At 30.9% G+C, this 57,671-nt stretch carries 54 protein-coding genes and 2 tRNA genes (2 of these 56 only partly in view); 29 read left to right on the top strand and 27 right to left on the bottom strand.

Translation table 11 applies throughout. The annotated features are described in order from the left end of the window. The 7 genes from BXY80_RS09560 to BXY80_RS09530 form a co-directional block, all read right to left on the bottom strand. A protein-coding gene (locus BXY80_RS09560) for a mechanosensitive ion channel domain-containing protein (RefSeq protein ID WP_120201344.1) crosses the window boundary here: on the bottom strand, positions 1-353 show its 5' portion. 169 nt of this gene lie to the left of the window's left edge; 353 of the gene's 522 nt are visible here — the first part of the coding sequence; it begins with the start codon at positions 351-353; its stop codon lies beyond the left edge, outside the window. Positions 354-407: 54 nt separating this feature from the next. Further along, on the bottom strand, positions 408-995 hold the full coding sequence (locus BXY80_RS09555) for a Maf-like protein (RefSeq protein WP_120201342.1): 588 nt from the start codon (positions 993-995) through the stop codon (positions 408-410). Continuing rightward, positions 995-1,375 (bottom strand): hypothetical protein, encoded by a 381-nt coding sequence (locus BXY80_RS09550; RefSeq protein ID WP_147376123.1) that lies wholly within the window; start codon positions 1,373-1,375, stop codon positions 995-997. The genes BXY80_RS09555 and BXY80_RS09550 overlap by 1 nt, the downstream gene beginning before the upstream one ends. 82 nt (positions 1,376-1,457) lie before the next feature. Then, a complete protein-coding gene (locus BXY80_RS09545; RefSeq protein ID WP_120201338.1) occupies positions 1,458-2,372 on the bottom strand; it encodes a geranylgeranylglycerol-phosphate geranylgeranyltransferase in 915 nt (304 codons plus the stop codon). 31 nt (positions 2,373-2,403) lie between these two features. Beyond that, positions 2,404-2,934 (bottom strand): KdsC family phosphatase, encoded by a 531-nt coding sequence (locus BXY80_RS09540; protein WP_120201336.1) that lies wholly within the window; start codon positions 2,932-2,934, stop codon positions 2,404-2,406. Next, the gene (locus BXY80_RS09535) at positions 2,935-3,735 is read right to left on the bottom strand and encodes a Rossmann-like and DUF2520 domain-containing protein (protein WP_120201335.1); all 801 of its coding nucleotides are present in this window, start codon (positions 3,733-3,735) and stop codon (positions 2,935-2,937) included. Between the two features lie 19 nt (positions 3,736-3,754). After that, positions 3,755-4,342 (bottom strand): Crp/Fnr family transcriptional regulator, encoded by a 588-nt coding sequence (locus tag BXY80_RS09530; protein WP_120201332.1) that lies wholly within the window; start codon positions 4,340-4,342, stop codon positions 3,755-3,757. Between the two features lie 74 nt (positions 4,343-4,416). Between BXY80_RS09530 and BXY80_RS09525 the strand changes: the two genes are divergently transcribed. The 3 genes from BXY80_RS09525 (at position 4,417) to ccsA (ending at position 8,441) form a co-directional block, all read left to right on the top strand. Beyond that, positions 4,417-4,710 carry a hypothetical protein gene (locus BXY80_RS09525; protein WP_120201330.1) on the top strand — a complete coding sequence of 98 codons (294 nt, stop codon included), beginning with the start codon at positions 4,417-4,419 and terminating at the stop codon, positions 4,708-4,710. A 2-nt stretch (positions 4,711-4,712) separates the two neighbouring features. Beyond that, a complete protein-coding gene (locus tag BXY80_RS09520) occupies positions 4,713-5,120 on the top strand; it encodes a group III truncated hemoglobin (RefSeq protein ID WP_120201328.1) in 408 nt (135 codons plus the stop codon). A 123-nt stretch (positions 5,121-5,243) separates the two neighbouring features. Beyond that, positions 5,244-8,441, top strand: a complete 3,198-nt coding sequence (gene ccsA, locus BXY80_RS09515; RefSeq protein WP_120201326.1) for a cytochrome c biogenesis protein CcsA — start codon at positions 5,244-5,246, stop codon at positions 8,439-8,441. On the opposite strand, the gene BXY80_RS09510 is transcribed toward ccsA, so the two are convergent. Next, positions 8,422-9,105: an HAD family hydrolase gene (locus BXY80_RS09510; protein ID WP_120201324.1), complete on the bottom strand. Its 684-nt coding sequence runs from the start codon at positions 9,103-9,105 to the stop codon at positions 8,422-8,424. The two genes, ccsA and BXY80_RS09510, sit on opposite strands and share 20 nt — an antisense overlap. 101 nt (positions 9,106-9,206) lie before the next feature. Between BXY80_RS09510 and BXY80_RS13940 the strand changes: the two genes are divergently transcribed. The 5 genes from BXY80_RS13940 to BXY80_RS09490 all read left to right on the top strand — a co-directional run bounded on the left by BXY80_RS13940 (position 9,207) and on the right by BXY80_RS09490 (position 12,826). After that, positions 9,207-9,371 carry a hypothetical protein gene (locus tag BXY80_RS13940; RefSeq protein ID WP_162843297.1) on the top strand — a complete coding sequence of 55 codons (165 nt, stop codon included), beginning with the start codon at positions 9,207-9,209 and terminating at the stop codon, positions 9,369-9,371. 154 nt (positions 9,372-9,525) lie between these two features. Beyond that, positions 9,526-10,932: an MATE family efflux transporter gene (locus BXY80_RS09505; protein WP_120201322.1), complete on the top strand. Its 1,407-nt coding sequence runs from the start codon at positions 9,526-9,528 to the stop codon at positions 10,930-10,932. Between the two features lie 68 nt (positions 10,933-11,000). Then, positions 11,001-11,924, top strand: a complete 924-nt coding sequence (gene rlmF, locus BXY80_RS09500) for a 23S rRNA (adenine(1618)-N(6))-methyltransferase RlmF (RefSeq protein ID WP_120201320.1) — start codon at positions 11,001-11,003, stop codon at positions 11,922-11,924. A 50-nt stretch (positions 11,925-11,974) separates the two neighbouring features. Further along, the gene (gene bshB1 / locus BXY80_RS09495; RefSeq protein WP_120201318.1) at positions 11,975-12,691 is read left to right on the top strand and encodes a bacillithiol biosynthesis deacetylase BshB1; all 717 of its coding nucleotides are present in this window, start codon (positions 11,975-11,977) and stop codon (positions 12,689-12,691) included. A 59-nt stretch (positions 12,692-12,750) separates the two neighbouring features. Next, positions 12,751-12,826 (top strand) — tRNA-His (locus BXY80_RS09490). A 58-nt stretch (positions 12,827-12,884) separates the two neighbouring features. Here the strand turns inward: BXY80_RS09490 and BXY80_RS09485 are convergent. From BXY80_RS09485 to BXY80_RS09475, 3 genes are all read right to left on the bottom strand, one after another. Then, entirely contained in the window at positions 12,885-13,925 is a 1,041-nt protein-coding gene (locus tag BXY80_RS09485; RefSeq protein ID WP_120201316.1) for a M28 family metallopeptidase, read from the bottom strand. A 66-nt stretch (positions 13,926-13,991) separates the two neighbouring features. Then, the gene (locus tag BXY80_RS09480; protein ID WP_120201315.1) at positions 13,992-14,336 is read right to left on the bottom strand and encodes an FUSC family protein; all 345 of its coding nucleotides are present in this window, start codon (positions 14,334-14,336) and stop codon (positions 13,992-13,994) included. Between the two features lie 7 nt (positions 14,337-14,343). Further along, the gene (locus BXY80_RS09475) at positions 14,344-15,123 is read right to left on the bottom strand and encodes a DUF3108 domain-containing protein (protein ID WP_120201313.1); all 780 of its coding nucleotides are present in this window, start codon (positions 15,121-15,123) and stop codon (positions 14,344-14,346) included. 177 nt (positions 15,124-15,300) lie between these two features. Here BXY80_RS09475 and BXY80_RS09470 point away from each other — a divergent pair, with 177 nt between their 5' ends. Beyond that, positions 15,301-16,158, top strand: coding sequence for a universal stress protein (locus BXY80_RS09470; RefSeq protein ID WP_120201311.1), 858 nt, complete (start codon positions 15,301-15,303; stop codon positions 16,156-16,158). A gap of 54 nt (positions 16,159-16,212) precedes the next feature. Here the strand turns inward: BXY80_RS09470 and BXY80_RS09465 are convergent. Next, a tRNA-Ser gene (locus tag BXY80_RS09465) sits at positions 16,213-16,297 on the bottom strand. A gap of 183 nt (positions 16,298-16,480) precedes the next feature. Here BXY80_RS09465 and BXY80_RS09460 point away from each other — a divergent pair. From BXY80_RS09460 to BXY80_RS09430, 7 genes are all read left to right on the top strand, one after another. Then, the gene (locus tag BXY80_RS09460) at positions 16,481-17,110 is read left to right on the top strand and encodes an NAD(P)H-dependent oxidoreductase (RefSeq protein WP_120201309.1); all 630 of its coding nucleotides are present in this window, start codon (positions 16,481-16,483) and stop codon (positions 17,108-17,110) included. 68 nt (positions 17,111-17,178) lie between these two features. Then, complete coding sequence (locus BXY80_RS09455) at positions 17,179-17,613, top strand: hypothetical protein (RefSeq protein WP_120201307.1); 435 nt, start codon at positions 17,179-17,181, stop codon at positions 17,611-17,613. Between the two features lie 6 nt (positions 17,614-17,619). After that, positions 17,620-18,816: a DegT/DnrJ/EryC1/StrS family aminotransferase gene (locus BXY80_RS09450; protein ID WP_120201305.1), complete on the top strand. Its 1,197-nt coding sequence runs from the start codon at positions 17,620-17,622 to the stop codon at positions 18,814-18,816. Positions 18,817-18,949: 133 nt separating this feature from the next. Beyond that, positions 18,950-19,951 (top strand): hemagglutinin protein, encoded by a 1,002-nt coding sequence (locus BXY80_RS09445; RefSeq protein ID WP_245977242.1) that lies wholly within the window; start codon positions 18,950-18,952, stop codon positions 19,949-19,951. 53 nt (positions 19,952-20,004) lie between these two features. Then, entirely contained in the window at positions 20,005-23,874 is a 3,870-nt protein-coding gene (locus BXY80_RS09440) for a hybrid sensor histidine kinase/response regulator transcription factor (protein WP_120201303.1), read from the top strand. 363 nt (positions 23,875-24,237) lie between these two features. Then, the gene (locus tag BXY80_RS09435) at positions 24,238-24,702 is read left to right on the top strand and encodes a lipocalin-like domain-containing protein (protein ID WP_120201301.1); all 465 of its coding nucleotides are present in this window, start codon (positions 24,238-24,240) and stop codon (positions 24,700-24,702) included. Positions 24,703-24,707: 5 nt separating this feature from the next. Next, complete coding sequence (locus tag BXY80_RS09430) at positions 24,708-26,600, top strand: hypothetical protein (protein ID WP_120201299.1); 1,893 nt, start codon at positions 24,708-24,710, stop codon at positions 26,598-26,600. A gap of 139 nt (positions 26,601-26,739) precedes the next feature. Here BXY80_RS09430 and ribB read toward each other — a convergent pair whose 3' ends face one another. The 7 genes from ribB to pheT form a co-directional block, all read right to left on the bottom strand. Next, positions 26,740-27,900, bottom strand: a complete 1,161-nt coding sequence (ribB, locus tag BXY80_RS09425; protein WP_245977240.1) for a 3,4-dihydroxy-2-butanone-4-phosphate synthase — start codon at positions 27,898-27,900, stop codon at positions 26,740-26,742. 31 nt (positions 27,901-27,931) lie between these two features. Further along, complete coding sequence (locus BXY80_RS09420; RefSeq protein WP_120201297.1) at positions 27,932-29,914, bottom strand: LptF/LptG family permease; 1,983 nt, start codon at positions 29,912-29,914, stop codon at positions 27,932-27,934. Between the two features lie 14 nt (positions 29,915-29,928). After that, the gene (locus BXY80_RS09415) at positions 29,929-30,564 is read right to left on the bottom strand and encodes a LolA family protein (RefSeq protein WP_120201577.1); all 636 of its coding nucleotides are present in this window, start codon (positions 30,562-30,564) and stop codon (positions 29,929-29,931) included. Between the two features lie 4 nt (positions 30,565-30,568). Beyond that, the gene (locus BXY80_RS09410; RefSeq protein ID WP_120201295.1) at positions 30,569-32,965 is read right to left on the bottom strand and encodes an FtsK/SpoIIIE family DNA translocase; all 2,397 of its coding nucleotides are present in this window, start codon (positions 32,963-32,965) and stop codon (positions 30,569-30,571) included. Positions 32,966-33,028: 63 nt separating this feature from the next. Next, positions 33,029-33,397, bottom strand: a complete 369-nt coding sequence (locus BXY80_RS09405) for a diacylglycerol kinase (RefSeq protein WP_120201293.1) — start codon at positions 33,395-33,397, stop codon at positions 33,029-33,031. 4 nt (positions 33,398-33,401) lie between these two features. Next, complete coding sequence (gene tpx, locus BXY80_RS09400) at positions 33,402-33,902, bottom strand: thiol peroxidase (protein ID WP_120201291.1); 501 nt, start codon at positions 33,900-33,902, stop codon at positions 33,402-33,404. A gap of 75 nt (positions 33,903-33,977) precedes the next feature. Then, on the bottom strand, positions 33,978-36,404 hold the full coding sequence (gene pheT, locus BXY80_RS09395) for a phenylalanine--tRNA ligase subunit beta (RefSeq protein ID WP_120201289.1): 2,427 nt from the start codon (positions 36,402-36,404) through the stop codon (positions 33,978-33,980). Positions 36,405-36,527: 123 nt separating this feature from the next. Here pheT and BXY80_RS09390 point away from each other — a divergent pair, with 123 nt between their 5' ends. The 4 genes from BXY80_RS09390 (at position 36,528) to BXY80_RS09375 (ending at position 41,688) form a co-directional block, all read left to right on the top strand. Then, a complete protein-coding gene (locus BXY80_RS09390) occupies positions 36,528-37,739 on the top strand; it encodes a peroxiredoxin family protein (protein WP_120201287.1) in 1,212 nt (403 codons plus the stop codon). Positions 37,740-37,922: 183 nt separating this feature from the next. After that, positions 37,923-38,978, top strand: a complete 1,056-nt coding sequence (locus tag BXY80_RS09385) for a DUF2911 domain-containing protein (RefSeq protein ID WP_245977238.1) — start codon at positions 37,923-37,925, stop codon at positions 38,976-38,978. A 138-nt stretch (positions 38,979-39,116) separates the two neighbouring features. Next, the gene (locus tag BXY80_RS09380; protein ID WP_120201282.1) at positions 39,117-39,968 is read left to right on the top strand and encodes a helix-turn-helix domain-containing protein; all 852 of its coding nucleotides are present in this window, start codon (positions 39,117-39,119) and stop codon (positions 39,966-39,968) included. Between the two features lie 76 nt (positions 39,969-40,044). After that, on the top strand, positions 40,045-41,688 hold the full coding sequence (locus BXY80_RS09375; RefSeq protein WP_120201280.1) for a M20/M25/M40 family metallo-hydrolase: 1,644 nt from the start codon (positions 40,045-40,047) through the stop codon (positions 41,686-41,688). Between the two features lie 25 nt (positions 41,689-41,713). On the opposite strand, the gene miaE is transcribed toward BXY80_RS09375, so the two are convergent. Then, positions 41,714-42,295, bottom strand: a complete 582-nt coding sequence (miaE, locus tag BXY80_RS09370; RefSeq protein ID WP_120201278.1) for a tRNA-(ms[2]io[6]A)-hydroxylase — start codon at positions 42,293-42,295, stop codon at positions 41,714-41,716. 49 nt (positions 42,296-42,344) lie between these two features. After that, the gene (recG, locus tag BXY80_RS09365) at positions 42,345-44,447 is read right to left on the bottom strand and encodes an ATP-dependent DNA helicase RecG (RefSeq protein ID WP_120201276.1); all 2,103 of its coding nucleotides are present in this window, start codon (positions 44,445-44,447) and stop codon (positions 42,345-42,347) included. Positions 44,448-44,527: 80 nt separating this feature from the next. Here recG and BXY80_RS09360 point away from each other — a divergent pair, with 80 nt between their 5' ends. Then, the gene (locus tag BXY80_RS09360; RefSeq protein WP_120201274.1) at positions 44,528-45,418 is read left to right on the top strand and encodes a patatin-like phospholipase family protein; all 891 of its coding nucleotides are present in this window, start codon (positions 44,528-44,530) and stop codon (positions 45,416-45,418) included. A gap of 21 nt (positions 45,419-45,439) precedes the next feature. On the opposite strand, the gene BXY80_RS09355 is transcribed toward BXY80_RS09360, so the two are convergent. Continuing rightward, a complete protein-coding gene (locus tag BXY80_RS09355; RefSeq protein WP_120201272.1) occupies positions 45,440-45,958 on the bottom strand; it encodes a DUF7935 family protein in 519 nt (172 codons plus the stop codon). Positions 45,959-46,002: 44 nt separating this feature from the next. Beyond that, positions 46,003-47,547, bottom strand: coding sequence for an FMN-binding glutamate synthase family protein (locus tag BXY80_RS09350; protein WP_120201270.1), 1,545 nt, complete (start codon positions 47,545-47,547; stop codon positions 46,003-46,005). 148 nt (positions 47,548-47,695) lie between these two features. Here BXY80_RS09350 and BXY80_RS09345 point away from each other — a divergent pair, with 148 nt between their 5' ends. After that, the gene (locus BXY80_RS09345; protein ID WP_120201268.1) at positions 47,696-50,011 is read left to right on the top strand and encodes an ATP-dependent helicase; all 2,316 of its coding nucleotides are present in this window, start codon (positions 47,696-47,698) and stop codon (positions 50,009-50,011) included. Positions 50,012-50,020: 9 nt separating this feature from the next. Here BXY80_RS09345 and BXY80_RS09340 read toward each other — a convergent pair whose 3' ends face one another. Beyond that, positions 50,021-50,893, bottom strand: coding sequence for an alpha/beta hydrolase (locus BXY80_RS09340; protein ID WP_262603171.1), 873 nt, complete (start codon positions 50,891-50,893; stop codon positions 50,021-50,023). A 32-nt stretch (positions 50,894-50,925) separates the two neighbouring features. Between BXY80_RS09340 and BXY80_RS09335 the strand changes: the two genes are divergently transcribed. Then, the gene (locus BXY80_RS09335; RefSeq protein WP_120201264.1) at positions 50,926-51,546 is read left to right on the top strand and encodes an L-threonylcarbamoyladenylate synthase; all 621 of its coding nucleotides are present in this window, start codon (positions 50,926-50,928) and stop codon (positions 51,544-51,546) included. A gap of 58 nt (positions 51,547-51,604) precedes the next feature. On the opposite strand, the gene BXY80_RS09330 is transcribed toward BXY80_RS09335, so the two are convergent. The 3 genes from BXY80_RS09330 to BXY80_RS09320 all read right to left on the bottom strand — a co-directional run bounded on the left by BXY80_RS09330 (position 51,605) and on the right by BXY80_RS09320 (position 54,090). Next, positions 51,605-52,462 carry an OmpA/MotB family protein gene (locus tag BXY80_RS09330; protein ID WP_120201261.1) on the bottom strand — a complete coding sequence of 286 codons (858 nt, stop codon included), beginning with the start codon at positions 52,460-52,462 and terminating at the stop codon, positions 51,605-51,607. Between the two features lie 95 nt (positions 52,463-52,557). After that, positions 52,558-53,547 carry a glycosyltransferase family 2 protein gene (locus tag BXY80_RS09325; protein WP_120201259.1) on the bottom strand — a complete coding sequence of 330 codons (990 nt, stop codon included), beginning with the start codon at positions 53,545-53,547 and terminating at the stop codon, positions 52,558-52,560. Between the two features lie 93 nt (positions 53,548-53,640). Beyond that, positions 53,641-54,090: a type I restriction enzyme HsdR N-terminal domain-containing protein gene (locus BXY80_RS09320; RefSeq protein ID WP_120201575.1), complete on the bottom strand. Its 450-nt coding sequence runs from the start codon at positions 54,088-54,090 to the stop codon at positions 53,641-53,643. A gap of 26 nt (positions 54,091-54,116) precedes the next feature. Between BXY80_RS09320 and holA the strand changes: the two genes are divergently transcribed. The 6 genes from holA to BXY80_RS09290 form a co-directional block, all read left to right on the top strand. Next, positions 54,117-55,121, top strand: coding sequence for a DNA polymerase III subunit delta (gene holA / locus BXY80_RS09315; protein ID WP_120201256.1), 1,005 nt, complete (start codon positions 54,117-54,119; stop codon positions 55,119-55,121). Between the two features lie 17 nt (positions 55,122-55,138). Then, positions 55,139-55,816, top strand: a complete 678-nt coding sequence (locus BXY80_RS09310; protein ID WP_245977252.1) for a class I SAM-dependent methyltransferase — start codon at positions 55,139-55,141, stop codon at positions 55,814-55,816. 161 nt (positions 55,817-55,977) lie between these two features. Continuing rightward, positions 55,978-56,433 carry a DNA cytosine methyltransferase gene (locus BXY80_RS09305; protein ID WP_120201255.1) on the top strand — a complete coding sequence of 152 codons (456 nt, stop codon included), beginning with the start codon at positions 55,978-55,980 and terminating at the stop codon, positions 56,431-56,433. A 3-nt stretch (positions 56,434-56,436) separates the two neighbouring features. Beyond that, entirely contained in the window at positions 56,437-57,276 is an 840-nt protein-coding gene (locus BXY80_RS09300; protein WP_120201253.1) for a restriction endonuclease, read from the top strand. 2 nt (positions 57,277-57,278) lie between these two features. Then, positions 57,279-57,497, top strand: a complete 219-nt coding sequence (locus BXY80_RS09295; RefSeq protein WP_120201251.1) for a hypothetical protein — start codon at positions 57,279-57,281, stop codon at positions 57,495-57,497. A 43-nt stretch (positions 57,498-57,540) separates the two neighbouring features. Next, positions 57,541-57,671 carry the beginning of a PDDEXK family nuclease gene (locus BXY80_RS09290; protein WP_162843296.1) on the top strand. The gene runs 370 nt beyond the window's last position, so the window shows 131 of its 501 coding nt (coding positions 1-131); its start codon is at positions 57,541-57,543; its stop codon lies off the right edge, out of view.

The following is a 57,671-nucleotide window of genomic DNA, read 5'->3' as shown; positions in this document are numbered from 1 at the left end:
TCTCCAATTTTATATGGGAAAGAAAAGAACATAATAATGCCAGAAGTTACATTGCTTAAAATAGACCAATTGGCGAAAAGCGTAATGCCTAATATGGCAAATATTGAAGAGAAAACAACAGTAAGATCTTTTATTTCTACACCTAAAATAAATGCTTCAATGAGTAATGCTAATATTAGGAAGCTAACAGTTATATATCGACCAACAAGTTTAGCTCGACCAACATGTTTATTTTTAGTGTTTCCAATTACTCTAATAATAAGTCTAGCGGTTAATTGTATGATGAAAAATATTCCAAATACTATTAATGAGTTTATTATCTCACTGTGATATGTAGAAAAAAAATCTGACATAAGTCGGTGTTTTTAAATCAGATGCAAAGGTAAGTTAGAAAAAAATTAAATGTACTAATTAATAATACTATTTAGGGTTTTATATACCAAATGAGTAGGAAGTCCCATGACATTAAAATAGGAGCCTTCAATTTGTATGACACCTATTTGCCCTATCCATTCTTGAATACCATAAGCACCAGCTTTATCAAAAGGTTTACATTTATCTATGTAGTAATTAATTTCGTCATTAGATAATGCTTTAAAGGTTACTTTAGTGATTGCATTTACTGTTTTTTGTAATGTTTTCGTTGTAAAACAAACAGAAGTTATAACCTCATGAGTTTCATTACTAAGTGATTTTAAAATGTTAAAAGCGTCTTGAGTATCTTTTGGTTTTCCTAAGGCTTGGTTATTATGCCAAACTATAGTATCGCTAGTTATTAAAATATCATTGGGTTTTAATTCTTCTTTAAAAGGAAGTGCTTTTAATTGGGCTAGATAGTCTGGTATTTCAAAATGCGTTAAACGATTAGGATATTCTTCCTTTACAGATTTTAATCTAATTTCGAAATCTAAATTTAAGTCTTTAAAAAAATGTTGTCTTCTTGGAGAACCTGAAGCTAGAATGATATTATATTTTGATAGATTTTTGTTCAGCATTAATGGTTTTTTGATACTTTTAGCACTTTAGATTCTTTTTTTACTTGCGCTTTTAAATATTTAAAAAGTAATCTAAAAGCAAAGAATAAGTTTGAGCCTATAAATAGTACGCCAATGCCTAATAGTTTTTTTGCATTTGCATTGAAGGTTTCAAACTCTGAAAACTCAGATAATAATGCTAAAACTAAATATAGATTTAGGAGTATTAAAATACAACTGATTACAATTCCTAAGGTGTTGTTTTTTGTTAGTATTAATATACCAAGAATTATTAATAAGCCAATTGCTATGTAATTTATAATCAAAGCCGTTAAACTCCAGTAATACAAAATAGCTAAAGCAAAATATATTTCAGGTAAGTATGATTTTAAAACTTTCATCTGTTTATAGCTTTTATCAGTCATATATAACATTCATTTAATCATTTTTCTGTGCATTGAAAATTCATTTATGAATGTTTCATTATTTTAAAATAAACTGATAGAGTAGTAAAGATAACATTCCTAATAACATTATTACTTTATATATATTGCTTATGTGTTTATAATCTTTTTTTGTTTTAGCACTAAAGATCTTTATAGTAGTATAAATTAATGGAGCAATGATAAATATTAAAAAATAACCAATGGCTATTTGTTGTTTATATAAATACGTAACCATATAATAAATAGTTGCAGCTATAGGTAGTAGACTAATAATAAATGCAAGTTTATTAGCGCGCTCTCTACCAATAGCTATTGGTAAAGTGTTCATTTGTGCTTTATAGTCTCCATTTATATCTTCTATATCTTTAATCATTTCTCTAATAAGGTTTATTAGGAATGCAAAAACAGCGTAATCGATTAAAATTTTAAAAAAAGTAAGTTGAGTTTCTCTATTTTGCTCATTTATTGCTGGTAATAAATCAAATACACCAATAATTAAAATGCTCATAGCTACCAAAGTTGAAATCACAATATTGCCAATAAGTATGGTTTGTTTTAAAAAAGAAGCATAAACATAAAGTGTAGCCGAAATAATAACAAATAAAGAAAAGAAGGCACTTTTACCAACCATGTGTGATAAATAAAAACCTATAGCAACACCAATAATATTGAATATAATAAATAGGTTGAATGCTTTTTTTTCTGATATGCTTTTACTAACAATTACCTTATCTGGTTTATTGATTAAGTCAGTTTCTACATCATAAATGTCATTGATTGTATTTCCGGCAGCAGCAATACATAATGTTGCTATAACTAATAATGAAAACCCAAAGGAGTTAAGTGTTGTTGTAACATTAAAAGATTCAAACAGTGCATATTTAATTAGAATTTGCGCTAAGGCAATCATCATTAAGTTTTTCCAGCGAATGAGGTTTAAAATGCTAAGCATTTATTTTTAAGAATTAAAGGTGAATCTATTATTAATCATACTTAGCATCAAAATTGCCATCCCATTTGTCTTGAACTTTTAAAACTTGTTCAATTACATCTCTAACTGCACCTTTACCACCATTTTTGTGAGATATATATTTACTAACATTTTTGATTTCTGGAGCAGCATCTTGAGGGCAAGTTGGTAAACCTACACGTTTCATTACTGGAGCATCAGGAATATCGTCTCCCATGTACAATACGTTTTCTGGTTTTATGTGATTGGTATTAAGATACTCGTTGTATTGATTAATCTTATTATGCGCACCAAGATAAATGTCTTTAACACCCAAACCTTCTAAGCGTTTTTGAACACCTAAATTGCTTCCGCCAGAAATAATACAAACATTAAATCCAGAATCTATTGCTGTTTTTAAAGCATAACCATCTTTAATATTCATGCGTCTTAACATATCTCCATTTGTCATTATAGTAACTGTGCCGTCTGTAAGTACACCATCTACATCAAAAATGAATGTGGTAATATGCTCAAGATATTCTTTATAGCTTTTTTCTTTCATTTAATTATTTTTAGTAATACTTCTTTTGGTTGCTGAGCCTGTCGAAGTACCATGTGTTTTTTTTATTGATGTGGTTAAGAGTTCATAAATAGTTCTATGATGCTCGCTATCTAATGACTTTAAATGTTTTTTAATGGTCTTTTTATCATTTCGTTTTGCAGGACCAGTTTGTGCTACATAAGGTGACAAGTCTTGTACTTTATTTGCGGTTTCTAGAATTAAAGGTTTAAGAATATCAAACTCTGCACCTTTAGATTCAGTAATTTCATGAGCAACTCTATACAGTTGGTTAGTAAAATTATTTACAAAAACGGCAGCTAAATGTAAAGCACTACGTTGATCACTATTTACACGATGTGTTTTGCTCCCTATGGCTTGACCTAGTTGCTTTAATATATGATAATCTGTTTTTTTAATAGTTTCAATGCAGATAGGAACAGTAGAAAAATCAACATCTGCACCTTTTGTAAATGTTTGTAAAGGATAAAAAACACCACGTTTTAGTTTTTTGTCTAAATCATAAATACCAACACTTCCAGAGGTGTGAACTACTAATCTATCTTCAAATGGGAGTTTTGAAGATAATTCAGAAATAGCATCATCGCTTACAGCTATTATATATACATCTGCATCTTTAAGTTGAGATAGATTATCTGTTATCTCAACTTGAGTTTTATAAGCTTCAATCGATTTTAAAGTTCTGCTATACCATTGGTTTACAGAGGCTTGATTTGATAAGCTAAAAGCTTTAAATAGATGTGTGGCAACATTGCCGGCTCCTATAAGAACTACTGAAATCATACTGCTAAAATAGAGATATTTAGAGATAAACCTTCCTATCCTTGATAGATAATTTATTTATTTTTTCTAATTTTTTTATAGACCTAATAACAGTTTCAACTCTTAAACCAGTAAGGTCAGAAATTTGTTGTCGTGTTAAGTTTACTTCATAAGTAGATGAATCTCCCGAAGTTTCCTTTAAATGTTTTAGCAATGTAAGTATTCTATGTTCTGGTGGGTGTATAGAAACCTCTTTCATTATTTTTGCTTTATATAACATACGTTTACAAAGCAATGTTGTGAAATTTAGATGAATATCTGGATGTGTTTTTAAAAGCTCAAAAAATGAAGCTTTTGGTAGCACATAAACAGAAGAATCATTTACACAAACAGCAGATGCAGGATATTTGAAATCACCAAATAAAGGAGGTTCTCCAAAAGCATTTCCGTCATAAAAGATGCCTTGTATAAACTCTTTGCCATCCTCAGTAAGGTTCAGCATTTTTACACTTCCGTATTGAATTTGATAATAGTACTTAGCAGACTCATGTTCATTAAAAATGCGTTGCTCTTTAACGTAATGTTTTACTTGAACGTCATAGATTTCTAGAATATTAGTGGCAATCATAGTGTTATGATTTGAATCATAAATAAGCAAAGATACTTTATAGTAATTTGTATAAATAATAAACACTAAAAATTATGAGTTTATACAAAAACTGCTTACAAGATTTTAAAGAAAGATATATAATATATATTCCGCTTACAATAATTCTGCAAAGTTGTATAGGCTCTATAGCAGCCATGTATATTTTAATGAATAGTACTTTAGATTCCTTTCCTTTTTTTGAGCTAAGTTTATGCGTTATATTATCTATGCTTTATAATGCTTCGGTTTTGGCACAATTAAATTATAAATTTGTCTTTAATTTGTTAATTATGTCTACTGTAATTAATACGCTATTAATTATTATAAACCTTATAAGCTTAAGTTAAGCATGAACAAAAAAGATATTGAAACTAGAGATGATGTATTTTTGCTTGTATCTAACTTTTATAAAAAAGTACGAGCAGATGAAACCTTAGGCCCTTTTTTTAATGAAACTATTAAAGATTGGGATGCGCATTTACAACGTCTTACTTCATTTTGGGAAACGAGTTTGTTTATGACTAAAAAGCTAGAACATAAATATTATGGTAACCCGTTACAAGCTCATGTAGAAGTGGATCAAACATATAACAATAATATTACAGAGATACATTTTGGAATTTGGTTAAACCTATGGTATCAAACATTAGAAGAATTGTTTGAAGGTGAAGTTACAGAAAATGCTAAACGCCGTGCACGTAAAATGGGAACTTTTATGTATCTCAAGATTTTTGAAGCAAGACAAAAAAGCCAGTAAATAAGCAATGGTTTTATCATACAATTAAGATCCTAATTTTTAACAGATAATTGAGAGCACTTCAATATAGTAAACAAACTAAAATGGTTATCTTTGCACAACTAAAAAACAAGCCTTCTTATCATGCTAAAGAAACTTACTAATATTCTTTTTTCTACACGTCTTACTGGTGTTTTATTTCTTGTTTTTGCCGCAGCAATGATTACTGGTACATTCTTAGACGCAAATCAAGATACATCGCCTACCGCTTTTACAAGACATTGGATTTATAATGCTTGGTGGTTCGAGTTAATAATGGTTCTTTTTACGGTTAATTTTATAGGAAATGTTTTTAGATACCGTTTATATAAAAAGAAAAAGTGGGCAACCTTAACACTGCATTTGGCTTTTATCTTCATTTTTATAGGAGCAGGAATAACACGTTATATAGGCTATGAAGGTTGGATGCCGATTAGAGAAGGTGAAACCGAAAGCACGTTTTTAACACGTGATATTTATGTTACAGCTTATATAGATGGTAATTTGGTTATTGATGGAGCCAACCAAAGAAAAGTTGTTGAAAAGAAAGTAGATTTTTCTGAGCGCTTAAATAACCGTTTTAAAACTGTTGCTGATTATGATGGTACTCCAGTTACAATAGAAATAGAAAAATTTGTAAAAGGCGCAGAGAAAGACATTATCCCAAATGAAGCAGGCGAACCTTATTTTAAAATGGTTGAATCTTCTGGAGGTGAGCCACATAACCATTATTTTAAAGACGGTCAAGAGCAGCTGGTTCATAATATAGTGTTCACACTTAACAACCCTAAAAAAGGTGCTATAAATATTGTTAATAATGAAGATGGATTGTTTATAGAATCTCCTTTTGAAGGTGAATATATGACCATGGCAACTCGAGCTACTGGTAAATTAGCCAAAGATTCCTTACAACCTTTAGTATTACGCTCACGTTACCAAATTGGTAACTTATCTATGGTGTTTCCTAAGCCAGTTATAAAAGGTGTTTTTGATATAGTTAAGAAGTCTCAAATGCTAAGAGGAGACCAAGATGGTGTAGTAATGAAAGTTTCAGCAAACGGAGAAACAAAACGTGTTAATTTACTTGGCGGCCAATACATTAATGGTCAATTTGAACAAATACATGTTGGTGGTTTAGATGTTGCTGTAAAGTATGGCGCAAAAGTTATGCAGCTTCCGTTTAGTATAAAGCTTAATGATTTTGAAGCCGAACGTTTTCCAGGAACAGAGAATAGTTTCTCAGCATTTGCAAGTGAAGTTACAGTAATAGATAAAAATCAAGAAGATTATGATTATAGAATCTTTATGAATAATATACTTGACCATAAAGGCTACCGTTTCTTTCAAGCTAGTTTTGATCCAGATGAAAAAGGAACAAAGTTATCTGTAAACCATGATCAATGGGGAACATGGTTTACCTATTTTGGTTATTTCTTACTGTATTTTGGATTGCTAGCAATATTGTTTAATAAAAACACACGTTTTGCAGATTTAAAACGCCAGCTAAAAAAAGTTAAAGTTAAAAAAGCAAAACTATTAGGTGTTTTATTATTGTGCTTTAGTATTCAAGGCTTTTCGCAACAGCATTCTGCTAATGAGGGTCATGATAAAGAAAAAAACAAGCCTACAAAAGCTGTAATAGATTCTATAATTAGAGCAAATATTACGCCTAAAACACATTCAGATCAATTTGGAAAATTAGTTATTCAGGATTATAGCGGACGTATGATGCCTGTAAATACATTTGCTTCAGAGATTTTACGTAAAATAAGTAAGAAGGATGTATATGAAGAGTTTGATGCCAATCAAGTACTCTTATCAATGCAAGAAAGTCCATTGTTTTGGTATAATGTGCCTATTATTTACTTAGCAAAACGTAAAGGCGATTCAATACGTAATCTTATTGGTGTTGATAAAAATCAAAAGTATGTGTCACTTTCAAATTTCTTAGAAGATGATGGGACATATAAATTGGCACCTTATTTAGAAGATGCTTATAAAGCACAAGTACCAAATGGTTTTCAAAAAGAGTTTAAAGAAACCGACCAACGTATTAATTTATTATTCAATACGGTTGAAGGACGCTCAATGAAAATTTTTCCTGTTCCAAATGATGAAAATAATACGTGGATATCTCATATAGAATTTAGAGATGATGGCTATCAAAAGAAAATTAAAGATACACTTTATGGTAAATTTATAGAAAATAGTTTTAGCTATTATTTATCTGAACTCTACAAAGCAAAATCTACAGGAAACTTTGATACAGCTAATAAGCTACTTAATGGTTTTAAAAAAAATCAACAACAAGAAGGTCATGAGGTTATGCTTTCAGAAGATAAAATAAAGGCTGAAATAGTATACAATAAGTATGATATTTTTAAGAAACTATTTAGCTGGTATTTATATACAGGAACATTATTATTTATTCTGCTTATTGTACAGATTTTTAGAGATAAAAGTAAGTTTATCGATATATCAGTTAAAGTTTTAGGTTTTGCTATTTTAGGCTTGTTTTTATTGCACACGGCAGGCTTAATTGTAAGATGGTATATTTCTGGTCACGCACCTTGGAGTGATGCTTATGAGTCTATGATTTATGTCGCTTGGGCGACCATGTTTTTTGGACTTGCATTTGGAAGAAAAAGTATGCTAACTATAGCAGCAACAACTTTTGTAACAGCTATGATTTTAATGGTTGCACATTGGAATTGGATGGATCCAGCAATATCTAATCTACAACCAGTTTTAGATAGTTACTGGCTTATGATTCATGTTGCTGTTATTGTGGCTAGTTATGGACCATTCACTCTAGGAATGATTTTAGGAATCACAGTATTATTACTTATGATTTTTACTACAGAGAAGAATAAAGAAAAGATGCTACTCAATATAAAAGAGCTAACTATTATTAATGAAATGTCACTAACGGTTGGCTTAGTAATGCTAACAATAGGAAACTTTTTAGGTGGTATGTGGGCAAATGAAAGTTGGGGAAGATATTGGGGTTGGGATCCTAAAGAAACTTGGGCACTTATAAGTATTATGGTATATGCTTTTGTAATTCATATGCGATTAATACCTGGACTTCGTGGCCGTTTTGGTTTTAATTTATCATCAATTATAGCATTTTCAAGTATTATATTTACTTATTTTGGAGTTAATTTTTACTTGTCAGGATTACATTCATACCAATCTGGACAACAAATTGCAAGCTTTCAAATTATAACTATAACGTGTGTTTTAGTTGCATTATTAGGTATTTTTGCTTACAGTAAGTATGTTAAGTATTATAAGAAGTAATTTGTTTTGTAAGTAGTTTTTTAGCGTCTTTAAATTTAATCTCATCGAAGCTAGAAATCACAATATCTGCCTTATTATAATCTTGATTTTTTGAATGTTTACTTTTGTAGCCAACGCAATATATGTTTGCGGCTTTGGCAGCAGTAATTCCGTTTGTTGAATCTTCAATAACTAAACACTCATAAGGTTTAAAACCTGAAGCTTTAGCAGCATTAATAAAAATTTCTGGATGTGGTTTTGAAGCTTTCAAATCTGCACCACTTAGTTTAGCAATAAAATATTGGTTGAGGTTAAAACGTTCAAAAATTCTATCAATATTTGGCATAGAAGCAGAAGATGCTAAAACTAAAGTTAGCCCTTTGTTGTAATACTCTTGTATACACTCTAAAACACCATCAATAAGAGAGAGTTCTTCGTCATGTTCAAAGAGGTATTTAAAATGGTCACGTTTTATGTCTACCAAAGTTGTAGGAGCAAGAGGTAATTTAAACCTTGTCACTAATTGTTTGCAAGTATTAAGCGTAGATTGGCCAGTAAATGATTGGTATAAAGCATCAGGTACTTCAATATTAACATCCTTAAACATGTTGTGATAAGCTTTATAATGTAAGGGTTCAGTGTCTACAATAACACCATCCATATCAAATAAAACGGCTTTAAGCATTGGTTGGTTTTTGGTATTACTAAGATATATAAAGTATTGAGACTCACAAACTTTAAAATTGTGTAATTTTGAAAAGATAATGATTGATAATTTATCTTATTATGGCAAAAAAGGGACAAGAAAAGAATACAAAAAATAAGGCGAAGCATAGTCGGTTAGTTGCCCAAAAAAAGAACAAAAAGAGAACAGAAGAAGCGTTGCGTAAAGAGCGTTTAAAAGCAATTGTGCAAAAAGCAAAAAAACAATCTAATAACAATTTAGATTAACACACTTCTTGTAAAACTGAAATTAATTCTTCATATTTGCCAAGCCTATGATTGTATAAGTTTAAATATTCAAAAAAAACATCGCAACTTCAAGCGAAAAATTTGCTATCACTAGTTGTGTTTAGCGATAATCTAATATTTAAAATAGTACAAAATGCAATCACATAAAATTTCAATAAAACAATTTTTTAAATACTTCAAAATTGCCGTAACAGGCAAAGAAAAAGAGTTTACTTCAGGAAGTATACGCAAAGCAGTTTTTATGCTTTCAGTTCCAATGATTCTTGAGATGCTCATGGAATCAATTTTTGCAATCGTAGATATTTTCTATGTTTCAAAAGTGAGTGTAAACGCTGTGGCAACTATAGGTTTAACAGAGTCTGTAATTACATTAGTTTATGCTGTAGCTATTGGGTTGAGTATGGCAGCAACCGCCATTGTTGCACGCAGAATAGGAGAAAAAGATAGAGAAGGCGCTTCCAAAGCCGCAGTACAAGTTATCTTTTTAGGTGTTTTTATTTCTCTGTTTATTAGTGCTTTCGGAATTCTATATCCAAAAGAAATTCTCGCGCTTATGGGAGGAGAACCAGATTTAATAGCAGAAGGTTATGGTTATACAAGAGTGCTTTTAGGAGGGAATATTACAATTATGCTTTTGTTTTTAATTAATGCCATATTTAGAGGAGCTGGTGATGCTTCAATAGCTATGTGGACGCTCATAGTTTCAAATGGATTAAATATTATTCTTGATCCTATGTTTATTTTTGGCTTTGGACCAATCCCAGCTTATGGTGTTGAAGGCGCAGCAATTGCTACTACAATTGGTAGAGGATCTGCAGTAGTTTTTCAGCTAAGTATTTTATTTTATGGTTGGGGCAAAATAAAGATTACTTTTAAAAATTTGGCTCTTAATATTGGTGTTATGTTTAACCTAATTAAAGTCTCACTTGGTGGTATAGGTCAGTTTTTAATTGGTACATCGTCTTGGGTGTTTTTAATGCGAATAATGAGTGAGTTTGGTAGTGAGGTTCTTGCTGGGTATACTATTGCAATTCGTGTAATGATGTTTACTCTTATGCCAGCTTGGGGAATGAGTAATGCAGCGGCAACTTTAGTAGGTCAGAATTTAGGAGCTCAAAAACCAGATAGAGCGGAGCAATCTGTATGGAAAACAGGCAAGTATAGTGCAATTTTTATGGGTTTTGTATCAATAATATATCTAATATTTGCGCCTCAAATAATGCAATTGTTTACTACAGAAACCGAGGTAATTAAAAATGGAAGTTTGTGCTTAAGAGTTATTGCTGCTGGTTATGTGTTTTATGGTTATGGCATGGTTGTAATAAACGCATTTAATGGCGCTGGAGATACAAAAACGCCAACATATATCAATTTTATATGCTTTTGGTTATTTCAATTGCCGTTTGCTTATTACATGGCAATAAACTTAGAGTTTGGTCCAATGGGTGTGTTTTTTGCAATCACTTTAGCCGAAATATTAATAGTAATTATTGGTGTTATTTGGTTTAAAAAAGGAAAATGGAAGACAATAGATGTTTAGTATTATTAAAAGTAGCTTTATAGCACATTCTTTTTGTAATTTTACCTAGTTAAAATTTACATGCAAGTATGTCTAAAAAAGGCAAAAAAACAAGTTCAAATCTTCATAAAAAGAATAAGCATAATTTGGGTTATAATTTTGAAAATTTATGCTCTGTTTATCCTAAGTTAGTACCTTTTGTTTTTAAAAATAAGTATGGAACACGTACTGTAGATTTTGCTATCCCTAAAGCTGTAAAAACATTAAATAAAGCACTGCTGTTGTCTCATTACAATATTAAATATTGGGAGTTTCCTGATGCAAATCTATGTCCTCCAATTCCAGGTAGAGTAGACTATATACATTATTTAGCAGATTTATTAAAAGATTCAAATATTGATACAGACAGTATTAAAGTTTTAGATATTGGTACTGGTGCAACATGTATTTATCCTTTGCTTGGTGTATCAGAATATAGTTGGAGTTTTATTGCTTCAGATATTGATGAAAATTCATTAAATAATGCACATCAAATTGTAATCAAAAATGATTTGTCTCAGCATGTTGAATTAAGACAGCAAGAGAATGCAGAGCATATATTAAAACATGTTTTAAAACCTTCAGAAAAGATTTCTGCAACTATGTGTAATCCGCCATTTTTTAAAAATGAAAAAGAAGCAATAGCATCTACAAAAAGAAAAATAAAAGGATTAGGTCAAAAAACCGATACATTAGTTAGAAATTTTAGTGGTACATCTAAAGAGCTTTCATATAAAGGAGGAGAGAAGGCCTTTACGCACAATTATTTATATGAAAGCTCATTATATAAAACAAACTGTTTTTGGTTTACAACATTAGTGTCTAATAAAGAGCTTGTAAAATCGATGTATAAATCATTAAAAAAACTAAAAGCAACTCATATAAAAACAATAGAAATGGCGCAAGGAAATAAAGTTAGTAGAGTAGTTGCTTGGACATTTTTAACGACAGAAGAACAAAACAATTGGAATTAAAAAAAGTGTAATTGATAATTTGTAATTTGTTAGTCATAAAAAAATAGAATATGAAATTAGACATATTAGCCATCGGCGCACATCCTGATGACGTTGAGTTAGGTTCTGGAGCAACCATAGCTAAAGAAATAGCAAGAGGAAAAAAAGTAGGTATTATTGATTTAACTAGAGGCGAACTTGGTACTCGAGGTACAGCCGAAACAAGAAAAACAGAAGCAGAAAACGCAGCACAAATTTTGGGCGTTAGTGTTAGAGAGAATTTAGGTTTTTCTGATGGGTTTTTTATAAACGATAAAGAACATCAACTTGAGCTAATTAAAATGATACGAAAATATCAACCAGAAATTGTTTTGTGTAATGCAGTTGATGATAGACATATTGACCACGGAAAAGGAAGCAAGTTAGTAAGTGATTCTTGCTTTTTAAGTGGATTAGTGAAAATTGAAACAAAAATAGAAGGAGCAATACAAAAGCAATGGCGACCAAAGTATGTATACCATTATATTCAATGGAAAAATTTAAAACCAGATATTGTAGTAGATGTAACTGGTTATATGGATACAAAAATTAAAGCTGTACTCGCTTACAAGACACAGTTTTATGACCCAGAAAGTAATGAGATTGAAACACCTATTTCTAGTAAAAACTTTACAGATAGTATTGCATATAGAGCAAGAGATTTAGGACGTTTAATTAGAACTGAACATGCTGAAGGTTACACCGTTGAACGTTATCCAGCTGTAAATAGTTTATTTGATTTAAAATAATATTTAAAATCTTTTGTAGTAAATATGAAATAAATTACATTTGCAGTCCTAATTAAAATGGTGGTTGTAGCTCAGTTGGTTAGAGCATCGGTTTGTGGTACCGAGGGTCGCCGGTTCGAATCCGGTCTTCCACCCAAAAATAAAAAGCTTCTCAATATTGAGAAGCTTTTTTTTGTACAATAAAATAATGAGTTTATTGTAGTTTATCAGCAATAATTGGTTCGTCTGAGTTTACTAAATACCAAGCTGTAGAAAATATAAGTTTGGTTCTCTTTTCTAATAAAGGAAAATTTATTTTTTCAGGAGTATCTGTAGGTTTGTGATAGTCGTCATGCTCACCATTAAAGTAAAAAATTACGGGCACACCTTTAGAGGCAAAATTATAATGATCAGATCTTGAGTAGTAACTATTTACGTCATTTTCTGAGTTTAATTTGTAATCTAATTCTAGATTAGTAAATTCTCTATTTGCCTTTTCAGAGATATAATGCAATTTGGTACTTAATCTATCAGATCCAATAAGGTAAATGTAATTTGGGTTATCTAAATGCGCATTGTCTACACGCCCAATCATATCAATATTAAGGTTGGCTATTGTTTTTGTAAGCGGAAATATAGGATGCTTAACATAATATCTCGAACCAGTAAGATTAAGCTCTTCTCCTGTAAAATGTATAAAAACAATACTTCGTTTTGGACCATGACCTTGCTCTTTTGCTAGCTTGAATGCTTGAGCTATTTCTAGAATAGCTACGGTACCAGAGGCATTGTCGTCAGCACCATTATAAACTTCTGTATCTGAATAACCTTCGTGATCAGAATGTGCAGAGATTATAATAACTTCATCTGGATATGTTGAGCCTTCAATAAATGAAATTATATTTTGAGAACTTTTAATATCATTTGAAAAAAATGATTTAGGAATGTGTTGGTAGTATTTTTCAACGCCTAAAGGTGATGGTATTTGCTGATTTATATAGTAATCTTTTATAAATTTTGAAGCTTTGTTGTGCCCGACTTCTCCAGTTTTTCTACCTTGAAATTCATCTGAAGAAAACGTATATAGGTGATTACTCAATTCTTCAGATGTAATTGATTTTGAGTATTTTAAAACTTGATTAACATCTTCAAATACAATGCTATCCTTTATATCTTGAATTTTTTCAGTATGTCGTTTATGAGCACAGGAGCCAACGAGTGAAATCACTGAGGCATATATAAGCATCTTCGTCATTAAATCTCTATTTTTCAGCTAAATAAAATAAAAAAAAGTTAATATAGAAGAATTACTTAATGTTTGTTACTCTATGTCGTCAAGTTCATCTAAATCTAAGTCTTCAAGGATTTCTTTTGAATCTTCAACAGATTCTTCATCTCTTAATTCTAACTCTTGGGTATCTCCAACTTCTGAAGTTTGAAAAATAGTCTTGTAAGTCGCTAAACTTATCGATATGATTGTTAATAAAAAGATAAGCTGAATAGACTTTTTAGATAGTTGTTTAGCTTTAGAAAACTTTAAAGCAATAAGACCAAAAATAAAAGCCAAAATAGCAGGAATAAATGCCATTTTAGACAATGGCGTTACCGCTAATATTACAGCTAAAGTTGCAGTAATAAACCCTAAAATAATAAGTAGTTTTCTCATAACTCTATTAGTTTTTTAAACCTGTTGCAGATTTTATTTTTAATTCACCACTACCAATTGCAATTTTAAATGTTGCATATACAGGTATTTTGTTTGCGTCTGCAGTTAACCAAAGGAGATTATTGTTAGACCCTTTTAATATATCGCTACCATTAATTGAAATAGATAGTTTATAACATTCTTTGCTGCCAATATTTGTATTGATAGATTCTTTACCAATGTATTTTACATTAACAGATGATTCTTTATTATCAAACAAAACAGTGAAATCTTGACTGTCTCCAATGCTAGCTTTATGAATATCTAAGTTTCTTATATGATATAATGTAGTTACCAAATCTTTAGTTGATGCACCAATTTTTAAGGTTTTGTTTTCATCCCAAAAACCACCTTTTTTATTTTTTTTACGTTTTAAACTCTTAACAGTTTTTGACTTGTGATTAAATTTATACTGCATAAATTTATAATAACCACCTTCGTTAATATCTCTTTTGTATAAAAATGGAGTTAATGTTTTTTTACTCACATAGCTTTCATATAAGTCTCTAATTTTAAAAAACGAATCCCATTTACTATAAGTTGTGGCAGTACATTTAAGTCTTAAAAGTGTAGATTTAGAGGTTTTCACTTCACTAGTTTGCATTTTAACTTCAGCAAGATCTGTCATGATACCAGACATGTTGTACGATGCTGTAAAAGTTAGTTTTTCGCCAGGAACAATAGTAGTGTTTTGAGCAAAACTAGACAGTAAAAACAAGAGACTCAATGTTAAAAATACTTTTTGCATATCTATTTATTTGTTATGTATAACGAGATTGATTGCATTTATTGTGCCGAAAATACAATGCTTTGCAATTTCAAACTAATTTTTTATTAATGTTTTTAATTTATAGTGATGATGATAATTGTCATATTTTTTTTGAAGTATGATAAGTAACTTAGAGTATAACTAAATAGTATTACCATGAAAAAGATATTGTTACCAACCGATTTCTCAGAAAATTCTATTAATGCAATTCATTATGCATTGCAGTTTTATAAGTATGAACAGTGTAAGTTTTATTTGTTAAATGTTCAAAAAGCATCATCGTTTGTAACAGATGATTTAATGACTATGCAACCATCAGCAACGATATTTAATTCTTTAATTAGTTCGGTTAAAGAGCAAATAGAAAGCTTAACTAAAGATCTACAACAAGAATATGAAAACGCATTACATGATTTTAAATCAATTGTAGATTATGATAATTTTATTGAAGCCATTAATAATCTTGTAGATGTAGAGCAGATAGACTTAATTATTATGGGAACAAGAGGAGCTACCAAGATTGGGGAAAAACTTTTTGGGTCTAATACAACAAGAGTTATTCAACATTCTAATTGTCCAGTAATTGCAATACCAAATAATTATAAGTATTCACAAATTATGGATGTAGTTTTTACATCTAATTATTATACACAATATAGTTATAAAGATTTAAAACCATTAATAGATTTAGTAGAGAAGCATGACTATATGGTACATGTAATTCATGTAAAAGATTCTGAGTATATCACAGACTACCAAGAAAATAATAGAGCTTTTCTAGATTCGTGTTTTTCTAATGTTAACCATTCATTTGTTGCGTTAGAACAAGGCGATTTGTTTAATTCGGTTACTAATTATATAACAACACATAAAATCGATTTTTTAGCTATGATGAGTAGAAAGCATTCTTTTTTAGAACGCTTGTTTATAACACATCCAGCAGAACGTTTTGCGTTTGACTTAAAAGTTCCATTATTAGTCATGGAAAATACAGGTGAGTTTTATTTAAAGTAATACTTAAATAAGGATGAAAATATAAAAGCCGAAACATTAGTTTCGGCTTTTTTGCGGAGAAAGAGGGATTCGAACCCCCGGAGGTGTGACCCTCAACAGTTTTCAAGACTGCCGCATTCGACCACTCTGCCATTTCTCCTTGAGTGCCTCATCAAGCTATTTGCTTGAATGCGGATGCAAATATAGAACCCTTTTTTATTTCTTTCAAATAAAAATCAACATTTTTAAATAATTTAATATCATCATAGAATTAATTAATGATGTTTGTAGTTTGTAACAATAGATGATATATTATTTTTGCTTAGGATTATAAAACTTTTTCATGGATATAGTAGAGGCTTTGCATTGGAGATACGCAACAAAAACATTTGATAGTAATGCGATTTTAGAACAAAAAAAAATAGAAACTCTTAAAAATGTATTTAATTTAACCGCTACATCATACGGATTGCAACCAATTAAGCTTTTAATATTAAAGAATAAAGCCTTACAAAAAAAGCTTGTAAAACATTCTATGGATCAAGAGCAAGTAGCTCAAGCATCACACGTTTTGGTTTTTTGTATTGAAACAACTATTGATAAGATATACGTAAAATCTTACTTTAATTTAATTAAAGAGATCCGTAATACACCTGATGAAATTTTAGAACCTTTTAAATCATTTCTTATTGATGATTTTAAAAAAATGAGTCAAGACAGTATTGAAAAATGGGCTACTAAGCAAGCCTATTTAGCTATGGGCAATTTGCTTACTGTTTGTGCTGTTGAGAAAATTGATTCCTGTCCTATGGAAGGGTTTACTCCAACTAAATATGATGAACTTCTTAAGCTTACTGAAAAAGGATTAAAATCTGTATTGGTTATGCCAATTGGTTATAGAGCAAAAGATGATATGTTTGCTTCATTTAAAAAGGTAAGAAAGAATATTGATGATATAATTATTGAAATGTAAACGATAAAACTTTTGGGCTAACTTAATGAATCGATTATATTTGTTTTAATTCAAATTAAAATCTACTTATGAAAAAGATAATTCTCATTATTGTATGCATGATTACTTCTCTAGGTTATGCTCAAGATTTAAACTGGTCTACAGATTATAAGGAAGTATTGAAAACTGCTAAAGCGTTAGATAAACCAATATTAATGTATTTTACTAGTGATGAAGTTTCAGAGAATAGTAAATTGCTAAAATCAACTTTTTTTAAAGCTCAATCATTTAAAACACTTTCAAATAAAATTATTTTACTAAAAGTAGAATCATTAAATAATAAACAACTTACTCAACTTCAAAAAGTATATAGTAATCGCTTGATTGGTACTTATAATAAAGAAATGCAGTTTCCAGCCTTATTAATGATAAACCCAAAAGGAATAGAAATTGGTGAGTTAATGAGTGATATCAATTCTAAAAACATAGAAACTTATTTAGAATTTTTAAAGACTAAACTATAATTTGTTATGCCAGGATTTGAGTTATTTGGAGATGCAGAACGCAGCGAGTTGAACGATGTATTAGATAATGGTGTACTGATGCGTTATGGTTTTGATGGAATGCGTAATGGCCATTGGAAGGCTAGAGAATTAGAATCTGAATTAGAACAGCAATTACAAGTTAAGCATGCGCAGTTAGTCTCTAGTGGTACAGCAGCAGTTTCTGTAGCATTAGCGTCTGCAGGTATTGGTTCTGGAGATGAAGTGATTATGCCAACATTTACATTTGTAGCTAGTTTTGAGGCTATTATGATGTTAGGAGCTATTCCAGTTTTAGTTGATATTGATGATACATTAACTTTAGACCCAAAAAAAGTAAAAGAAGCTATTACATCTAAAACAAAAGCAATCATGCCAGTTCATATGTGTGGCAGTATGGCAAACCTTGATGCTTTACAAGATATATGTAAAACACATAATCTAGTTTTAATTGAAGATTCGTCGCAAGCAACAGGAGCAACCTATAAAAACAAACCACTAGGTAGTATTGGTGATTTAGGATGCTTGTCTCTAGATTTTGTAAAGATTATAACTGCAGGAGAAGGTGGAGCAGTACTCACAAATAATGAAGTTTATTATCGTCATGCAGATCATTATAGTGATCATGGACATGATCATATTGGTAACGATAGAGGCGCAGAAACACACCCTTTTTTAGGTTATAATTTCAGAATTTCAGAATTACATGCAGCCGTAGGATTAGCGCAATTAAGACGTTTAGATGACTTTGTAGCTATTCAAAAGAAAAACTATACAATAATAAGAGATGCTTTATCTCAAATTCCTCAAGTGACTTTTAGAACTGTCCCAAAAGGAGGCGAAGAAAGTTATTCGTTTTTAAGTTTCTTTTTACCAGATTTAGATAGTGCCCGAAACGTTTCAAAAAGTTTTAAAGAAGAAGGCATAGATGCATGTTTTCATTATTACGATAACAGCTGGCATTATATTAGAGAATGGGATCATTTAAAAAACATAAAATCATTGTATCCTATTTCTCAAGAAGTAAAAAAAGGTTTAGAGTATCTTCAAACAATAACCTTTAAGCAGTCAGACCATTATATTGCTCGTAACATATCTTGCTTAATAAAATTATCTTGGACAGAAGAAGAAGTAAGGTTGCGTGCTCAAAAAATGGTTAACTGTATCACAAAGTTAATTTCTTAAAGGTTTTTTTAATCCTATTATAGTTACTTAATATATAATAATGTAACAATGCTTCTACGTTTTGTAACATTAGTTATACCCTAAATTATTTTTATAAAATAGTTTTGATGTAGTTAAACTAAAGTTTTAAGTTATGAACTTACGTATATGCATTTCTACACTTGTAATATTATTTATACAATCTCTAGTTAATGCTCAAAGTATAGAAAAATTCAGTATCGATGCTGGAGGCGCATCTACAACAGTTGGAGGCATAGAAATATTGTACACTATTGGCGAAGTTAATGTACAAGAATATAGTACACCAAGCTTTTCAGTATCTGAAGGCTTTATAAATGCAAATTTAAAAATCAGTATTGATCCAAAAGTGTTTTTACAAGGACCATCATTAAACGCTAGTAATCCTGGATTAATGAATGATATCTTAAGATCAGATGATAAGCTTCCAGTTACTAGTCCATATCAAGATCTAGTCGTTATTAATGCTTCAGTTTTAAATGATGGTGGCACTAGTGGTTTTGGCGGTACTTCAGATGATATAGTAGATTGGGTTTGGGTAGAATTACGTGCAGCTAATGATAATACTAAAATGGTTAATGGTCGCTCAGCATTATTACAACGCGATGGTGATGTAGTAGATTTAGATGGTCTAACTAATTTAACAATGCATGCTGCACCAACAAATTATTATGTAGTTGTAAAACATCGTAATCATTTGGGAGTGATGTCTGCATCAACTATAGGTTTATCTAGTAATTCTGTGGCCATAGTTGATTTTAAAAATAGTGGGTTTTCTACGTTTGGTACTAATGCTCAAATACAATTAACTTCTGGAGATATGGCATTATGGGCAGGCGATGTTAATAATGATGGTGTTGTACAATATGTAGGAGACACACCAGACTCACCAAGTATTTTATCGTTTGTGCTTAATGACATAGGTAATGTTTTAAACTTACCTACACATTCAGTTTCTGGTTATTATACATATGATGTAAATCTAAATGGTACAACACAATATTCTGGCTTAGCTCCAGATACGCCATTTATTTTACAAAATGTACTCTCGCATCCTGGTAACAGTATATTAAATTTGAGTACTTATAAAATAGAAGAACAATTACCAGAACACTAATTTAAAAACTTAAAATTCTTTTTTAGTAACTTTACGTAAATAGCTTTATTAACGTGAATTACAGAATTTTTCTATTCTTTTTTGTAACTATAGGTTTGTGTTCTCAAACTCACCAAAAACAAGTGTCGTTTAGAGACCTTACTGTAAATGACGGTTTGTCTCAAAATTCTGTAGTAAGTATTGCTCAAGATAGTACTGGTTATATGTGGTTTGCCACACAAGATGGATTGAACAAATACAATGGAAAAGAGTTTATAAATTATAATAAACAATTTGAAGATGTTACTAGACCAAGCTATAGTAGATTAGGAAAAATATATATAGACAGAGACAATAATATTTGGATTGTTTCTAATTCAGGTGTTTTAGAAAAATTAAATAAATCTGAAGATGTATTTAATAAAATTGATATAGTCGCAAATGTAAGTACAGTTTTTCAATCCAGTAATTCTCAACTTCTTATTGGCACCTATAATTCTGGACTATTAAAAGTCACTAGTTCTAAAGATACAATTCAAGTACTAGATAACCGTTATAATAAATTAACGATAAATGATTTTTTAGAAATCAACCCTAATGAAATACTAGTTGCAGCTTCAAACCACATATTTTTTATTAAAGGCGACACTTATTCAATTGTTGCAGAACAATCGAACATTAATTTTAGCACTCTCGAAAAATCTAGTAACGGTAATATTTGGGCAGGAAGTTATGGTAACGGATTGTTTTATAAAACAAATCAATCAGAAGGCTTTAAACAATTTAGTGGGTTTTCAAAAAATAAGCTTCCTATAGATTTAAATGTAGAAGATCTACTAGTAGATAAAAATAATAGACTTTGGGTAGCAACTTATGGTAAAGGCGTTTATGTAATCAATTTTTTAACCCAAGACATACAACACTTTAAAGCAAATAAACTTGATCCCTATGCTTTACATTATAATGATGTTTTATGTATGTATGAAGATTATACAGGCACAATTTGGTTGGGTACAGATGGATCAGGATTAAGTTATTACGATGAGCATCTAACAAAGTTTAATGTGTTAACTAATAATCAAACACCTAGAGATGTAAATGTAGATGTAATTCGTTCTATTGCTATAAATGAAAATGATTTTTGGCTAGGAACCTCAGGAAAAGGCTTAACAAAAATTAATCTTGAGCAAAACATATTTGAAACGTTTACTATTAATAATTCAGAAATTAATAGCAACAGAGTAATGAGTTTATTGTTCGATGAAGATAAACTATGGATTGGCCATCAAGGCGCTGGATTAAACCTGTTGAAGGATAATAAATTTCAGAATTTTAAAGCACTAGAAAACAAAACAATTTGGAGCATACTTAAAGATGAAAATGGCATGCTTTGGTTAGCAACAAGAGATGATGGACTCTTACTTTTTGATGAAAGCAAAGGCATTGTTAAACGTTTTAATTCAAGTAATTCAGGATTAACATCTAATAATATTAGAATAATAGCAAAAGGAAACTTTAATGAAATATGGGTTGGTTCTGAAGAACAAGGATTATTTAGGTTAAATCTTAATAATGATAACATAACTGTGATTAATAAGATTAAAGACAAAGTAAAATCGTTGTATTATGATGATAATCTGCTATGGCTAGGTACTAATGGTAACGGACTAAAATCTTATAATCCAGAGACTAAAGAACAAGAGAATTTTACAATAACCAATGGGCTTTCAAATAATGTTATATATGGAATCTTACCAGATAACCAAGGTAACCTATGGTTAAGCTCTAATAAGGGAATTACCAAATTTAAAAAACATAAAAATGGAGAATTACTAATCGATAACTATAGTAATTATGATGGCTTACAAGCCTTAGAGTTTAATACAGGAGCTTATTTTAAAGACAGTAATGACAACCTGTATTTTGGAGGTTTAGAAGGTTTAAACTGGTTTAATCCTAATCAATTATCATTCAATGTTATTAGCCCAAAAACGATTATCTCTAAAATAGAAATTTTTAATGAAGAAACAGATTTAATACCAGAAAGAGCTTTTAAGCATAACCAAAATACGATAACATTTACATTTTCAGGATTACATTTTTCACTCCCAGAAGGTAATCATTATAAATACAGGTTGATTAATAATGATGCAGATTGGATAACGTCTGGAAATACTAATATAGCACATTACACAAACCTTCCAGCAAACGATTATGAGTTTCAAGTATTATCAAGTAATTATGATGGCGTATGGAGTAAACAACCTTCAAGCTATAAGTTTTCAATTTTAAAACCTTGGTATGCAACAAATACGGCTAAGATTATTTATGGGCTATTAACCTTACTTACAATTTTTGGCATTTATCAATACTTTAAGTTTCGTTGGGAAGTAAAAACGCAATTGCGATTAGAACATGCAGAAACAGAACGTTTAAAAAAACTAGATGAATTTAAAACTAAATTGTACACCAATATTTCGCATGAATTTAGAACACCATTAACACTTATTTCTGGTCCAGTAGATAAACAATTAGAGCGTGATGATTTATTAGAGCGTGATAAGAAAGATTTAAATCTTGTAAAACAAAATGCTAATAGGTTACTCAACCTAGTAAATCAAATGATTGACCTCTCGTTGGTAGATTCTGGTCAGTTAGTATTAAAAGTTTCTAAAGGGAATTTAAGCGTACTATTAAATCAAATTGTTGAAGCATTTCAGTATAAATCTAAAGAAAGAAGTATTAATATTAATGCTAATATTAGTAAAGTTAATGAAGCTTACTTTGATAAAGATATTATAGAAAAAGTGTTTTCAAATTTATTAACTAATGCTATTAAGTATTCGCCTGAGAATAGTACCATTAGTTTTGATGCTACAACTCAAGAAAGGGCATTGGTGGTTTCAATAGTAAATCAATATGATAAAGTTGCACGTAAAGATTTGAGTAAATTATTCCAACGTTTTTATCAAGAAGATGCTGCTGCAGAAGGCATTGGAGTAGGTTTGGCTTTAGTAAAAGAACTTATCGTTTTATCTAAAGGAAGCATTATTGCTAATAATATTGATGATAATAAAATACAGTTTACAGTAACCTTGCCAATACATAAAGCTGCATTTGTATCTTCAGAAATAATTGATCAACACGAAATAGAATTACACCAACCAATAGATTCTAAATTAAAAGGAAATGCTGAGCATACAATTTTAATTGTAGAAGATCAAAGTGATGTTAGAAATTTTATAGTATCAATTTTCAAAAATGATTATAAAATTATAACTGCCAAAAATGGAGAAGAAGGCATTGAGAAAACAAGAAAAAACCTTCCTGATCTTATTATAAGTGATATAATGATGCCTATTAAAGATGGTATAGAACTTTGTAATGCAATAAAGCACAATGAGTTTACTAGTCATATACCAGTTATATTATTAACAGCAAAAGTAGGCGCAGAGAATGAAATTATTGGGCTTAAATCTGGAGCAGATGCTTACATTACAAAGCCTTTTAATAGTAAACGTTTAATAGTTGAGGTAGATAGATTAATAAAAAGTAGGCAGCGTTTAAAAGAACTTTATAGTAAAGCGTTTACAATAAACCCTGATTTAGCAATTACATCAACCGAAACAGAATTTTTAAAAAAACTTCAAGATGTTTTAGATGCTCATATCACAGATCCTGAATTTAAGAGCGAGCGCATGAGCGAGTTACTATTAATGAGCAGGACGCAATTGCATAGAAAACTTAAATCGGTTTATGGTTTAAGTACTTCAGAGTTTATAAGATCACAACGTTTAAAATTGTCGTTGCAATTATTAAAAGAATCTGATGCAACAATTTCTGAGGTTGCTTATCAAATTGGTTTTAATTCGCCATCGTATTACATTAAATGTTTTAAAGAAACCTATAATTTAACTCCAAGCGATTATTCTAAATCACTATAAATCAATAACTTTTAATTAATGTAACATTTGTGTTATACTTTGTAACATTAGTTATATAGTCTTCTTAGGTCTTGCAATAATTTTATCATGTTGTAAAGCTAGATAAGCTAATGAGTGATAAAATTAATAATTCACAAAAATTAAAGCACGATAAAATTTACTTAAACATTGATCATTTAAAAAATGGACAATATGAATTACAAATTTTATTAAAAAATAAAGTTATTAAATCGGTAACTATAATTAAATAATATTAAAGACGCTATTAGTCAGTGTGACGAAAAGGGGAATAATTTATATTCTACTATAAGTTGTTTCCCTTTTTTATTAAAGTATAAGCTATTAATAATTAAAATATATATCATGAACTTTTTTAAACAAAACCACAAAAACAATATCAGTAATAAAACTAATTTAAGTAACATTTTAAAATCAATTGTAATCGTTTTACTCTTAATACTAACCTTTTCATGTAGTAGTGATGATGATTCGTCATCCAACAATACGCCAACAACAGCAGAATTATTAAGATCTGGTACATGGTATCTAGAATCTAAAACACCTGGAGGTTTCAATGATTGTGAAAAAAACACGTCTTTTAAATTTAATGCAAATAATACAGTAGAAGTAGAATCTTTTGATGATGACTCTGGTACTTGCGAATCTGAAGGAGTCGTAAATACAACATATACATTAAATGGAACAACACTAACAATAACATTGGGCACAGATACAATAGTATCAACCATAAATAGTATTTCTGAAACCACTTTAAATATTACAGATGCTATTGGTGACACAATTGTTTTTGATAAAATACAAGGATAGAAATCATGAAAACGTTATATATAGCTTTTTTTGCATTGCTAATTTCATTTAGTGTATTAGCTCAAAATGGCATTAACTATAAAGCCCTTATCAAAGATGATAATGGTAATGTTATTGTTTATGGTAATGTAGATATTGAGTTTTCTATTTTAGAAAACACAACAATCATTTATAAAGAATCACAAGCATTGCTTACAGATCAAAATGGTATTATAATTACTAATATTGGAAATGGTATACCAATATCGGGAACATTTAATGAGATCGATTGGTCTAAAGACAATCATTTTTTAAACATAAAAGTCGATATTGGTAATGGTTTTACAGATTTAGGAACTACACAGTTTATGGCTGTGCCATATGCTCTAAATGCTAAAACTGCTAACAATGTTGCTTTAGAAGCTATTAATGAAGGTTCTGGAATTGGTTACCGAATTATTGAAAGAAATGCAGCAGATTATGGAAACATAGGTTTAGATGCAATCGATTTTAGTGTTTCTGTTCTTAATTCTCAAGATTATGGAGCTACTGGTTTTAGGTCTATAGCTGCTGGTAGTCAAACATTAGCTTCTGGTTTAGAATCTTTAGCTATTGGTATTCAAACCACAGCATCTGGAGATAGATCTATGGCATCAGGAAATGGAACACAAGCAACCAAAGAATCATCAGTTGCCATGGGACAAAATACTATGGCATCTGGAAACTATGCTTTTGCCACTGGCCAGAATACCACTGCATCTGAAGAATCTTCTACTGCTATGGGCTCTTTTTCAATAGCATCAGGAAAGAAATCTTTAGCAGCAGGTCAGACTTCAATTGCATCAGGTGAAAACGCTATTGCTTTAGGGAAACAAGCAACCGCTTCAGGAAACAATGCTTTTGCTACTGGAGAACAATCAAAAGCACAAGGTGTAACTTCTAATGCATTAGGTAATAATGTAATTGCGCCTTCATTTACTGAAACCGCTATTGGAACATTTAATGAAGAATATACGCCAAACAATACTACAGCTTTTAATGTGAATGACCGTTTGTTTACTATTGGTAACGGAACTTCCGCTTCAAATAGAAGCAATGCATTAACTGTTTTAAAAAATGGAGATATTGGTGTTGGTATTACAAATCCAGAGGCAAGATTAGATATTCGTGGTGGCGATTGGAACTTAGATGCTGGTAATCCTGGTGATTTTAGAATAGGTAACGCTTCTCATAATTTTAGAATAGGAATTGCTACTGGCGGCGGTGGCGCAGGTATTACCAGAATGTACACAAGTAGTAATGACTTAATTATAGGAACAAGTAATTCTGCGGTATTAAAATTGGATCAAAATGGAGAGCTTACAGCACCTTCACTAACTAATACTGATATTGTAAACGCAGGAAATCAATCTGTAATAACAAAAAAATATGCAGACGATACATATGTTAAAAATGCAACTCCAATTGTTAGAGAGATAATGATTTCTGGAGCATCATTTCAACCTGATGATAATAATAAACCAATACCTAGTGAATTAGCAGGTGGTCCAGATTTACCAGCACAAAATCGATATATATTTGCACAAGGCATTTTTTATGGAGTATCAGATAGTGGTGTTTACATGACTCCAGTAAATTTACCAGTTGGTTCTACAATAACTAGTATAAGTGCTTATTTATATGATAATAGTGTAACAAACCTAGAATTTAAACTTAAACAGAAATATTTACCAACCAATTTTGAATTTACATTTTTCACGCTCACCTCTAATAATTCAAACTCAAATCAAGTTTTAACTTACTCAACACCTATTCCAATTTTATCAAATTACTCATATTATATTTTAATACATCCACCTTCTGGTCAAATTTGGGGTAATCAAGGGATAAAAGGCGTTAAAATTAGTTATACAGAATAGTATTAAATATAGGTGTTATATAGAAATATTAATTCAAATACTACAGGCTTTCTGGTAAACAAAAGATATGTATTATAATAATGATGCTCGATTTTTAAATTTTTAAAAATCAGACTATAGTATGGTAAAAAGATAAAAACTAGTAGCTAACCGTATCTATAATCTCTAAACCATAACCAATCATACCAACACGTTGTTTTTGTTCACTGTTAGTCATTAAGCGTAATTTAGAAATACTAAGATCATGTAATATTTGAGCGCCAATACCAAAGTCTTTAGAATCCATTTTAATATTAGGTGCTTTAGTAATGGTATTAGGTTGTTGTGTTTCTTTTAATGTAGATAGCCTATTTAGTAAATTCATAGATTGTGCTTGTTGATTGATAAAAACGATAGCACCTTTACCAGAATCGTTAACAGCTTTAAACATGTTATCCAGCTTCTTGTCGGCATTATTAGTTAATGTACCAAGAATATCATTGTTAACTAAAGTTGAGTTTATGCGTGTTAAAATTTCTTCATCATTAGTCCAAGACCCTTTTGTTAAAGCAATATGAACTTGATTATTTGTAGTTTGTTGATAGGCTCTTAAACGAAACTGCCCAAAGCGCGTTTCGATGTCAAAATCTTCCTTTTTTTCAATTAAAGAGTCATGCTCCATACGGTAAGCCACTAAATCTTCAATAGAAACAATTTTTAAATCGAATTTTTTTGCAACTTCTATGAGTTCTGGTAAGCGTGCCATACTTCCGTCTTCATTCATTATTTCAACAATAACTCCAGCTGGTTTTAAACCTGCTAAGCGCGCAAAATCTATGGCAGCTTCGGTATGTCCTGTGCGTCTTAAAACACCACCTTCTTTTGCTACTAAAGGAAATATGTGTCCAGGACGTGCTAATTCAAAAGCTTTGGTATCATGATCTATTAACGCATGTACCGTTTTTGCTCTATCACTAGCAGATATTCCCGTCGTTACGCCATTACCTCTAAGATCTACAGATACTGTAAAAGCAGTTTCCATTGGATCTGTATTGTTGTTTACCATCATGTGCAAGTCGAGTTCCTTACAACGTTTTTCTGTTAATGGTGCACAAATTAGTCCGCGACCATTAGTTGCCATAAAATTTATCATTTCTGGCGTTATTAGTTCTGAGGCTGCAACAAAATCACCTTCATTTTCTCTGTCTTCATCATCTACAACAATAATTGCTTTTCCTTGCCTAATATCATTAATAGCTTCTTCAATGGTGTTAAGTTTAATTTTTGATGATTCTGAAGTCATTTTAAGCGTCGTTATCATGGTAATATGAATTGAAGTACAAAGATATGGCTTATTTTATATTTTCAGCACAACTTAAAGCTAAGTCTTCTTTGATTTTATTCTTTATAAAAAAATGAGAGATGGCATAAAAAGGGAATCCTAAGAAGAATAAAATTTGCTGAATAGGTTTTGTTTTTATATTTAAATTTTTGTAAAATAAAGTTACTTTTATATATGTTGTTATAAAATAACAAACATAGATAAACAATGAGATTAAACTTAAATCTAATACTGCTGATGCTAGCTCTGGTAATTTATTGTTTTTAAAAATAAAATGTAATACCAATAAAATTACACTAATACTGAAGAAAATTAAAGAAAACCTTGAGTAATCAAACAAGTCATTAGCAATTATTTTAGATTGTTTATAGTTTGAATTTATCTCTAATCCTTTAGCTTCAAGATTATCATCGTTTAACTCTCTATTTAATAATATATTGTATGCAATATTTTTAATTCCTACAGGATAATTGTAAGCTTTTGGGTTTTTAATAATGCTAACTAATTTGTCGTTGTTAAAGCCTTTTAAGTTAGATAGGTTTATGATCGTATCATTATAAACCAAAGTGCCTTTTTTCTTTATTTTCAGGAATTTTTTAATAGGTTCTAGGTAGCTGTCAAATTCAAATAAACCTCTATCTTTAGTAGCTCTTTTAGTTAAAAAAATACTGAGAGGTAGCATAATTAAAGTTGAAAGCCAAGTCGCAATTACAGGGTTAAATGTACCATCGTGAGAACTGTTTTTAGCAAAAATCCCTATAAAATGATAGGTTAAAAACAAAAGTATGGCTATTACTAAAGGTAGACCAATGCCTCCTTTTCTAATTAATGCACCAAGTGGAGCACCTACAAAAAACAATATAATACATGCAATACCTAATACATACTTTTCGTGTAAAGAGATAATATGCTTGTTTAATGTTTTGGTAGATATTTTTGCATTCTTCTTTTTAGTAGTTAATATTTGTTTTGTACTATTAACCGTATTTGATGCTAGATTAAGGAGTTGAACATTTGTTTTAACATTAAACAAACTTAATAAACTACCATTAAAAACCGAATCTGTAGTTTTTGATTCAACATTTGTGTTTAATATGCTAAACGAGGTTCTATTGTACAATACTTTTGAAAGGTCTTTAAGTTCATTTGACTTTTTATTGTAAAGCGAATCTATAGAGTAATTTAAACCGTTAACATCAAGCATATTAAACCTATTGTCATAATTTTTATCATCACTTACTTTATTTAAGCCTTCTAAGTCTACGTTGATAACATATTCTTTAAAGTAGCTTTTTACATGAGGTTTTTTTTGTCTTTCTTTGGGAGCTTTTCTAAAAATTTCATCATAGTAATTACCATCAATAAGTTTTAACTGTAAAATATTAGATTTTTCACTACTTATGAGTTCACCAGTTTTTGAAACAATAACGGTTCTATTAACAGGTGTTTTTGCAGCTTTTTTATGGATAACTACAGTATCAAAAAACTCACCACGCTCACCACTTTTTTTAGCAACTTTAATATTATAGTTGCCAATTTCGTTAAATTGTCCTTCTGCAATAGCCATTGCTGGTTGTACTTTGGCAATATTCTTTCTTAAGTTGTAAAAATTATAGTTTGCCCAAGGAATAACATTATTTGAAAAAATAAAAGTTAGAATACCTAGTAGAACAATGAATAGACTTAAACTGCGCATTGCACGTTGTAATGAAATACCAGTAGATTTCATTGCAGCAAACTCGTAGTTTTCAGAAAAGCTTCCAAAAACCATTATAGACGCTAATAATATTGTTAGCGGTAAAATTAGAGGTATGAGTGTAGGCGTAACATAAAGTAAAAACTTTAAGATAACTGAAAGAGCTAAGTCTTTACCAGCCAACTCACTTATATAAAGCCAAACAGCTTGTAAAACAAAAATGAGCATGAGTATTACAAACACGCTCAAAAAAGTTTTTAAGTAGGTTGTTAATATATACCTATCTAATATTTTCATGAATGATCGTTAGCCTAATCTAGTTTGTTGATATAATAATCTTTATACTTATTAGCATCAAAAGTAAATAAGGTTTTTGAAATTGGTTCGTTAGTTTTAAAAGAATTAACAGTTAAAGTTGTTCTTGTTCCGTTTTTTCCTATTTCTATTAGGTTGTAGATGTGTTTTGTTTTTGCATCTACACCTAATAATACTTGTTTTATTTCAGAGTTTGTATCAATAGGATATAATTTTACATATTGTATTTTACGCCCTTTTACGTCTTGCGTAATATCCATTTCGTAGGTGTATCCTTCTTTGTAAAAAGACAGCATCTTACTTGGTGTTATTGTGTTTTCATCTTCAGTATTATCAGATGAAATTGTTACTTCTTCATCTTCTGGACTAATTGTATATAGCGTTTTACCATCAAAAACTCGTGTAATACCTAAAATGTTTAGCATGTATTTATCACCTTCAATAACAACATTACCTCGTGTTTCTTGATTAATGTCTTCACTTACATTTTTTAATGAATACTTAAAATCTATTGAGATGTTATTATAAGAATTTACTTTTTCATTCACTTCATCAAGTAAGGCTTTGGCATTACTTTGAGCAATTCCTATTGTACTAATTAAAAATGCTAATATTACTATTAAGTTTTTCATTGTATTAAATTTCATTTGCTAATAATTGATCTAGAGCAACTAAATCTGGAACCAATACTTGACGAGCTTTACTACCTTCAAAACCGCCAACAATTCCAGCAGCTTCAAGTTGATCGATTATACGACCAGCTCTATTATATCCTAATTTTAGTTTTCGTTGCAATAAAGAAGCTGAGCCTTGTTGTGCTGTAACAATAATCTCGGCAGCTTCTCTAAACAATTTATCTCTATCTGAAATATCTATATCAAGACTTGTGCCACTTTCCTCACCAACATATTCTGGTAACAAAAAGGCTTCAGGATAAGCTTTTTGAGCACCAATAAATTCGGTTATCTTTTCTACTTCTGGCGTGTCAACAAAAGCACATTGTATACGAATAATATCATTACCTTGTGTGTATAGCATGTCTCCGCGACCTATTAATTGATCAGCACCAGAGCCATCTAGAATGGTACGAGAATCTATTTTTGAAGTTACTCTAAAAGCAATTCTTGCAGGGAAATTTGCTTTAATTATACCTGTAATTACATTTACAGATGGTCGTTGTGTTGCAATAATTAAATGAATACCTATGGCACGTGCTAATTGTGCTAAACGAGCAATTGGTGTTTCAACTTCTTTACCAGCTGTCATTATTAAATCTGCAAACTCATCAACAACCAAAACTATGTATGGTAGAAAGTGATGACCATCGTTTGGATTTAATTTTCGAGCTTTAAACTTAGTGTTATATTCTTTAATGTTACGGCATAAAGCGTTTTTAAGCATTTCGTAACGATTATCCATCTCAATACACAAAGAGTTAAGTGTATTAATAACCTTAGTATTGTCTGTTATAATTGCATCTTCACTATCTGGAAGTTTAGCCAAATAATGGCGTTCAATTTTATTAAATAAAGTTAACTCTACCTTTTTTGGGTCAACTAAAACAAACTTAACTTCTGCTGGATGTTTTTTATAAAGTAATGATGTTAGTACCGCATTAAGTCCTACAGATTTTCCTTGACCTGTTGCTCCTGCCATTAAAAGGTGAGGCATTTTGGCAAGATCAACAACCATTGTTTCATTACTAATGGTTTTACCAAATGCAATAGGTAATTCCATTTCAGTTTTTTGAAACTTTTGAGATGCAATTACAGAACGCATCGATACTATAGTTGAGTTTTTGTTAGGGACTTCAATACCAATGGTTCCTTTTCCAGGAATTGGCGCAATAATACGAATGCCTAATGCTGCAAGAGATAATGCAATATCATCTTCTAGGTTTTTTATTTTTGATATTCGCACTCCAGCATCAGGGACAATCTCGTATAGCGTTACGGTTGGTCCAATTGTAGCTTTAATACTAGAAATGCCGATTTTATAATTGTTGAGTGTTTCTACAATTTTATTTTTGTACTCTTCGAGCTCTTCTTGGTTGATTGTAATGCCTTCAGTATCGTATTTTTTTAATAAATCTAAAGGTGGAAACTGATACTTGCTTAACTCAAGTGTTGGATCAAATTGACCAAAATCTTCAACCAACTTATCTGATAAGTTGTTAGTTTCTGAAGCTTCTTCAGTAACTTTTTCAATCTCGATATCTAATTCTGGTTCTTCTTCTGTAGCAACTTCAATTTTGAATTGTTCTTTTTCAGTTTCAGTTTTAGTTAAAGGCTTTGAATGGTTTTTAATAGTAGGTTCAATATTGTCTTCAACAACAAGTTCAAAAGCAGATTTTATGTCTTCGGCTTCAGCAGTTAAATCATTATCTAAAGGAACTACAATGTCTTTTTCTGTAGGATTAATTTCTTTTTTCAAGTCATTTTTAGCACGTTTAAAGAGGTTGACAAAACTCTGTCCTGTAATTTTAAATCTAATGGCTAAATATGTTATTAACCCGAAAATAAGTAGGAGTGAAGTGCCAATTTTGCCAAGATAGTCTTGAAAAAAACTATTCATTTCAAAACCAATAGTTCCGCCTAAAGCATCATACTTATGTGAGAAAAAACCAAAGAATATAGAAAACCATATTACTATGAGTGTTCCCCAGATCCAATGTTTTCTTAATTTTACTTTATTTATATCTAAAGTTACATAAACCCCTGATAAAAATAATAAACCAGAAAATATAAATGAGGAAACACCAAAGCCTTTTAAGATAAATAAATCGCTAACCCAAGCACCAAGTTTATTAAGCCAGTTTTGTGCTTCTATTTCTCTTGAGCCAATGGCATTTAAAGTGCTTTGGTCTACTTTACCGGTAAAAAAGAATGATAAAAAAGCAATAAAAAGTAAAATACCAAGAATAATTAATAAGCTTCCAAAAATAAGTTTTTGTTGGCTAGATAATTTTAAACTCGGTTTTTTAAGTTTTGGAGTGGTTTTGTTTTTAGTTTTGGTTTTCTTCTTCTTCGCCATCAACACTTTGTTAGATTGAAACAAAAATACAAATTACTAACGTTTATCCTAACGGATTTAGTATTAAAAAAGCTTAGGCAAATAAATGACTAAAGCTGCTGTTGTTGCCGCTATTGAAGCTATAAAAACAGCTCCAGCTGCGATGTCTTTTATGCGACCAATAGTTTGGTGATGTTCTGGGTGAATAAAATCTGCAATATACTCAATAGCAGTATTTACACCTTCAATACTCATTACCAAACCTATAAAGGCAATTTGAAATAACCATTCGGTTTTAGAAATATTAAAATAAAAACCAGCAATACTAACTAGAATAGCTATAACAAATTGAATTTTAATACTAGCTTCGGTTTTTATAAGATACAAAGCACCTTTGTAGGCATAGCCTACACTTTTTAGCCTGTTTAGTAAAAATGATTCTTTCTTTGGCATAAAGTTAAGACAAAGCTTTTAGGGCTGCATTGTAATTGGGCTCATCAACAATCTCAGCTACTTGTTCTGTATAAGTAACTAACCCATTTGTATCAATAATAATGATGCATCGAGAATGCAATGCTTCTAATGGACCATCAATAAAATCTAAACCATAACTTTTACCAAAACTTCCGTCTTTATAATCTGATAAACTTATAACATTATCTAAGCCTTCTGCACCACAAAAACGAGCTAATGCAAATGGTAAATCTCTAGAAATGCAAAGTACTTTGGTATTTTCAAGGTTACTTGCTTCTTTATTAAAAGTTCTTACAGATTGAGCGCAAGTGCCTGTATCTACACTTGGGAAAACATTTAAAATGATATTTTGTCCTTTAAAATCACTTAACGATTTTGTTGATAAATCTACTGCAGTTAGATTAAAGTCTGCTGCTTTTGTTCCTGTTTTTGGAAGTTCTCCTGATGTATTTATGTTGTTACCTTTTAGTGTTACTGTAGCCATAAATTTTGATTAAAGATTAAGTATAAAAGTAAGCAATATTTTGTCTTCTTTAGATAACTAATGGTTCAATTTCTATTACCTCAATTCTGCACCAAGTTGTTTTTCAAAATTGGCTTGAAGTTTATTCATTATCTTATCAACTTGCTTATCTGTTAATGTTTTGTGTTCATCTTGTATTGTAAAACTTACAGCATAACTCTTTTTGCCTTTTGGTAAGTTTTTTCCTTGATACACATCAAATAAATCAACATCTTTAAGAAGTTTCTTTTCTGTTTGCATTGCAATTGTGTCTATAGCTTCAAAAGTAACTGCATCATCAATTAGTAAAGCAAAATCACGGCGTACTGCTGGGTATTTAGGTATATCTTTAAACTTTATGTCGTTATGTTTTGCCCTATCAATAACATTGTCCCAATTAAAATCTGCAAAAAGTACATTTTGAGAAATTCCAAAATGTTTTAATACTTTTTTATTGATTAGACCAAAATCTACCAATTTAGTTTTTCCTAGAGCTAAAGTTATACCTTCACTAAACACATCGTTTTTTATTGGAGAAACTTTAAAATTGCTTAAGCCTAAACGTTCTAGTATAGATGTTATAATTCCTTTTAAATAAAAGAAATCGGTTTTTTGATCTGCAATATTCCAACGTTTATCATTTCTGTTTCCTGTTACAAAAACTGAAAGATGTTTTTGTTCTTCACGAGTGTCATTATAATTATGGTATGTTTTTCCGAATTCAAATAATTTTAAATCATCACGCTTTCTGTTTATATTATAACTCACAGATTCTAAACCAGAAAATAATAAGCTCTGGCGCATAACACTTAAGTCATTGCTCAGAGGATTAAGCATTTCAACATTATGGTCTTCTTTTAGTTGCGCACTAAGCTCTATGTATTTTGGTGATGTTAACGAATTAGATAACATCTCATAAAAGCCTTGAGCTGCTAACTGATTACCAATTATGTTTTGCAACTTATAATCTTCAAACTTCGATGTATTAGAGATTGAAGCATTTAATTTCTCGGTAGTTTTTATTTTATTGTAGCCATATACTCGCAAAATTTCTTCAATAATATCAGCTTCGCGTTGTACATCGTTTCTATAGGCAGGAACTGTTAGTCCAAGTCCAGTTTCGGTAACATTATTTACTTTAATGTCTAAAGAAGTAAGAATACTTTTTATGGTTTCTCTTGGGATTTCTTCGCCAATTAGTTTTTTTGCATTATCGAAACTTAGACGTACCTGAAAATCTTCAATTTTATTTGGATATACATCAATTAAATCACTTGTAATTTCGCCACCAGCAATCTCTTGTATTAATAGAGCTGCTCGTTTTAATGCATATTCTGTTATATTTGGATCAATACCTCTTTCAAACCTAAACGACGCATCTGTATTTAAAGCATGTCGTTTTGCAGTTTTTCTAATACTCACAGGATTGAAATATGCGCTTTCTAAAAAGATGCTGGTTGTGTTTTCTGTAACTCCAGAATAATTACCTCCAAATACACCAGCGATACACATTGGTTTTTCGGCATCACATATCATTAAGTCTTCTTCATGTAACTCACGTTCTACATCATCAAGTGTAGTAAATTTTGTGCCTTTAGCTAATGTTTTAACAACAACTTTATTGCCACTTATTTTTGCAGTATCAAAAGCATGTAAAGGTTGACCTAGTTCGTGTAGCACATAATTAGTAACATCTACAATGTTGTTTATTGGATTTAACCCAATAGCTTTTAATCTATTTTGTAGCCATGTTGGAGAATCTTCAACCTTAATTCTAGAAATGGTTACACCACAATAACGAGGTGCAAGTTCTTTATCTTTAACATCGATATCAATCTTTAGAGTTCTATTTTCAACATGAAAAGCACTTACAGAAGGTGTGATTAATTCGGTATTAATTTCTTTTTGAAGTAAACCAGCTTTAAGATCGCGAGCTGTTCCATAATGACTCATGGCATCAGCTCTATTTGGAGTTAATCCAATTTCAAAAACATGGTCGTTTTCAATATCAAAAATTGTTGCAACTGGTGTGCCAACTTTAACCTTTTTATCTAATACAAGAATACCGTCATGTGATTTACCTAAGCCTAATTCGTCTTCGGCACAAATCATTCCGTGGCTTTCTTCACCGCGAATTTTTCCTTTTTTAATTTTCCACGCTTCACCTTCTTCTGTATATAATGTAGTGCCAATAGTGGCAACAGGTACTTTTTGTCCAGCAGCAACATTTGGTGCACCGCAAACAATTTGTAATGGTGTTTCTAATCCTATGTTTACAGTTGTAATTTTAAGTTTGTCGGCATTTGGGTGCTTCTCACAGGTTAACACCTCGCCAACAACAATACCTTCTAAGCCACCTTTTACAGACTGAAAACTGTCTATACCTTCAACCTCTAAGCCTAAATCTGTTAGGAGTTCTCCAGTTTGTTCTGGAGTCCAATCTACCTTTATAAATTGCTGTAACCAATTGTATGAAATCTTCATTATATCTAATTAAAAAACACGCAAAGATAATAATACTAAATAGTTATATAAATTGTAAATTATGTTTTCTTTGTAAGAATTTTATATTTGTTGTGACTACTAGTGACTTAAACTTGATATTTAATGCGAAAACTACCCATTTTATTTGTCTTAATAACTTTAATTTCTTGTAATAATAATCCGCAAAACTTTTTAACAGAAGGTATTTGGAAAGCAGAATTGCAACTTAAAGAAAATTTAGAGCTGCCTTTTAACTTTGAAGTTACATCGCCTAACGCAATAAAAATTTTTAATGCTGATGAAGTTATTTTGGTAAATGATATTAGATATTCTAATGATTCGGTATACATTAAAATGCCAGTTTTTGAAGGCTATATTGCTGCAAAAATGACAAAGAACAGTTTAAAGGGAAGCTTTATAAAAGAGAGTTTAGATAGAGTTGTGCCTTTTAAAGCTGAGTTTAATACTGTTAATCGTTTTGAGTTTTCATCTGAAGCAAATTATAACGTTTCTGGTAATTGGGAAACAGTATTTAGTCCTAAATCTTATGAAGATAGCTATATGGCAAAAGGAATTTTTAATCAAGAAGGAAACCTAATTACAGGAACATTTAGAACCACAACAGGAGATTATAGATATCTTGAAGGTGTAATAGATGGAGACCAAATGAAACTTTCTACATTTGATGGCGCACATGCTTTTTTATTTACAGCAACAGTTACAGACAGTATGATGAAAGGTGCTTTTTATTCTGGTAATCATTGGGAAGAACCTTTTGAAGCAAAACGAAATGATAATTACGAATTACCAGATGAAAATAAACTAACTTTTTTAAAAGAAGGTTATGATGCTTTTGAGTTTTCATTTCCAAATGCTTCAGGAGAAATGGTGTCATTATCAGATAAACGATATAAGGATAAAGTGGTATTGGTTCAAATCATGGGAACATGGTGTCCAAATTGTTTAGACGAAAGTAAATACTATTCTGAGTATTATAACGCAAATAAAGATAAAGATGTTGAGATTGTAGCATTAGCTTTTGAGTATGCTAAAACAAAAGAAAAAGCATTTAAAAGTATAGAGCGTTTGCAAAATGATGTTGGCATAAATTATCCAATTTTATTAGCGCAATATGGTACGTCTAGTAAAATTAAAGCTAGCGAGAAGTTGCCAATGCTTAATCATGTACTGTCATACCCAACTACTATTTTTATAGATAAAAAGGGAAAGGTTAGAAAAATTCATACTGGCTTTAATGGGCCAGCAACTGGCACTAAATACACAGTGTTTAAAAATGAGTTTAATACGTTTGTTGATGAGTTGCTGCAAGAATAGTATTAAGTATTTGACTCTCTTTCATTTTAATATACTCTTAATAATTAGTTAATTAACAGTTTAGTAATTCATTTTAACGTAATGCTAACAACTGTGGTTTTGATTAGGTTATAACTTGTGAGAACAAACTAATAAATCATAATCAAGATGAAAAACAACAACCTAACCAAAATTTTTATGTGTATGATTCTAGCGCTAAGTTTTAGCGCATCAGCACAATTAAACACACCACGAGGTAGTCAGCAAGCTACAGTAAGTCAACGTGTAGGTATTACAGATATTAGTATTACATATGCAAGACCAAGTGTTAATGGGCGTGAAGTTTGGGGAAAACTAGTGCCTTACGGTATGAATAACTTAGGCTTTGGTACAGCAACCGCAGCACCATGGAGAGCTGGAGCTAATGAAAATACTACAATTACATTTTCTCATGATGCAAAAGTTGAAGGTAAACCAATTAAGGCAGGAACTTACGGATTGCATATAGAAGTTAAACCAGACAATACAGCAACACTTATTTTGTCTAACGATACTAATGCTTGGGGAAGTTTCTTTTATGACGCTAATAATGATGCGCTAAGAGCAGATATCTCAACAAAAACGGTTTCTCATAAAGAGTTATTGACTTTTGAATTTAATACTGTTGGAACAAATTCGGCTGTAGCTTCTTTAATATGGGAAAAGAAAGAGTTTCCTTTTACTATAGAAGTTGATGTTACTAATGTTGTACTTGATGAGTTTAGAGCAAAATCTATAGGTCAAACTGGTTTTCAGAGACAAAACTGGGAAAACATGGCTAACTATGCTTTAAATAATGGTGGTGATTTAAATGAAGCCTTAACTTGGATTGATAAAGCTATTGCTGGGCAATTTTTTAGCCAAAAAACATTTAATAATCTAGCGATAAAAGGACAAATTTTAAACAAACTAGGTAAAACTAATGAGTATGCAGAATTAATGGATGAAGCCTCGGCTATGGCAAATGCTAATCAGCTAAATACTTTAGGCTATCAAATGTTGGGCGCAAAAGATTATGATAGAGCTTTAAAATACTTTAAGAAGAATGTAGCCGATAATCCAGAAAATGCAAATGCTTATGATAGTTTGGGAGAATGTTATAAAACTATGGGAGATAAAACAAATGCTATAAAGTCTCTTAAAAAAGCTTTGTCACTAAATCCGCCAGCAAATGTAAAGGCAAATTCTGAAAAATTATTGAAAGAGTTAGGTGCATTATAAAAAATCAATCAATTAAAACACGTGCAGTTTTAGCTCAATCCATTAGGGTTGAGCTTTTTTGTTTTCATGTAGTTTAACTATCATTTAACTACAATATAGCTTTATAAACCATAAGTTTACAATTAGTAAAATGCAATAATGTACTTTAAGAGATACACACCTAAACATTTTTTTTCGAGATTTATCGATTGTTTTTTTGTAATAGACACAAGTGTTCTCGATATAAATGTTGAAGATTTAGTTATACCTGATGGAACTTTTGGTTTGTTATTTATTGAAGATCAAACCCAAGCAGCTATAAGTAGAACTTTATCAACTAATAGCGAAAGCTTTGCGCTTAAAAAAACAACAATTTTTGGACAGAAAACCCATGCTGTTAACTACAATATTAAGGCAGTTAAATCTATAGTGTTTGGTTTAAAAATAAAACCAAATGGGATGTTTTTGTTTACACCAGATGTTTTTAATTTAAAAAATATATTTACAGATATAACAACAATAAACAATGATAATCTCTTAATATTAGAGCAAAAAATATTAGATTCTCATACAATCAAACAAAAAATAGATTGTGTAGAAGAGTACATATCTCAGAGGTTGAAAGTTGTTGAATTTGATTCAGATTTTGAATTCATGGAATCAATTGTAGACTTTATTCATAATCATAAAGGCAATGTAAAGTTTAATTACTTATTAGAGTGTTTTGGAGCTAACTATAAAAAAATTGAGCGTTTGTTTTTAAAATATTTAGGAGTTACTCCTAAAGTATATATGAGAATTATAAGGTTTAATGCCTGTATCAATAGTTATCAAAATACTGATTTAGAAGAAAATTTAACACAGTTAGCATTAGTGAACGGCTTTTTTGATCAGTCACACCTCATAAAAGAATTTAAGCAGTTTACATCGTTAACACCAAAACAATTTTTTAATAAAGAACTAAGCTATTCTGAAAATGAATATATGAACATTATAAATAATCGTTGGTGATTTTTTACGTCTTGTCTAAAATTTACAATTCTTAAAAACAGACATTGTATAAGTTTGGTTTTTAAACCGAACAAAAATGAAAAACTACATCTTATTAGCAACAATTGTTATCTCATTTATCTTGTCCTGTAAAGCGCAAAATGCAAATCCAGAATACCTTATAAAAGAAGAAAATGTTGTTAAGCATATTAAAACCTTAGCTTCAGATGAATTTTTAGGAAGAAAGCCAGGAACAAAAGGTGAAGAAAAAACCACCAAATATATAGAGCAACAACTTAAGCTTTTTAATGTTGAACCAGCAAATGCATCAAGTTACTTTCAAGATTTTAAAATTAAAAAAGTGCAATATGGTAATTGTAGTAATTTAGTTATTGAATCTGGTAAAGAAAAAAAGGAATATATCTACGAAAAAGATTTTTATGCCAAAACATCTTATAAACTAAATGAAGAAGTTACTATTGAAAATGCCGAAATGATTTTTGTAGGCTTTGGGATTGTAGCTTCAGATTATAATTGGGATGATTATAAAGAGGTTGATGTAAAAGGGAAAATTGTGGTAGTGCTATTTAGTGATCCAGGATATTATTCTAAAGACCCTAAATTTTTTAATGGAGAACAACCAACCTATTATGCAGGAATTAGGCATAAAAAGCGCGAAGCTGCAAAGCGTGGTGCAGCCGGACTAATAATGATTCATGATGATGCTATTAATTGGGATGCTGTTAAAAATGATGTTGATTCGCCAATTTTTGTTGAAGGTGAGCCAGGTTTAGCTTCAGATGGGTTGAAGTTTTCAGGGTTAATTTCTAAATCTATAATGAAAGATTTATTGTCAGATTCAAATTACGATTATGTTGAAGAAGCTTTGTTAAAAGATTTCAAGCCATTACCATTAAAGGCAAAAGCATCGTTATCACTTAATTCAACTTTTAAAGATTTTGTTACAACTAAAAATGTTGTTGGAATAGTAAAAGGATCCAAACGACCAAATGAATATGTCTTATATACTGCGCATTGGGATCATGTTGGTACTAGAGCTTCACATTTAGGAAACGATTCAATTTTTAATGGCGCAATTGATAATGCTTCGGGTACTGCTATGCAACTAGAGGTTGCTAGAGCATTTTCTAAAATGAAGAAAAAAACAGAACGCTCTATAGTTTTTTTATTTACATCTGCCGAAGAAATGGGGCTTTTAGGAGCAGAGTATTATGCTAATAACCCTTTATATCCATTAAATAAAACAGTTTGTGTGATTAATGCAGACGCTAGTTTTGCTGTAGAAAAAATGCGCATGGTTATTAATGTTATAGAGAGTCATTCAGAAATGGACTCTTTTGTTAGTAAAGCGGCTGATAAATTGGGAAGAGAAATTGTTAAAACCGAAGGTGAAGAAATGCCAGGTAATGTGTTTCAAAGATCAGATCATTACCCTTTTGTGAAAAAAGGTGTGCCAGCAGTTTGGAATGTAGGAAACTATGAGCCTTTAAATGGAGATGAAAAAGAAGTTGAAAAAATTGCCGCTTATATGCAGCATTACCATCAAGTAACAGACGAGTATTACGAAGGTTTTAATGGAGCAAATATTACGTTTGATGCACAACTTAATTTTTTAACAGGCTTAGAGGTTGGTAACTCAAGTAAATGGCCTAATTGGAGTGAAGAGTCTCGTTACTCACAGTATAAAAAAATTAGAGATGAAAGTATGAAGGCTGATTAAGTATTTTTATTAGGTGGTTGAAAACTTAACCATGTATGGTTTCACTTTTACCATAACTTTTAATCAATTCACCTTCAAATGCAACAAGCTCTTTCCAGCGCTTATCTACATCTATGTCTTTACCGTATTTTCTAGCAAATGTTATAAATGTAGTGTAATGACCAGCTTCGCTAACCATTAAATCGTAATAAAACTGTGATAGCTCTTTGTCTTTTATGCGTTGAGATAACAGTTTAAAACGCTCACAACTTCTAGCTTCTATCATTGCTGAAAATAACAATCTGTCAACCATACTTTGAAGATGATTACCGCCTTTATTCATAAATTTATAGAGTTCGTTAACGTAGCTGTCTTTGCGTTCTCTGCCTAGTTTGTAGCCACGTTTCTTAATAATCTCATGTACCATTTGAAAGTGCTCTAGTTCTTCTTTTGCTAATTCTAACAAATCAGTAACCAAATCTACATACTGAGAATTGTGAGTGATAATTGTAATGGCATTGGTAGCAGCTTTTTGTTCACACCAAGCATGGTCGGTTAAAATTTCTTCAATATTATCTTCTGCTATGGTTGCCCAACGTGGATCGGTTTCAAGTTTGAGATGAAGCATGTTTTACGGTTTTTAGTAAAGGTAATTAAGATTTCTATTCAGAATAGTGTTAACTTATATAATTCCAAATGTTTTTGTATTTACCAAGCTCTCTATAGGTATTTAGAATTACTTGATGCTCTGGTAAAGCTAATGATGGGTCTTTTTCTAAAACTTTTTTCGCATAAAACCTTGCGCTTTGTAAAATATCATTGTCCTTTATAATATCTGCTATCTTTAGGTTTAATATGCCACTTTGCTGAGTTCCCATTATATCGCCAGGTCCTCGTAATCGTAAATCAACTTCGGCAATTTCAAAACCATCACTAGTTCTAGTCATTGTTTCTAATCTCACCTTACTATCGTTGCTTAATTTATGACTGGTCATTAAAATACAATAGCTTTGTTCTGCACCACGACCAACACGACCTCTTAATTGATGGAGTTGTGATAAACCAAAGCGTTCGGCACTTTCAATAATCATTACAGAGGCATTTGGTACGTTAACGCCAACTTCTATAACAGTTGTGGCTACCATAATTTGTGTTTCACCTTTTATAAAGCGTTGCATTTCATAGTCTTTGTCGGCAGGTTTCATTTTGCCGTGAACTATTGAGATTTGATAGTCTGGTAACGGAAAATCTCTAACGATACTTTCATAGCCATCCATTAAATCTTTATAATCCATTTTTGAGCTTTCTTGAATTAATGGATATACAATGTAAACCTGTCTTCCTTTTGCAATTTCATCTCTTATAAACTTGAATACATTAAGCCGATTTTTATCATAACGATGTACAGTTTTTATGGCTTGTCTGCCTGGTGGTAATTCGTCAATAATTGAGATGTCTAAATCGCCATAAACAGACATGGCTAAAGTTCTAGGAATTGGTGTTGCTGTCATCACTAAAATGTGAGGAGGAGAAGTGTTTTTTTTCCATAATTTACTGCGTTGTGCAACTCCAAATCTATGTTGTTCATCAATAATTGCTAGCCCTAAATTTTTAAATTTCACCTTGTCTTCAAGCAAAGCGTGAGTACCAATTAAAATTTGTAATTCCCCATTTTCAAGATTTTCGTGTATTTCTCTTCTTGTTAAAGTTTTAGTTGAGCCTGTTAATAGTTTTATGCTGATATTTAGATTATTGCATAGCTCCAATAATCCGTTATAATGCTGAACTGACAAAATTTCAGTTGGAGCCATTAAACAGGCTTGGAAACCATTGTCAAGTGCCATGAGCATTGACATGAAGGCTACTATGGTTTTTCCAGAGCCCACATCACCTTGTAATAATCGATTCATTTGGGCGTTGCTGCCTAAATCATGTCTAATTTCTTTTAAAACACGTTTTTGAGCGTTGGTTAATTCAAAGGGTAAATGGCTTTTAAAAAAAGTGTTAAAATAATTTCCGACTTGAGAAAATGGGAAGCCTTTAATTTTTGATTTATGAATTAAATTTTTTAAAATTAGTTGTAACTGAATGTAAAATAACTCTTCAAATTTTAGCCTAAACTGAGCCTTAGAAAGTAGCTCAGAATTCTTGGGAAAATGAACGTTAATAAGGGCTTCATTTTTTGATATTAATTTAAGTTTTGAGAGTAAAGTGTCTGGCAATGTTTCGTAGAATTTTCCTTTACTATCTATAAATAATTGTTGCATTATTTTTCCTAGCACTCGATTTGTAATGCCTTTGTTTGATAGTTTTTCGGTTGATGGATATATGGGTTGCATAGATAGACGTAGGTTTTTTTTATGTTCACTTACGAGTTCTAGCTCAGGATGAGGTAGGCTAAATCTACCGTTAAACCAATTGATTTTTCCAAAAATAACATAAGGTGTATTTAATTTTGTGTTTTCTCTTATCCATTTTTGTCCTCTAAACCATACGAGTTGCATGATTCCTGTGTCGTCTTGAAATGTTGCGACAAGGCGTTTTTTGTTTTTTTGAGCTACTTCTTCAAACTTTGTAATTTTCCCAACAATCTGTACTTCTGCATTATTGCGTTGTAATTGACTGATTTTGTGATATTGTGTTTTGTCTATGTATCTGTTTGGAAATAAATTTATTAAGTCTTGATATGTATGAATATTTAGCTCTTTACGTAGTAGGTCTGCGCGATTTGGACCGACGCCTTTTAAGTAGTCTATTGGTGTTTGAAGATTAATATTCATAATAACGAATATAATTCTTCTATTTTAAAGATGAAACTTGATTTTTTGTATATTTTGCTATTACTAATCATGAAATTAATATGAAAGCATTAGTTATTTCTGGAGGCGGAAGTAAAGGCGCATTTGCTGGAGGTGTTGCGCAATTTCTTATGGAAAGTCAAAAGCGCGAATACGATATGTTTTTAGGAACATCTACCGGGAGTTTGCTTGTGCCTCATTTGGCGGTTAATAATATTCCTAAGCTTTACGACATATTTACTAGTGTTACGCAGCAAGATATATTTAGCGTAAGCCCTTTCGTGCAACGAAAAAAAGGAAATAGAGAATTTGTTTCTATAGATTTTATTAACTCGCTATGGCAATTTGTTAAGATGAAGCGTACATTTGGCGAAAGTAAGGCTTTAAGGCGTAATATAAAGCGAAATCTTACAAGAGAAGAGTTTGATGTAATAAGAAAAACCAAGCATGATGTAGTTGTTACTGTTACTAATCTGTCTAAAAATAGAGCTGAGTACAAGTCGGTAAATGATTGTAGTTATGAAGAGTTTTGTAATTGGATTTGGATTTCGTGTAATTACATTCCGTTTATGTCTTTGGCTAAAGTTGATGGTTATGAGTATGCTGATGGTGGATTGAGCTGTGTGGTTCCAATAAGAGAAGCTATACAGCGTGGTGCGACTGAAGTAGATGCTATAATATTAGAATCTGAACATATGGAACATAATAAGGTTTTGGGTAAAAATCCATTTTCTTTAATGATGAACCTATTTGGTCACTTAATGGATCAAGTTGAAAAACATGATATCTCCATTGGAAAGTTAGCAGCAAAAAATAAAAATGTGAAACTTAATTTGTATTACACACCAAAGAGTTTAACCGAAAACTCATTGATTTTTAGTAAAAAATTAATGGTTAAGTGGTGGCAACAAGGCTATGATTATGCTGAAAAAAAACATATTGTTGTAAAATAAAGGGTTGCTTAAAAAACAATATTATAACATTCTAGAAACTTCTTCTTTTATATATGACAAACCAGCATTGCTTGGTGCTTGTCTGTCCATCATTTCGGTTAAAATAACTTCTCTAAGTTTGTTGGCTGTGTCTGTTTTTTCAGATAAACTAGCTTTTCTTATGAGTTGAATTGTTGCATTTTTTGAAGCGTTAATAATGCTCCAGCATTTGTCTGAAACATATATTTGTTGTGCTAAATTATGCTCAAATTCTTGCTCAATATTTTGTACAAGTAATGATTCGTAATCTTCTTTATTTGAGGAGTTTGGAGCAACACGTATTAATAATTTGTTTGGAGAAATGCGCTCTAAAAGTAATGCCATACGTTCATAGGCTTGAAGGCGTAAAGGGAATGCCTCTTTTTGTAAATCTTTTTGTATTAAAAAATTACGACGTTTGTTTTCATTTTCTACATGTTCTCTAAAAAACAAAAACGCAATTGCTCCTGTTATAATTGCAGGAATACAATACAATAATAACCCAAATATTTCTCTTTCCATCTTTAAATTTTAAGTTGTAAACTTAATAGTTTTTAAATTATAGTTTAGTTTTTTCCACCTAAATGCATGCAATTTTTTAAATCTTGCATATTAGTAAAAGGAACTTTTACTTTTTCGTAACCATAAGTTCTGTTTAATTCTTTTGATAAGTTATGGTCGTCTACATTAACTTCAATATCACTCATTTTAAATTGACAAGGATGCTCGTAGCCAGCAGCGTGTGTAATTTCAATAAATTCTTTTCTAAAAGTTTTAAAATATTGAGCTAATCTAACAGATTTTAATGTTGGGTCTATACCATTTTGAAGCCATTTGCTTTGAGTTGCAACACCACTAGGGCATTTGTTAGTATGACATACTTGAGCTTGTATACAGCCAATACTCATCATAGCTTCTCTGGCGACATTAATACAATCTGCTCCCATAGCAAATGCCATAGCGGCTTTAGCAGGAAAACCTAGTTTGCCGCTTCCAATAAACACAATACGTTCTGTAAGACCTTTGCTTTTAAATAGTTTGTATAAATCTCCAAAAGCATAAACCCAAGGTAATGATACATGGTCTGCAAAACTTGGAGGTGCAGCTCCTGTGCCGCCTTCGCCACCATCTACTGTAATAAAATCTGGGCCTTTACCAGTAGATTTCATAATATTTGCTAGCTCTTCCCATTGTTCTAACTTTCCTATAGCTGCTTTAATTCCTACTGGTAAACCGGTTTCTTTGGCAATGTCTTCTATAAATTTAACAAGTTCTGGAACATTAGAAAACGCTTTGTGATTTGGTGGAGACAATACGTCTTTACCAACTTCAACACCTCGTATTTTTGCTATCTCTGGCGTAATCTTGGCACCTGGTAAAACACCGCCTTTTCCTGGTTTAGCACCTTGAGACAGTTTAACTTCTATTGCTCTTATAAACGGGTTGTCTTTTACTAATTGTTTCATTTTTTTCATAGAAAAACCACCATCTTCTGCTCTTACGCCAAAATAACCAGTGCCAAAATGAAATACAACATCACCGCCATTACTATGGTATGGAGATAGACCACCTTCGCCAGTATTATGGTAAGCGTCAGACATTTTAACACCTTTATTTAAAGATTCCACAGCTTTTGCAGATAGTGAGCCAAAACTCATTGCTGATATGTTTATAATAGATGTTGGACGATATGGTCTTTTACGTTTGTTATAAGCTCCCATTACTTTTGCGCATGGTAAAAAACTTTTATCGATGCTGTTTGGGTGATCTTTACTTATTTGATAAGGCATCATTGCATTATTGATAAAAATATGTTGATGCGCATATATATCGCGGTCTGTACCAAAACCTTCGTAATTGTTCTCTTTTTTTGCAGATGCATAAATCCAACCACGTTCAATACGGTTAAAAGGAAGTTCTTCTCTGTTATTTGCAACAAAATATTGGCGTATCTCAGGGCCAATACTCTCAAATAAGTAGCGAATATGACCAACAATAGGAAAATTATGGCTTATAGTATGTTTACGTTGTATAACATCACGTATAGCAATAATTACTAGTATGATGATAATCCACATCCACCAAGAAACCTGACCTAAAAAATCTAACATGCGAGACCTAATTTATTAGAATAATGATTGGTAAATATATTTAAAAAAAAGAACATATAAAGCGTGTAGATTGTTTATAATTATTCATAAAATCATACAATTAAAAGGTGAGCTTTGGTTAAATTCACGGTTTAAAATAAATGATAGATTGGAGAAGTATTTAAGTCAATTAAACGATGCGCAATTAGCGCCAACTTTACAGAAGGATGGACCAATGATAGTAATTGCTGGAGCGGGTTCTGGTAAGACTCGTGTATTAACGTATCGTATTGCGTATTTAATGAGTCAAGGTGTAGATTCATTTAATATTTTGGCTTTAACATTTACTAATAAGGCAGCTAAGGAGATGAAAGGTAGAATTGCTTCTATTGTTGGTGATAGTGAAGCAAAAAATCTTTGGATGGGAACGTTTCACTCTGTTTTTGCTAAGATTTTACGTTTTGAAGCCGATCGATTAGGTTACCCAAGTAATTTTACTATTTATGATACTCAAGATTCTCAACGTTTAATTTCTTCAATTATAAAAGAAATGAATCTTGATAAAGATATCTATAAATATAAGCAAGTACATTCTAGAATTTCTTCATATAAAAATAGTTTAATCACAGTAAAAGCTTATTTTCAAAACCCTGAGCTTATTGAAGCAGATACAGCAGCTAGGCGACCAAAAATTGGTGAAATTTATAAAAATTATGTAGACCGTTGTTTTAAAGCAGGAGCAATGGACTTTGATGACTTGCTATTAAAAACTAATGAGCTATTAACACGATTTCCAGACGTATTAGCCAAATATCAAGATAAGTTTAGATATATTCTGGTAGATGAGTATCAGGATACCAATCATTCGCAATACTTAATTGTTAGGGCATTGTCTGACCGTTTTCAAAACATATGTGTAGTTGGTGATGATGCGCAAAGTATATATGCGTTTAGAGGTGCAAATATTAATAATATACTCAACTTTCAGCGTGATTATGATGATGTAAAAGTGTTTAGGCTTGAGCAAAACTATCGTTCTACTAAAAATATTGTTAATGCTGCCAATTCAATTATAGATAAGAACCAAACAAAGCTTGATAAAGTCGTTTGGACAGCAAATGATGAAGGTGCTAAAGTAAAGGTTAATCGCTTGATGACAGATGGTGATGAAGGCCGTTATGTGGCGAGTTCCATTTTTGAAAATAGAATGCAAAACCAATTAAAAAATAGTGATTTTGCTGTTTTATATCGCACAAATGCGCAATCTCGTGCAATTGAAGATGCATTAAGAAAACGAGATATTCCGTATCGTATTTATGGCGGTTTATCATTTTATCAACGTAAAGAAATTAAAGATGTGTTATCTTATTTGCGTTTGGTAATTAATCCAGCAGATGAAGAAGCGCTTAAGCGTGTTATTAATTTTCCGGCTCGTGGTATAGGTCAAACAACAGTTGATCGCCTAGTCGTTGCTGCAAATGGTTTTGAGCGTTCAATTTTTGAAGTGATGCAAAACCTAGATAAGATTGATATTAAAATTAATTCTGGTACAAAAACAAAACTTCAGAATTTTGTGACTATGATTGAAAGCTTTCAAGTCATGAACCAAACTGCTGATGTGTTTGAGCTTGCCGAACATGTAACAAAGGTTTCGGGTATTATTAGAGAATTTAATAAAGGCGGAACGCCTGAAGACATTACACGATTAGAAAATATTGAAGAGCTTTTAAATGGTATGAAAGATTTTGTTGAAGGTCAAAAAGAATTGGCTGATGCAACAGGATCACTAGCTGAGTTTTTAGAAGATGTGGCTTTAGCAACAGATTTAGATGCCGATAAAGGCGATGCAAACCATGTTGCGCTAATGACAATCCACTTGGCTAAAGGTTTAGAATTTCCTTACGTGTATATTGTTGGTTTAGAAGAAGATTTGTTTCCTAGTGCAATGAGCATGAATACTAGAAGTGAGTTAGAAGAGGAGCGAAGACTGTTTTATGTAGCATTAACACGAGCAGAAAAACAAGCGTATTTAACCTATGTGTTATCACGTTACCGTTGGGGAAAATTAATTGATGCAGAACCAAGTCGTTTTATTGAAGAAATTGACGATCAGTATCTCGATGTTTTAACTCCAGTACATGAGCCAAGGCAAAACCCAATGCTTAATGCAGATATTTTTGGTGATATAGAGCCTAATAATATTCGTTTTAAAAAGCCTGTTAAACGGAAATCTGAAGCTAAACCTCCAAAATTTGTTGCTCCAAAAAATTTAAAACGTGTTACTAAATCAAATAGTTCTGAAAAAACAAATCTTTTTGATGGTAAACTTGCTGTTGGAAACATTGTAGAGCACATGCGATTTGGAAAAGGTGAAGTACTTAAAATTGAAGGTAAAGGTGCAGATACTAAAGCCGAAATAAATTTTGAAAATGGAGGCGTTAAAAAACTATTGTTACGTTTTGCTAAACTAGATGTTTTAGGGTAAGGCTAAAGATTACAAATACGTTTCAGTAAATAACTTCAATTTTTGCCAAGTATCTATAAGTTCTAATCCAATCCACCCATGACCAGCATTAGGATATAATGTAAATTCATGCGTTACACCTAAATCTTGAAGTTTATCTCTCATGGCTGTGCCTTGTGTAGTTGGTATTAAAGGGTCTTGTCCACCATAAAATAAAATAGTTGGTGGCGCAGTAGTAGTAGCTTGGTGATATGGACTTACTTCTTCAAGATAATTTATTGCTGGATTGATACCATATAAATCTATAAGTTCTTGTAAAGCAGGATCGGTATTATTTAAATAAGCTGGATCTGTGAAGTTAGTTGGACCAACAATACTACAAACCATAGTTATATCATTTTCAGTATCAAAAGCATAGCTCCATAATAATGATAAATGCGCTCCAGCACTAGTACCTATAAATCCAAAAGTATCTGAAATCACATATTCAGATTGGTTAACTTTTAAATGGTTTACAACAGATGTAATATCATTTATTTGCATTGGGTAAGGTTGATTGTTTTGGTCTGCAAGTCTGTAATTAATATTTACAACAGCAATATCCTGTAAATCAGAAAGAATAATATCCTTAAAAGCATTCATATCACTTTTATCTCCAGAGGTCCAACCGCCGCCATGAACCAAAATCAAAACCTTAGTATCTGTAGTTCTGTTTGCAGGAAGATAAATATCAAACTTTTGATCGTTATCACTTCCATATGACACGTTTAATTCCTCTCTGTATTCTATAAGTGTTGGTTCTTCCTGGTTTTGATTATTGTCACTAGAACAAGAAATAAAACTAATGCTAACAAAAAGAAAGAGTAAACTAAGTTTTATAGTCTTCATAATAAAATAATTAATTACTTTGTAAACGCTATTGTAAGATACATATTATGGCTGAGTTAGTGAAAATTTATAAGGATAACCCAAATCCTAAAGACATCAAAAAAGTTATTGATGTGCTTAAAAAAGGAGGTTTAATTATTTATCCAACAGATACGGTTTATGGCTTAGGCTGTGATATTACTAATATTAAAGCCTTAGAAAAAGTAGCAAGAATTAAAGGCGTAAAATTAGAAAAGTCTAATTTTTCTTTTGTTTGTCATGACTTAAGTAATTTAAGTGATTATGTAAAGCAAATAGATACAACAACGTTTAAAATATTAAAACGCGCACTTCCTGGACCTTATACATTTATTTTGCCTGGAGCTAAAACCTTACCACATCCTTTTAAAAAGCGTAAAACAGTTGGTATTCGTGTGCCAGATAATGCTATTGCACTTGAAATTGTAGAGCAATTAGGTAATCCAATTATTTCAACATCTATACATGATGAAGATGAAGTATTAGAATATACAACCGACCCAGAATTAATTCTTGAAAAATGGGATAAATTGGTCGATTTGGTTGTTGATGGTGGTTATGGTGACAATGAAGCATCAACAGTTATAGATTTGTCTGATGATGAGCCAGTTGTAATTAGAGAAGGTAAAGGTGGTTTAGAAATTTTTTAATCACAAAAAAAAAGCTCAATCATAAGATTGAGCTTTTAAGTTTATTGTATATGCTAAATTATTCTTCAGCAGATAAGTTTTTCATTTCTTCTTCAATCATTTCGTAGAACTGATCAATTTTTGGCAATACAACAACACGAGTACGTCTGTTTGTTGCTCTGTTTTCTGCAGTATCATTTTCTGCTAGAGGTACATAACTGCTACGTCCTGCAGCAATTAATTGGCTTGGATTAACACCTAATTCTTGTAACACTCTAATGATTGATGTAGAACGCTTTACACTTAAATCCCAGTTGTCTAAAAGTACTCCGCTTTTATATGATCTACTATCTGTATGACCTTCAATCATAGCTTCAAAATCAGGTTTGTCATTTATTACTTTTGCAACCTTAGCTAAAACCGTTTTTGCTTTGTTTGTTACATTATAGCTACCACTTTTAAATAAAAGTTTATCGGCAATAGATATAAAAACAACACCTTTTTCAACATTTACTTCAATATCTGGATCGTTAATACCAACTGCTTTCTTTAAGCTTGTAACAATGGCAAGTGTAACACTATCTTTTTTTGTTAAGGCGTCTTGTAAACGTGATATTTTTAAATCTTTTTCTTTTAAACTTTCAAGTGATTTTTCAAGATTTTCAGCACCTTTTGTTGTTAATACTGTTAAGTCTTTAGAGCTTTCAATTAAACCTTGGTTTGAGGCACGTAAATCTGCTAATTGTTCTTTCATAGCTTCAATTCGCGCATTTGCAGCTGCAGCATCAGATAAACAACTATTAAGTTTTACCGTTGCGGTATTTAATAAATCTTGGGTTTTCTTTTGTTTTGCTTCAAGTGCAGTAAATTCTTTTTTAGAAACGCATGAACTTAAAAGTAGCATAGCAGTAACACTTAACAACATTAATTTTTTCATAATAAACTTGATTAAATAATTAAAAATTTAACATTTCAAAAGTATGTAAAATAGATTCGCAAAAACAATCATTAACAAAACTTTTACTAACTAACTTATAAACTATTAAAATGCTTCTTTTTATTTACGAAATAGAGCCAAACAATAGATGTTTTGTTGTAGTATTTTTTACGCTTTGTAAGTGTTTTTCGATTCTTTAAGAGTCTAGATAAATTAGCGTAAAAACTAAAATGTGCTTTAATAATGGCTAAAATATGAGTAAACTTAAATTCGAATAAAAATTTAAAACCTGCTAAACCATCTAATAGTAATCGTGTTAAGATTAGAAAAAACAAATTGCCATTTGCATTTTTTAACAATGTAAATAAGCTATTTCTAAAATTAAGATAGGTTTTGTGAGGGTTTGTGTTTTGTAATGTTGCTCCACCAACATGATAAACTGTTGAGGTTCCAACGTATTTTGTTTTATAATCTAAGTTAAACGCTCTCCAGCACAAATCAATTTCTTCCATGTGTGCAAAAAACGATTCGTCAAAACCATTAAGTGTTTCAAAGATTTCTTTTCGTATAAAAAAGCAAGCGCCAGATGCCCAAAAAATTTCTGTAGTATTATTGTATTGGCTCTCATCTTTTTCAATAGTATCGAAAATACGTCCTCTACAATATGGATAAGCATATTTATCTATAAAACCACCAGCAGCTCCAGCATATTCAAAGTGAGATTTATTATTATAATCTAAAATTTTGGGCTGAATTATTGCTGTTTCTTTGTGAGATTTAAACTCAGTAATAATAGGAGAGAGCCAATTACGTGTAACTTCTACATCGCTATTGAGTAAACAAAAAATGTCTTCGTCTACATGTTTTAAAGCATCATTGTAACCTTTTGCATAACCTCCATTTTTTTTATTCTGAATAATTTTTATTTTAGGATATGTGGCTTTAATAAAAGCCATAGAATTATCTGTTGAAGCATTATCGGCAATATAAATAGTGGCCTCTTGAGAATGCTCAATAACTGATGGTAAGAATTTTTTAAGAAGTTCTTTCCCATTCCAATTTAGTATGACAACAGCAATTTTCATTATTGAGTTTAAAAGTTTAAAAGTTGATAAGGGTATAAGTTAATTTGTTTTTCCACGAATTCATTAATATTATTTTTACTTACGACTTACGACTTACGACTTACTATATGCAGGAATATCTCTTAAAAACTGATAGCGTTCTTCTTTAAAATCCATAGCGCAATAATAGTGATTTATTCCGTTAGTGACCATTAAGTAGGTAGCATTGAGTTCTAAATTATAACGTGCAATTTGATCAAAGGTATTTTGATTGATTGCAATTTTATACGATTTGCATTCTACAATTAAATGAATGCTTCCGTCAGTATTATAAATAACAATATCATAACGTTTTCTCAAGTTATTTACTTTGAGTTCTTTTTCAACATTAATTAAAGATTTTGGATACTTTTTCTCATGCATTAAATATTGAACACAATGTTGTCTAACCCATTCTTCAGGTTGTAAAACCATAAATCTTTTGCGAATCTCATCGAAAATAGAAACTTTATTTTCGCTATTTTTGAACCGAAACGAATATGTAGGGAAATTTAACTTTTGCACTACACAAATTTGGTGATTTTTTTTCAATGGACGAAGTCAAACAACTAGTAACTGATATAAAAAAAGGAAATCTTAAGCCTATTTATTTTTTAATGGGTGAAGAGCCTTATTATATAGATAAGATATCAGATTTTATTGAAAACAATGTTCTGGCTGAAGAAGAAAAAGGGTTTAACCAAATGGTATTGTATGGTCGTGATGTAGCAATTGATGATATTGTTGGTAATGCAAAGCGTTACCCGATGATGGCAGAACGCCAAGTAGTGATTGTAAAAGAAGCCCAAGACTTATCTAGAACCATTGAAAAATTGGCAGATTATGTTAGTAATCCGCAGCCAACAACAGTTTTAGTGGTAAATTATAAGTACAAAAAAATTGATAAGCGAAAAGCTCTATATAAGGCTATAAAAAAAGCTGGTGTAGTTTACGAGAGCAAAAGGTTGTATGAAAACCAAGTTGCAGACTGGATTCGTCGTGTGTTATCTGGTCAAAACTATTCTATTTCGCCAAAAGCCGCACAAATGCTTGTTGAGTTTTTAGGAACAGATTTAAGTAAGATTAATAATGAACTTGAAAAGTTAAAAATAATACTTCCTGAAGGCACACAAATATCTCCAACGCATATTGAAGAAAATATTGGAATTAGTAAAGACTACAATAATTTTGAATTACGTAAAGCAGTTGGTGAGCGTAATTCAGTAAAAGCGTTTAAGATTGCAAACTATTTTGCCGAAAACCCAAAGGATAACCCAATGGTTGTTACGGTATCGTTGCTTTTTAATTTCTTTTCTCAACTATTACACTTTCATGGTTTACATGACAAATCACCAAGAGCAGTAGCTTCTGCACTTAAAATTAACCCTTATTTTGTAAACGAATATATTGCGGCAGCTCGTAATTATCCTATGAAAAGAGTGAGTAGTGTTATTGCAACCTTACGCGAGTTTGATGTAAAAAGTAAAGGTGTTGGCTCTAATGCTGTACCGCAAGGCGATTTGCTAAAAGAACTACTGGTTAGAATTTTGGGTTAAGAGCTTTCAATAATAATCTGGTGAATAAAAAAAATAGTACAAACAACATAAAGAAGCCTTGGCCAACTAAAGATGCTATGGAGCAGATTTATGAACTAAAACTTTGGGGAGACAATCAATCTCATTTTTATTCTGGTGTAGGATCGCATCATCCAGAAATTGTAAAACCATATATAGATATTGTAACATCGTTTTTAACATCATTTAAAAATCCTCTTGTGGTATGTGATTTAGGCTGTGGAGATTTTAATGTAGGAAACAAATTGGTAAAACATACTAAAAAGTATGTTGCTGTAGATATAGTAGCAAATCTTATAGAACATAATAAGAGAAACTTTAAAGCAGAACATTTAGAATTTAAATGTTTAGATATTGCTGTAGACGATTTGCCTTCTGGTGACTGTGCTATATTAAGACAGGTTTTACAGCATTTATCGAATACTGAAATACAAAACATACTACAAAAGCTAACGCGTTATAAATATGTTATCCTAACTGAACATTTGCCTAGCGGTGATTTTGTTTCTAACAAAGATATTATTTCTGGACAAGGCATTAGGCTTAAAAAGCAAAGTGGTTTAAACATTTTGGCTTCACCATTTAATTTTCAGGTAAAAGAAGAACAACAATTATTATCTGTTACTGTAAATGATTGTAAAGAGGTTATTGTAACTACGTTATATAGAGTTTTTTAGTTAAGTAAATACAAATATCTGCGAGGACTTTCGTAAGTAGGTTATAACTAGCAATTAATTATACACGTTGTTAGGCACTGGCTTTTGCTCTTAATTATTTTGTTAATATCCTTTGTGATGAATTCCGTTAAATTTCAATCTACTTCCATATTTTTGTGTTTATGACAAATAAAAAACATACAGTCGCAGGACTTTTTTCAGGATGTGGAGGATTAGATTTAGGGTTTATTAATGCTGGATTTGATGTTGTTTGGGCAAATGATTTTTTTAAAGAAGCTGTAGAAACATATAAAAAAAACATTAGCAATCATATAGTTTTAGGAGATATTACCAAAATCTCAAGTTCAGAAATTCCAAATGGTTTTGATATTCTTTTGGGAGGATTTCCTTGTCAAGGTTTTTCAATTGCAAATATTAAGAGGTCAATGAAAGATGAGCGTAATTTTCTATATAAAGAAATGTTACGTGTTATTAAGGATAAACAACCAAAATACTTTGTTGCTGAAAATGTAAAAGGATTACTTTCTATGCAAAAAGGACAAGTAATAGAAATGATTGTAAATGATTTTCAAGAAATTGGTTATGATGTCGATTATAGGCTTTTAAAAGCATCTTAAGTTATGTCTAAATCTACTTTAACAAGTAAGTCTTTCTTGAATCCTATTTTAGTTTCATTAAAAAAATTAGGTGGTTCTGCTCATATAAGCGAAATTGAAGAGCAAATAATTACAGATTTAAACCTTACTGATAATCAAGTTAATAAGATTCATAAAGGCTCGAGAACTAAATTGAATTATAATTTAGCTTGGGGAAGAACTTATTTGAAAAAAGTTGGGTTGATTGAAAACTCTGCAATTGGGGTTTGGTCTTTAACCGATTTAGGAAATAAAACTGATATTATTGACGAAAATGTTATTTTTAAAAAAGTTCAAGAGCAGAATTTAATTAATAAATATGGTAATGTTAAAAAGATAATTGAAGATGAAATTATTGAAGAAACGGACTGGGAAGATGACTTGTTAGAAATAATAAAAAACATTACTCCAGATGCTTTTGAGAGATTATGCCAAAGATTGTTGAGAGAATTAGGATTTGTTGATGTTAATGTTACTGGAAAAGTTGGAGACGGCGGTATTGATGGAAGTGGTATTATTAAAATAAATGGGACACTATCATTCCATGTTGTTTTTCAAGCAAAACGCTTTAATAAAAGTGTTTCATCATCAGTTATCAGAGATTTTAGAGGTGCTATGGTTGGTAGAGCAGATAAAGGTTTAGTATTAACAACTGGCACTTTTACTCGATCTGCAATTATTGAAGCAAGAAGAGATGGTGCGCCTAATATTGATTTAGTTGATGGGGTAGATTTTGTAAGAAAACTAAAGAAATTAAAATTGGGTGTAGATGTAGAAACTATTGAAAAAGTTATTATAAATGAAGATTGGTTTAATCAAATATAATTATGGCTATAATAAAACCTAATAGAGTATTTAGAGTTAATACTTTTATTGAATTTTGCATTAAGTTTAAAATTAATTCTGATTTAATTGCTGGCGAAAATGGAACTGATGAAGAGCTAATAAAGGAACAATTAAGTACTTACAATAAAAATTTATGGCTTATTAATTTTATTAATGATAGAAATGATGGTTTTTTTCTTTTACAAGAAATCGTAAGATAAACAACCAAATTCTTGTCCTGTTGGTTCTGATATGTTTTTTGAAGTGAAAGACGCTTTTATTCATATAGACTTGAAAACTGTTCAAACTCGTAATATTGGTGATATAACAAGAAGTATTTTTGTAGGAGAAAATCAAAATAGTTACAAAGGAGTAATGAATGTCAATACAAGACA

Origin of the sequence: Ichthyenterobacterium magnum (genome assembly GCF_003610635.1) — a bacterium.
GTDB classification, from domain to species: domain Bacteria; phylum Bacteroidota; class Bacteroidia; order Flavobacteriales; family Flavobacteriaceae; genus Ichthyenterobacterium; species Ichthyenterobacterium magnum.
This window is presented reverse-complemented; position numbering and strand designations above follow the sequence as displayed.

Coding starts and splice junctions, on each gene's coding strand:
- BXY80_RS09335 (WP_120201264.1), top strand. CDS start 50,926: ATGGCTGAGTTAGTGAAAATTTATAAGGATAACCCAAATCCTAAAGAC.
- BXY80_RS09485 (WP_120201316.1), bottom strand. CDS start 13,925: ATGACGAAGATGCTTATATATGCCTCAGTGATTTCACTCGTTGGCTCC.
- BXY80_RS09505 (WP_120201322.1), top strand. CDS start 9,526: ATGCAATCACATAAAATTTCAATAAAACAATTTTTTAAATACTTCAAA.
- BXY80_RS09355 (WP_120201272.1), bottom strand. CDS start 45,958: ATGGAAAGAGAAATATTTGGGTTATTATTGTATTGTATTCCTGCAATT.
- miaE (WP_120201278.1), bottom strand. CDS start 42,295: ATGCTTCATCTCAAACTTGAAACCGATCCACGTTGGGCAACCATAGCA.
- holA (WP_120201256.1), top strand. CDS start 54,117: ATGGACGAAGTCAAACAACTAGTAACTGATATAAAAAAAGGAAATCTT.
- BXY80_RS09330 (WP_120201261.1), bottom strand. CDS start 52,462: ATGAAAAAATTAATGTTGTTAAGTGTTACTGCTATGCTACTTTTAAGT.
- BXY80_RS09470 (WP_120201311.1), top strand. CDS start 15,301: ATGAAAAAGATATTGTTACCAACCGATTTCTCAGAAAATTCTATTAAT.
- BXY80_RS09525 (WP_120201330.1), top strand. CDS start 4,417: ATGAGTTTATACAAAAACTGCTTACAAGATTTTAAAGAAAGATATATA.
- ccsA (WP_120201326.1), top strand. CDS start 5,244: ATGCTAAAGAAACTTACTAATATTCTTTTTTCTACACGTCTTACTGGT.
- BXY80_RS09405 (WP_120201293.1), bottom strand. CDS start 33,397: ATGCCAAAGAAAGAATCATTTTTACTAAACAGGCTAAAAAGTGTAGGC.
- tpx (WP_120201291.1), bottom strand. CDS start 33,902: ATGGCTACAGTAACACTAAAAGGTAACAACATAAATACATCAGGAGAA.
- BXY80_RS09555 (WP_120201342.1), bottom strand. CDS start 995: ATGCTGAACAAAAATCTATCAAAATATAATATCATTCTAGCTTCAGGT.
- BXY80_RS09450 (WP_120201305.1), top strand. CDS start 17,620: ATGCCAGGATTTGAGTTATTTGGAGATGCAGAACGCAGCGAGTTGAAC.
- BXY80_RS09550 (WP_147376123.1), bottom strand. CDS start 1,375: ATGAAAGTTTTAAAATCATACTTACCTGAAATATATTTTGCTTTAGCT.
- BXY80_RS09325 (WP_120201259.1), bottom strand. CDS start 53,547: ATGAAAATTGCTGTTGTCATACTAAATTGGAATGGGAAAGAACTTCTT.
- rlmF (WP_120201320.1), top strand. CDS start 11,001: ATGTCTAAAAAAGGCAAAAAAACAAGTTCAAATCTTCATAAAAAGAAT.
- pheT (WP_120201289.1), bottom strand. CDS start 36,404: ATGAAGATTTCATACAATTGGTTACAGCAATTTATAAAGGTAGATTGG.
- BXY80_RS09410 (WP_120201295.1), bottom strand. CDS start 32,965: ATGGCGAAGAAGAAGAAAACCAAAACTAAAAACAAAACCACTCCAAAA.
- BXY80_RS09295 (WP_120201251.1), top strand. CDS start 57,279: ATGGCTATAATAAAACCTAATAGAGTATTTAGAGTTAATACTTTTATT.
- BXY80_RS13940 (WP_162843297.1), top strand. CDS start 9,207: ATGGCAAAAAAGGGACAAGAAAAGAATACAAAAAATAAGGCGAAGCAT.
- BXY80_RS09480 (WP_120201315.1), bottom strand. CDS start 14,336: ATGAGAAAACTACTTATTATTTTAGGGTTTATTACTGCAACTTTAGCT.
- BXY80_RS09390 (WP_120201287.1), top strand. CDS start 36,528: ATGCGAAAACTACCCATTTTATTTGTCTTAATAACTTTAATTTCTTGT.
- BXY80_RS09300 (WP_120201253.1), top strand. CDS start 56,437: ATGTCTAAATCTACTTTAACAAGTAAGTCTTTCTTGAATCCTATTTTA.
- recG (WP_120201276.1), bottom strand. CDS start 44,447: ATGAATATTAATCTTCAAACACCAATAGACTACTTAAAAGGCGTCGGT.
- bshB1 (WP_120201318.1), top strand. CDS start 11,975: ATGAAATTAGACATATTAGCCATCGGCGCACATCCTGATGACGTTGAG.
- BXY80_RS09350 (WP_120201270.1), bottom strand. CDS start 47,547: ATGTTAGATTTTTTAGGTCAGGTTTCTTGGTGGATGTGGATTATCATC.
- BXY80_RS09530 (WP_120201332.1), bottom strand. CDS start 4,342: ATGATTGCCACTAATATTCTAGAAATCTATGACGTTCAAGTAAAACAT.
- BXY80_RS09360 (WP_120201274.1), top strand. CDS start 44,528: ATGAAAGCATTAGTTATTTCTGGAGGCGGAAGTAAAGGCGCATTTGCT.
- BXY80_RS09430 (WP_120201299.1), top strand. CDS start 24,708: ATGAAAACGTTATATATAGCTTTTTTTGCATTGCTAATTTCATTTAGT.
- BXY80_RS09510 (WP_120201324.1), bottom strand. CDS start 9,105: ATGCTTAAAGCCGTTTTATTTGATATGGATGGTGTTATTGTAGACACT.
- BXY80_RS09380 (WP_120201282.1), top strand. CDS start 39,117: ATGTACTTTAAGAGATACACACCTAAACATTTTTTTTCGAGATTTATC.
- BXY80_RS09420 (WP_120201297.1), bottom strand. CDS start 29,914: ATGAAAATATTAGATAGGTATATATTAACAACCTACTTAAAAACTTTT.
- BXY80_RS09385 (WP_245977238.1), top strand. CDS start 37,923: ATGATTCTAGCGCTAAGTTTTAGCGCATCAGCACAATTAAACACACCA.
- BXY80_RS09455 (WP_120201307.1), top strand. CDS start 17,179: ATGAAAAAGATAATTCTCATTATTGTATGCATGATTACTTCTCTAGGT.
- BXY80_RS09415 (WP_120201577.1), bottom strand. CDS start 30,564: ATGAAAAACTTAATAGTAATATTAGCATTTTTAATTAGTACAATAGGA.
- BXY80_RS09535 (WP_120201335.1), bottom strand. CDS start 3,735: ATGATTTCAGTAGTTCTTATAGGAGCCGGCAATGTTGCCACACATCTA.
- BXY80_RS09375 (WP_120201280.1), top strand. CDS start 40,045: ATGAAAAACTACATCTTATTAGCAACAATTGTTATCTCATTTATCTTG.
- BXY80_RS09545 (WP_120201338.1), bottom strand. CDS start 2,372: ATGCTTAGCATTTTAAACCTCATTCGCTGGAAAAACTTAATGATGATT.
- BXY80_RS09520 (WP_120201328.1), top strand. CDS start 4,713: ATGAACAAAAAAGATATTGAAACTAGAGATGATGTATTTTTGCTTGTA.
- ribB (WP_245977240.1), bottom strand. CDS start 27,900: ATGATAACGACGCTTAAAATGACTTCAGAATCATCAAAAATTAAACTT.
- BXY80_RS09435 (WP_120201301.1), top strand. CDS start 24,238: ATGAACTTTTTTAAACAAAACCACAAAAACAATATCAGTAATAAAACT.
- BXY80_RS09460 (WP_120201309.1), top strand. CDS start 16,481: ATGGATATAGTAGAGGCTTTGCATTGGAGATACGCAACAAAAACATTT.
- BXY80_RS09540 (WP_120201336.1), bottom strand. CDS start 2,934: ATGAAAGAAAAAAGCTATAAAGAATATCTTGAGCATATTACCACATTC.
- BXY80_RS09445 (WP_245977242.1), top strand. CDS start 18,950: ATGAACTTACGTATATGCATTTCTACACTTGTAATATTATTTATACAA.
- BXY80_RS09475 (WP_120201313.1), bottom strand. CDS start 15,123: ATGCAAAAAGTATTTTTAACATTGAGTCTCTTGTTTTTACTGTCTAGT.
- BXY80_RS09305 (WP_120201255.1), top strand. CDS start 55,978: ATGACAAATAAAAAACATACAGTCGCAGGACTTTTTTCAGGATGTGGA.